This window comes from Microcoleus sp. Pol17C6 (genome assembly GCF_036701145.1).
Classification (GTDB): Bacteria; Cyanobacteriota; Cyanobacteriia; order Cyanobacteriales; family Microcoleaceae; genus Microcoleus.
The window spans coordinates 1-57,671 of the sequence record NZ_JAUBQH010000023.1 but is presented as its reverse complement, the minus strand read 5'-3'; the positions used below and the strand labels follow the sequence as shown (position 1 = coordinate 57,671).

The following is a 57,671-nucleotide window of genomic DNA, read 5'->3' as shown; positions in this document are numbered from 1 at the left end:
GAATATATGAAATAGGAGTTATATCAAATCCGGTGGCATCGGAATTGATATTACCTACAATCAGGAGAGGACGCCGTGCGGTTTCCCTACAATTAATCGGGCGATGGTTATATCTATTATCGAGGAAGATTGATTATGTTGAGGTAGGGAAACGCCAATTCCGTCTCCTCAGTTTCCCTATTGTCGATGGTTATATCCGAGATCGCACTCTGAGGGTAATTTCATTCAACAGTCTCTTTCAATCCCTCGGTGAGATCAACTGCGTATCAGCAACAGACAAGATGCCTGTTCCACAAAGAGTAAACCGGGACTTATTATAGATATCAGAATAACCAGCAATCAAAATAACCAGCGGGCGGCGAATCGTCATGAAAAATTTGAGCTTTGTCTAAAGTAGGTACAGCCTCCGCCAATTCCCTACCTACTTTTACCTCAAGCGCCCTGTCTGTTAATGGAAATGAAAATTGATGGCTATCTTGCAAATATTTTGCCTTAGCAACAATCTCATCTTTATCCAAAATCTGGCTGTTGCTACCAATCAAAATACTATTACTTTCCTGGCAAACACACACGCACACTTGAGAAAACACACTTTGAAAAGTCGTGATTTTTTCGGCATAAAATTGATCTCTTTGCAGCAGATTTGCTACCACAACTCCCTCGCTTGACAAGTGTTTTTTGCAGCTTTGATAAAATTCTTTGGTGGATAGGCGGTGGGGAAAGTAGCCGTTGCCAAAAGCTACGTCGATCATGATGATATCGTACTGAGTATCTGATTTTTGCTGCTCTAAATACTCTCGGCCGTCTTGAATTGTTACAGTTAGCCGATCGTCAAACTGCACTCCAAAGCACTGTGTAGCTGCTTCGATCGCGATCGGATCGACATCCGTACATTCTATAACAGTTTCCGGCAAATAGTGGTGCAAAACTAAGGGAATTCTGCCGCCGCCAAATCCAGCCATATAGATTCTTTGAGGTTGGCTTTGCCACACTAAACCCAACATCATCGCCTGAGTATATTCAGATACTAGATGTAAAGGATTGTTGAAATCGAAAACAGATTGCAGTAAATCTGTTTGCTGATTTACTTTTTCTACTAAAGATAGCTTAATGTGCGATCGCTCTTTTGTTACTGCAACATAGTGAACACCAGACTCTTTGCAAAAAATAACTTTGTCTGGCTGTTGCTGCAGCCAAGCCAGCCGCTGTCCAATAGCGGATAAATTAATAGATTGCCAAGTTTTGTGTTCCTCAATCATCTGATTTTAAATTTTATTTAAATTCGATATTCTCTAAGAATATAGCCTCATCCAGGCGGTTTCTACCAAAATGGCTGAGTCGCCCGGTATCTGCGAAGAAACCGGGTTTCTAGTCAAGGCTGGCGCAAGTCATGTTCTCATTTTCCAGCAGGGCAGGGGAACGAGAAGACCAGAGAAATTAAGCCGATTACAGCCGCTTGTACGCCACCAATTCCAAACCTGAAACCGAAAGTTCCACTTTTTGCCAATCTTGCTTGTCACCTTCCAACTTTTCAAAGGCTGCTGAGGTTAGCAAAATCTCTCCCCGTTCCGCCAAATCCTCTCCCAGCTTGGATGCGAGATTAAATTCCGATCCGTACATATCCTCTCCTTCCAGCATCAAAACATCGCCACAGCCAATACCAATACAGAGGTAAATATCCATCTCCGGCGGGAGTGTCGTGTTGACAGCCGCTGTGTGTTTCAAAGAGTCGCTCGCAGCTTCCACCGCCGATTTTACATCGGGAAAAACTGCAAAAATATTGTCTGCTTCCTCCTTAACTACAGTGCCACCGTATTCGGAAATTATCGGTTTTACAATTCCGTGCATCCGGTGAATCATTGCCAAAAAATGAATAATTCCGTGGCGGACTGTCGTGCGCGAAAATCCCGACATATCCATTACTAAAATTGCGTAATTTTTGCGAAAAGTAGCATTGATTTTTTCATCAATCTCAGCCATTCTTTCGGGATATTCGTTTCTTTCTTGCAGCAGCTTTTCTAAGTTAGCGCGGTTATTTGTTTTCATTTTTGTTTAATTAAATTCCCAATCTCGACACAGTTCTTGAGGGCGGCCAGCAGGATGCACCGCACAATTGATGCCATCCTTACCGTAATAATAATCGCAGACTTTGCAAGGTTTAGTTTGCTCTAATTTTTTCATCAAAATTGCCCGGATTGTCTGGACTCGGTTGCGATACTTGTTTGCATTCGAGTGACTCGGTTCAATTGCCAAAGCTTGCTCGAAAGCGGCTAAGCTGGAATCGTACAATTTAATAATTTGGGCGCTGTATTTTGTCCAAGCATCGGCATGGCTTTGATACAGTTCGACTGTACTTAAGTTGAAAATTCCGTATTCTGTCCAAGCGTCGGCTGAAGCTCGATCGAACTTAATATTGGCATTGAGCAAAACTTTTTTGATCGTTGCCAAAAGTTCCCTCGGCTGCCAAGGTTTGCTAACATAAGCCTCGGCGCGATCGCCCTGGAACCTCGCAAATAAAGCTAACTGCTGTCCCTTGCCTGTTAAAAATACCACAGGTATGTTCCGAGTTTCGGGATTAGCTTTAATTAAACGACAAACCCCGTAGCCGTCTAGACGGGGCATTATAACATCTAATAATACTAAATCAGGGCAATTTTTCTCAATTTTATCCAACGCTTCCACACCGTCAGATGCCTGAATTACATTCAATCCGCTGCATCTCAACTGATGTGAAATGCACTCCCGCTGGCTGCGGGAATCTTCCACCACTAAAACTGTACTCATCACGCCACACCTGGTTTCTGAGGTAAACTTGTTCGCTGCTTCGAGTTGTCCTTGCTGAAATCAGTTTACCCGCCTTGGATGAATTTGTTATCACTGGCAAGCTAAACTTACTCAAATTGCAACAAATCTTAAACTGGGGAGCCAAGGTGATACTTATCAGAAAATGCTGGTTGCTAATACCGGGAAAATTATTCGATATTTAGACCACAAATATTGGGCTTTTAAGCCTTAATAACGGCAAATCGTACTGATATCGGACGAAAACCTTCTTGAATTGCAACAGATAATCGGCTACTGTATACGTTAAAGTTCTTAAACACGACAAATGAATAGATTGCTCCTCACTTTATTGGTAAGTCCAACGCTGTTTGGATCTGTGATGTCTTTGAGCGCGATCGCAAATCCCGCTCAAATTGGCGAAACACCAAGCCAATCGGCTGAGTCGCCCCAATGCGTGCCCTCGCCCCACACTCAGCGTCTGACTTGCGTGCGCCTCCCCGCCAAAGCTGCTGCTAATTCTAAAGTAAGAATCAGTTGGCAGCGCCCTGCTGACGAACAGGTGGCAATGCTGGACTTTTCCGAAGAAGAAAGCGACGCCGCCGTGGCGATGTTTGGCTGCGACTGCCCGACTTGTATCAATTCCCTGCGCCAGTTGCGCGGTGTTCCCCTGTTACCGGTGTAAGGGCGATCGCGCCATAGTGTTCGAGCTAACGTTTGAATTTTGCTCAAATCGCGATCGTTGCGAAATTTGATAATTGCGGGACGATCGCACTTGTCACTTGTCATCTACCATCACCTATTCAGAGCGGCGAGCGAGCTGTTCAGAGCGATCGACCTTTTGATGTCCACAAATTTTAATAATTTCTCACCGATAAAATGTCCTTCGATGTCTTTGGGGCAAAAGGCATAATATCGAATTACATCACAGCTCAACAGTTGTTTTTTTTATATTTCATCAGTCTATAATTTGGCCGTTTGTAATGGCGAAGGTTATTCGCAGCTACACGAACGAGACTGCCAAAAGTTGTAGTTTTGGGTTTGTAACAGTAGATGAATCCAGATCAACGCTGATGTTGCAAATCGATCGCACCCCTCGGCAAAATTAAATGTATAATATTAACGCAGTAAACCGCTACGAGTGAATCATGTCCGCAAACACCGCGCTACCCGCAGCCCTAGCTAAAATCGTTCAGCGCTTTCAGCGACATTCCGATCCAAAACAGCGCTACGAACAACTGCTGTGGTATGCCAAAAGACTCCCAGCATTTCCCGAAAGCGATAAACTGCCGGAAAACAAAGTTTCTGGCTGCGTATCGCAAGTTTATATTACTGCAAATTTGACAGACGGAAAAGTTTTGTATCAAGGCGATTCAGACGCTCAGTTAGTCAAAGGATTAGTTGGCTTGCTGGTGGAAGGTTTGAGCGGATTAACGCCTGCTGAAATTGTGACCATTACCCCAGATTTTATTCAAGACACGGGATTGAATGTGAGTCTGACACCTTCCCGCGCTAACGGATTTTACAACATTTTTCAAATGATGAAAAATAAGGCACTTGCTTGTGAATTGAGCAAGCAAGCCGAAGCAAATTAAAAGAATAAACAGCCATGACTCAAACTACAAATTTAACAAAATCACGTTCGGGCAACTATCCCGCCGCCGTTCAAGAATATCTCTGGAATTGGCAAGAAACGCAAATCAAAGTTATTTACGAAACCCGAGGACAGGGAAATCCTGTATTGCTGCTTCCTGCTTTCAGTACGGTTTCCACGCGAGAAGAAATGCGTCCTTTAGCAGAATTATTAGCTCCTAAATTTCAAGTTGTGAGCTTAGATTGGCCGGGTTTTGGCGCATCGGATCGACCGCGAACTGACTATCAACCGCAATTATACCATCAATTTCTCAAGGATTTTGTTGAGGCAATTTTTAATAGTCCGGTTGCTGTAGTGGCTGCTGGTCACGCTGCGGGTTATGTAATGCAATTAGCGCAATCAAAGCCGAATGTTTGGTCAAAGATTGTGTTAGCTGCGCCGACTTGGCGCGGGCCTTTGCCGACGATGAGCAAACAGCAAAGCGGCTGGCACGGCATCGTGAGAGAATTAGTACGATCGCCTTTACTGGGACAATTCCTCTACAAACTCAACACTGCGCCGTCATTCCTCAGTTTGATGTACCGTCGCCACGTCTATGTCGATGCAGCTAAAGTCACGCCAGATTTCATTCAAAGCAAATGGCAAGTGACGCAAAAACCCGGTGCTCGATACGGTTCCGCTGCCTTTGTGACTGGTGGTTTAGATCCGGCAAAAGTGCGATCGGAATTTACAGATAAATTTCAACAATTAGCAGTGCCGGTGATGGTTGTAATTGCTGAAAATGCGCCGCCAAAATCAAAGGCTGAAATGGAAGCATTAACGGAATTACCCGGTGTTGAGTCGCGAGTTGTTCCTGGTTCTTTGGGTATGCACGAAGAAAATGCAGAAGCTTTAGCAAATGCGCTTCAATCTTTTCTATAAATTATTTAAACCCAATTCTTCAGTCCGCGCAGGCGGACTTTGTTTGTGTAGCCCCGAATTATATTCGGCGGTTAATTGGGCGGTTTACATCATTAGAATAACAGCGGTATTTTGGCTGGTTTTCTCTTCCTTTCCTTTGCCCCTGTATGCTGTGGGAAAGCCGCCGTTTGCTAATTCACAAGAGAGTATTATTGAAAGTGCGATCGACTTTCACATTCATTCTTCTCCTGATGTGATTCCTCGCAGGTTGGATGATTTTGAAGTAGCTAAGTCAGCCGCGCGATCGCACATGAAAGCTGTTGTATTGAAAAATCATTATGCCAGCACAGCAGCGCGGGCAGTTCTGGTTAATAAAATAGTACCAGAAATCAAAGTTTTCGGGGGAGTTGTTCTCAATAAGTCGGTAGGGGGAATTAATCCCGAGGCTGTAGATGCAATGCACCGCATCGGTGGCAAATACGGTAAAATAGTGTGGTTGCCAACGGTTGATGCTGAGCATCACTTGCAGGTTTTTCACAAGCCGGGAATGGGGATTAAAGTTGCGGAAAATGGCAAGGTTTTACCGGAAACAGCAGCGGTGTTGAAGATTGTAGCAAAAGAGAATTTGGTATTGGAAACCGGTCATATTTCCTCAGAAGAAGTGATGGCGGTTGTCAGTGAAGCCAACCTGCTCAACATTAAAAACATCCTGATTACCCACGCCATGGCGGATGTACCCGGTTTATCCCTAGAAAATATGCAAACAGCCGCCGCAGCCGGAGCTTTCTTAGAACTCGCATTTGTGAACGATTTGATGGGAGAAAATGCCGCTGATGACGGACACAAAAACTGGCATCAAGTTTCAATTAAGAAGATGGCAGCAGCGATTAAACTAATCGGAGCGGAGCATTTTGTTATGAGTACAGATTTGGGAAGAAAACCCGATCCTTTACCTGCGGAAGGTTACAAATTATTTGTTAAAAAGTTGAGGGATGAAGGCATTTCTCCGCACGAAATAGATTTAATGATGAAACACAATCCAGCTCGATTGTTAGGCATTTAGAATTGGTAATGGGGTATGGGCAATCGGGGATAGGGAATCGCTAATTGGGAATTCTCTTCCCTCTTTTCTCTTCCTTCTTCCTTCTTCCCTCTTCCCTCTGCCTTATGCCTTATGCCTTCTACCTTCTTCCTGACATCAGTTACATCCGTTACATCCGTTACATAATCCGTTGCCGAACTTCCTTCTTCTATTCTTGATTGCCTTTACCGTTCAAGTATCCGTTATCTGCAATGCGCCAAGCACCCCCAGCATTGCCCGTTAAATCGCTATCTTCCACGGTAGCAATGCCATCTCTGTAAACGGCGATCGCCTCACCTTCATTACCATTAATCCGACACCGGCGCACGAGCAATTTTCCTCCCAATCCGACACCTATTCCCAAACTGCCGTTGTCAAAAATACTGCAATCTTCCACCGTTGCTTTCCCATTATCCGATATAAAAATTCCGTTCCATACCCCATTATGAATTTGACTGCGGCGGAGGATAGAATTTGTATCAGGGCCGCAAATTCCCACCACAGAATAGTCCGCAGAAGTGATATCGCTGTCTTCTATGATTAACTCGCCTTTGCGAATATCTACAGCGTAATATTTCCCAGTTGCCCTCAGCGTTAAACCCCGCACTAAAGCAGTATCAGTTGCCATTTTTATGCAGTTTGAGTTGATACTTTCAACCACAATGCTATCGACCTCTCCGCTGCCGATAATTTCTACCGATTGGTCGAGAATTAAACTTTCACGATAAACGCCTGGATGCACGTCAATGCGCGTGCCGGCTGCTGCATTTTTCAGCGCTTCGCTAATAGTAGTATAATCGCCTTGACCCTGCTGAGAAACAACAAATCCTTGACTCTTCCCAACTTTGGTATCTGAAGTAGATGCTTCAATTTGCTCTGATTCCGAGTCAAAATGCTCAGATTGTCGATCGCCCGCTTCTGAAAGTTGCGATGTTAGCTGCAAGCGTTCTTGATAAACTGTCTCTAGCTGATGTTCTAACTCGGATACTTGAGATAGAAGTTGAGCTTGATTCTGGTTGGCTGTCTCGATTTGACTTTGAGTTTCCGAGAGTTGAGAATAAAGGTGCGATCGTTCTCTGTTAGCAGTTTCTAGCTGAGATGCCAATTCATAGCGACTTTGACGCACACTTTCTAACTGACTTTCTAAGTCGGATACTTGAGATAGAAGTTGAGTTTGATTTTGATTAGCGGTTTCGATTTGACTTTGCAATTGGGAGAGTTGAGAAGTGAGCTGAGATTCCAATTCAGAGCGAGTTTGACGCACACTCTCTAGCTGAGCTTCTAAATCAGATACTTGAGATAGAAGTTGAGCTTGATTCTGATTGGCTGTGTCGATTTGACTTTGGAATTCCGAGATTTGAGAAGTGAGCTGAGATTCCAATTCAGAGCGAGTTTGACGCACTCTCTCTAACTGATGTTCTAAGTCCGATACTTGAGATTGAAGTTGAGTTTGATTCTGATTGGCTGTCTCGGCTTGATTTTGAATTTCCGAGAGTTGAGAATAAAGTTGCGAGCGTTCCGTGTTAGCTGTTTCTAGCTGAACTTCTAATTCAGAGCGAGTTTGACGCAGGCTATTTAGCAGATTTTCTAAGTCCGATACTTGAGATTGAAGTTGAGTTTGATTCTGATTAGCCGTCTCGATTTGACTTTGGAATTCCGAAATTTGAGAAGTGAGCTGAGATTCCAATTCAAAGCCACTTTGACGCACACTTTCTAACTGTTGTTCTAAGTCCGATACTTGAGATTGAAGTTGAGTTTGATTCTGGTTGGCTGTCTCGGTTTGACTTTGGAATTCCGAAATTTGAGAAGTGAGTTGAGATTCCAATTCAGAGCGATGCTGACGCACACTTTCTAACTGGTGTTCTAAGTCCGAAATTTGAGATTGAAGTTGATTTTGATTCTGGTGGGCTGTCTCGGCTTGACTTTGAAGTTCCGAGAGTTGATCATAAAGTTGCGAGCGTTCTGTGTTAGCACTTTCTAGCTGAACTTCTAAGTGAGAGCGAGTTTGACGCACACTATCTAGCTGAGATTCTAAGTCGGATACTTGAGATTGAAGTTGAGTTTCACTCTGGTTGGCTGTCTCGATTTGACTTTGGAATTCCGACAGTTGAGAATAAAGGTGCGAGCGTTCTGTGTTAGCAGTTTCTAATTGAGCTTGCAGTTCTGATAACTGAGACTGGAGTTGCGAGCTATCTCCCTCCTTGCGATGTATCTGAGACTCCAATTCTGACAACTCAGACAGCAGTCTTTCTCGCTCTAAAACCACCATTTCGGATTGAAGTTGTAGTTCATGAACTTGAGAGTTTAACTGCCTTTTATCCAGATTAGCAGCTTCTAACTGTCTTTGCAGTTCTAATACTTCAAATGGAGGTTGCTGTGCTTGTTCGCGAGCAGTTTGCAATTGAGAGTTGAGTATTTCGCGTTCTTGCTCTGCACTCTCCAGTTGAGCTTGTAGCTCTGACAATTCCGAAGTAAATTGCGATCGCTCTGCTTCGACTAATTGCAGTTGAGCTTGCAAACCCGACAGTTGAGACTGAAGTTGCTGCCGCTCTTCAAGGGAGCGATCAAACTTAATTTGAATTTCCGACAATTGGTACTGTACCTGCAATCTGCTTTGGCTAGCCGTTTCCAACTGACTCTCAAATTCCGACAGCAGAGCGTGAAATTGAGAACGTTCTGCATCCACCGTCTCTAACTCTGCTTGCATTTCCAGCAATTGAGCGTTAAGTTGCGATCGCTCCTGCTCCGCAACTTCTAACTGCTCTTTCAGTTCTGCCACTTCTGCTAACTGGGACTCAGCTTGTTGAGCATTTTCTAGCTGAAACTGCAAATCAGCAATCAGAGCATCAATTTGCGATCGATCGCGGGCAATTCCTGCCAAAAAATCTTCCATTTCCGACACTTGATTTTTTAACAATTCTTGCTCGCGAGTCACAGTTCCCAACCGACTTTGCAACTGAGACAATTCAGAATTTAGCTGATTTTCATTCTGCACCTTTTGCCGCAATTCCGAAGTTCTGGCATCCAACTGAGCAGCCAAATTCGATATAGCTTCCTGCGAACCCTGCATCCGCACCAAATTGCGTGAATTTCGCTTATTCAAAATTAGCCAGCAGACTAATGCCCCGCCTCCAAATCCTATTAATAAAAGTAATGCTTCCATTTGTTTTATCTAATTAAAATAAATTGAGTTATTTTGATGCTGACCCAAAAATGGACATCCACAAATCCCTATCTTATATCGTTTCCAGTTCCATCGGAATAATAAAATCGAGCCAAGAGTTAACACTCAACCATTCAGTTTTGCGACTCCGACTCAACAGTCAACAGTCAACAGTCAAGAATCATGAGGAGTGCCACCGGAATTGATATTACTCAAAGCTATCACAACTTGCCAGCCTGTGTTCACTTGGCTAAACAATTTATATTTCTTTACAAATTCCTTTTGTTTACAGGTAAGGTGCGCCCAGCGCACCCTGCAAGTCCAATTAATGAAGCAAATCCACAATATGAGGAATAATTCCGATATGCTGAGTCAACAAATAATCCAACCTATCCGCCAGTAAACTAAAAATTAAATCGTTATAACTCATCCCGTATTCCGCCAAACCTAAAGCTACCAAACTCGTGACATTTTCCCCTGGATGTTTCAGATCCGGTTTGGGATTTGCTTCCAAAACATAAAGCGAGCCATCAGAATCACTTCGGACATCGATCCGCACCAAACTGTTCAAACTAAACTCCCAATAAATTTTTCGAGCTAACTCAATTAACTCTTGTTTTAGTTCAGGTTCGTCACCGCCCATCAACCGTCCTCGGTCGGCCGTAATCGCCTTTTGATCCATAGAAGTAAAGATGCGTTCTTCCGGTTCCAGCACCCGCTCTACAGTCGAAAAAGCAAAGGGTTTGGTATTTTTATAAAATCTGCCTTTAGCATAAGTAACATAGCCGCAGACCGCTACACAAAATTCTCGTCCCGGCAAATACTTTTCAATTAAAGCAGTATTGTGAGTGTCTCGGTGAACTTCCGAAACCGCCTGAGACAAACCCTCAATATTGTCTACAAAATGAACGTGCAGTGAAGCGCGACCGGATACTGGTTTGACAACAAACGGCCCTTGATAGTCACCAAAAGTAATGGCAAAACGCTGATGCAAATTAGGATGCAACATTCCTTGAGAAGGATGCCAAGTCATAAACGGAGCAGTTTTAATTCCGACTGATTGCAGTTCCCGCTTAAAAGCGTGTTTGTTATCTAAAGTTGAACTATTTAAAGGATTGTGACCGACATAAGGCATTCCCAACATTTCCAACAAGGCGGGAGTGTGACAAACAGGATTGTATCCCTGGACTCCGCCAGTATTCAGCCAGACTAAATGAATGTTTTGTTGTTTCAGTTGTTCCGGCAACTTCATGTCGTCAGGTATGACAAAAACTTGCTGAAAGCCAATTTCTGCTAATGCTTTAGCAATCTCGCGGGCGACGACTTCGTAACTCTTCCAACCGCGGGGATTGTGAGTTTTGTAAATCACTGATCCGGGGCGAGCGCAGTCGCCGCCGAACACCACCGCAATCCGCAATTTAGCGAACAGCACCTCCAAATATTGAGGAAGCAAACAAAAGTCATAATGCCAGCTCTTCATGCCCATTGATGTGGGAATCATTTAAGTATTTTTTCCTTTGTATTTCATTTTTTAGCGACCGAACCGCTAGATTTCCCCAAATATATTCCCGCCAAAACCACAGAAAAAGAAAACCAATTAAACAAGCTCAAACTTTCTGAAAACAGCACCCAAGCCATAATAGCCGTAATTACGGGTTCTAGCAGCAGGAAAAAAGCTACAAATTCCGAGGACAAACGACCCAGACTGTGGATAAGCAGTCCCTGACCGAAAGCTTGGCAAATCACCGCCAAAGCAATTACCGTCAGCCATCCCTGCCAAGAATAAGGGAAAACTCGATCGCCCGCAAGCAGAACCAATGGCAAAACCAATATAGTGCCAATAAAACATCGCCATATCAATATATTTGTGGCCGGAAACTTGGTTCGCAAATGTTCTGAAATTAGCAGATTTCCTGCATAAAACATCGCCGATAAAAGAGCAGCAATGTCGCCTGCAAAATTGTCTCTCGCAGCTTGCAAATCATCCATTCCGATCGCAATTGCGCCGGACAAAGCCACCGCCAGTCCCACCAAAAACCTGTTGTCAAAGCGTCGCCCCAACAGCAGCCATCCCCCCAAAGTAGTAAATAAAGGAGTTAAGTTTCGCAGTACAGTAGAATTAGCGACATTAGTCTGACTCAGTGACCAGGCCCAGAAAACCACAGAAGCAGAAGAAACCACCCCTACCGCTGTTAACAGAATCACATCCTGCAGAGTGTAGTTCGATCGCTCTTCAACTTCAGCCCCAGACATTCGGCGACGCGCAACACCCGCACCATTCCATAGTCCAAATACTACAGTTGCTATCCACAAACGGTTAAAAACAGTAGCATTCGGGCTGATTTCCCGTTCGCTCAACCTAATAAAAATCGCCGCCAGCGACACCGCTAGCAGCGCCGCTGACAGCGAAACGATCGCCCAAATTTTGCCTTGACTTTCAGCTAATTCACCGTTTTTTAAACTGTCCGGCTTTCCCAAAACAATAGTTTGGTCTTCACTTGTTAAGGCAGAGTTTAACTCGGTTTTTTCCAAAATATTGTGCTGAAGTTCAATATTTGGCTCTGGCAATTCCAGTTTTTTTGACATTCTTAAGAGTTCCAATGAAGGCAAAAGGCAGTTGTGTAGGGTGCGTGACCAAAGAATATTTTGGTGGCGAAGGGAATAACTCAAAAGTCACGCACTCTACTTACTAGGGCTGCAAAAACTATTTTTTATAGTTAACAGCAGCTTAGGTTGAAGGTTTAACAGAAAGCCTTGTCAAAGCCTCCTTTAGTGCCGGTGGCAATTGCCGGATAATCTTGTTCTTGTCGCGATCGACACCAACCAAAGTTACCTGTGCTGTCACATATAACTCCTGAGTATCAGCCGATCGAATTTCGTAATCCCAAAGCAGCCGCACACCCTCGGTAGCAGCGATCCGCGTTCTGACTGCCACAGATTGACCCATTTGTACAGCCCGGTGGTAGCGCAGCGAAAGTTCCACCACGGGCAATTCCAAACCCTGCGCCACCCAGTCTGCATACTCGATGCCGAGAGAGCGCAAACTTTCCACCCTAGCTTCCTCCATCCAAGTAATATAAGTACCGTGCCAAACCACACCGCTGTAGTCAGTATGGTGAGGATACACTCGCACCAAATATTCAAACCAGCCCTCAGAGTCCATCCCGCGCCGATTTTGAATAGCACCAGCCGGTGCGAGTTCTGGTTGAGTTCGATCGTTCTCTAACACTTTACAAATCGTTCCAAAACGCTACATTTCTACAAATCATAAGACAAACTTCAGGCTTATGCTTGACAGTAAGAAACTAGAGTACCAACGCCCTAGTTTAACGTCGCACAAGAAAACTCAACTGTTTTTACCGCCAAAACCATGATAGAAAAAATTTTAGTAGCCGTAGCCGGTCGCGGCTTGTGCGAAGAGATGTTTAATATGTTGATGGACATCCCTTCCTTGCAACAAACCTCTGTCACCGTCTTGCACGTTGTGCCGCCCCAAGTAACCTCCGATGGCATGGCCGAGAAATTGGAAGAAGGAGGCAAGATTTTAGCACAAGCAGTCCAGTCTTTGAAAATAGATCCCAGCAAAGTCAACCCCCGGCTCAAACAGGGAGACCCGAAAACCACAGTTTGCCAAGTCGCAGAAGAAGAACAATCCGACTTAGTAATTATGGGTTCCCGCGGACTCGGACGGCTGCAATCGATTTTGGAAAACTCAGTCAGCCAGTACGTTTTCCAGCTAACATCTCGACCGATGCTGTTAGTCAAAGACGACATTTACGTCAAAAAAATCAAGCGCGTCATGGTAGCGGTAGACAAATCAGAAGCTGCCAAACAGTCATTGCAGCTTGCGCTATCTTTGGTCAAAGAAGTCAGTGGCGGAGAGATAATTTTAGTACACGTCACCAAAGATTTGACGGGAAAATCCAGCACAGATTTAACAACAAGTGCTGAAAAAGACGCTGTATTGGCCCCAGCAGTAGCACTAACCAAACAAATGGGAGTTAGCTACCGCTGCGTGAGTGCTACAGGCAAGCCAGGGGAAGAAATTTGTCGCATTGCAGACGAGTTGAATGCCGACTTGTTGGTAATCGGTTCCCCGGATCGGCGACCCAACGTTGCCAAAAACTTTGTGGATATCGATCGACTCCTGGGAAATTCGCTATCAGACTACGTGCGAGTTTATGCCAACTGTCCCGTCTTGCTAGCCCGCACAGTAGGCTAGAATCTCATCGTTAAGAGTTAGCAGCTAAAACTCAACAGTTAATAAAAAAAGCGCCTCAGCAAAAAGCTGTTGGCGCTTTTTTTTGCAAGCAGCTTGCGCCTGACAGAAATAGCAGCAGTTGCTAATCTTTTCTACCTTGACGGCTAGCTGTTTGAATGTACAGAATGATTAGAAAAACACTGGGAACCAATACAAACAGAATGGTTGCCACAAACCCTAAATCGTTAACTTCCATGAAGACGCTCGCCTCTATCGGAAAATAGAAAAACACACACAACTAGGATATCACTCAAAGGCAAAAGGCAAACTCGAAGACAGAAGAAGAGCTGACGGACAAGCGTCGAAACCCGCTTTCTGCCTGGATGCCTTCCTGCCCAATCTCTTATTTGTCCTAGAAACCAAGTTTCTTTTCCTAGGCGAGCAAAAGGCGTGATTATACAGTGAAATAGGAAAAAAAACACAATTTTTGCCTTCTGCATTTTTCTTTCCTTCTCCATCTCTAGCCTCTCTAGCCTTCTGCCTTCTGAAACTCACGGTTTAGTCTTCACGCTCACCTGGCCATTGACCATAGCTTGACAAGCCAACCGATAGTTTTCGGGCTTTTTCTTGAGCTTGCGGTTCTCAAAGTCAGTGCGGGGCGACAGATTTTCACTGCCCTCGACAATTTCCACAATGCAGGTGCCGCATTGACCGTAGCCCCCGCAATTCATCATCTTTCCCGAAAATGTGTACAAATCGATGCGGTTCTCTAGAGCTTTGAGCCTCAAATTGGCTCCGTCTGCTGCGATGACTTCCTGATTTTCCTTCACAAACTTGATATTGGCCATTGCCGATTCCTTAACGCAGTTGACATCGAACTCTATTACAAAATATTAACTAATGTGTCCAACGTTTAATACCCGATGTCTAATTGCCTTTGTGATTAAAGGACGCGCGTGCGTAGCTATCCGGTAGGGAATCGCCCCAACCCAATCTCAAGGAGCATCCGAGAGGTTATTAGTCGGAAGATTGCTCACAGCACGCTGGAGAGACGAAAGCCCCAGGTTGTAGGTGACAATTGCCGACAATCGGTTTCTCTCAGCCCTAGTCAAATCAGTTTCCGCCTGAATCACATCCGTCTGAGTACCCACACCAGCTTGAAACCGGAGTCTCGCCAGACGCAGAGCTTCCCTTGACTGCAAAACCCCCGCCTCAGAAGTTTCGATATTCTCAAAACTCGACTCCAAGCCAAAATAAGCTTGTTCTACTTCCCGGCGAACCTGGTTGCGGAGTTGGTCAAATCGACTTTCGGCGATCGTAATATCCGCATCCCGCTGTTTCACCCTGGCGTTTGCCGCGCCCCCATCGAAGATACTCCAAGTCAAACTCGCCCGGATCGAATAACCATCGGCCCAGCCGCGAGAAGTATAGGGATCGGGGTTATCAGGGTCTTGTCCCAGTACGTTGTAACTACCCCCAACACTGAGTTGAGGCAAACGCCCCGCCTGAATCGATCGCCTCTGCTGCTTGCTGATATCCCTCTGCACCAACTGCTGTTCCAACTCGGGGCGATTCTTAAAAGCCTGCACAATACTCTCTTCCAAAGACAGCCTCCAAGAGCCCGCTTGCTCTACCGGATCAGCCGCTGTCAAGTTCGCCGACTGGCTGATATTCAAAATCTCAGCCAGACGCCGCTGGGCAACTCGCTGATCGCGACGAGCAACTGACAGTTGTTGCACTTCGTTAGCCAAATTTGCCTGAGCCTGCAACACAGCAAACCGGGTTCCCACCCCTGCCCGTTCCAAAGCTTCGGCATCCCGCAAACTTTGCTGGGCATTTCTCACCGAAGCTTGGCGGATAGCAACTTGTCCGTCGGAGTTTTGCAAGTTGTAGTAAGCCTCAGCAGTATCGAAGCGGAGTTCCTCGGCTTGGCGTTCCACATCCAGTTCCCGAAGGCGCAACTGTTCCTCTGCCGCGCGGATGTTAGCCCGCCGCCTTCCGAACAAATCGATGTCATAGCTCAACTGCAAAGTGCTGTTGAGACTGTTGCTGCCGAAATTTGTGCCGGCTTGCTCGGCGGGCTGCCCGGTTCGGTTAGCCACAGCGTTGAGGCGGCGCTGCCCAGCCCGGATTCCGAGTTCTCCGCCTGCACTCATAGAGCGGCTGGCGTCCATTTGAAAATTCAGGTCTGGATAAAGAGCAGCTTGCTGTTCGCGCAAAGCTGCTCTGCTTTGTTCCACTTGCTGTCCGGCGATTTGCAAAACTTGGCTGTTGCGGCGGGCGAGGTCGATCGCCTGCTGCAAGGTAATTGACTCAGTTTGCTCGATCCTGACATCCTCCGGGTTTGTTGGAAACAGCAGTGGATTAGGGTTGGGTTCCAGGGAAGCCGGAGGCTTGGTGTCTAGAATGCCCCTCGGAGGCACAGGGGGGAAACTTTCGTTGGGAGTGCCCCGGAGAATAGGTACCGGGGAACTGGGCACAGGAATATTGTTGGGAGGGTTCGGGGAAGGCTGCTGAACCTCTGTCGGTTCCAAACCTCTTAGTGGTGTGGAACCGCCCTGAGACAGAGTTGATGGGGCAGCCGGAGCAGCCTGTTGAGGCTTTGATGCTTGCTCGGGCTGGGTTCGAGTTGATGCGATCTTGACTCCCCCTTGCTGCTGAGACTCGGAGGTTTGAGGATTAAGGGCGATCGACTGTTCGGCCTCTGATGCGGATTCTGCCGCTGTGTTCGAGGTCGATCGAACATTCTGCCCTAATTCGAGCTGATTGCTAAGGGCCACACTGTCCTGAGATTGAGCCGGAGGCTGTGCTGAAGCACTCTGTGCGGCGTTGCCCAAAGTAATTGCAGCGCCCACTCCGACTACGATGATTTGACGAAAAACACGCATAATTTTTTAATTACTCTGCAATCCTAGAGACAATTTTAGAGCAAGATTGAGGTCTCAAGTTTCTAGTCTGTAGCCTGAACTCGACGGTTACAAGTCACAATTACCATACTCATCTTAACTTTTGAATGTTCGATTCAAAATTTAGAATTTAACTTCAGCATTTGCCAGACCGATCGCCGCCGAGATTAGTTCCTCTACTCCGCTCACCGGCAAAATCCGGGTTTTCAGCGAGCTGGCGAGCTGTTCCAGGGTCATGTCGTCTAGAAAACGCGGTTCCCCCTGTTTTAGCATCACCGACGGCAGCAGGATGCCATCTCCCAAGTCTCGCCCCTGCAAAGCTTCGAGTAAATCTTGCCCGGTGAGCAAACCCGTAACAGTGATGGTTTGTCCCCAGTAGTGGCTGCACAGTGCTGCCATGTTGACGGACAAGCCGGGAATTTGGTTTAGTTGTTGTACGATCGGTTCAAAAGCTTTTTCTACAGCATTCCCCACCACCCAAACTAACTTGCGCTCTGGCTCGACTTGCATCGGTTGCAGCTTCTCAAAAGCCGTTTCAAACTGCTGGATAAACTGGCGGATCGAACCGACACCGTTACCGATTTGCGGATAATCTTCGTAATCGGCAGCCGACGGCAAATCTAAACCAGCTATTAAAAACCACTCGTCAGCCAGCCAAATGCACCGCGATTTTGAATTCTGCTTTTTAGCTTTTCCGCTACCTTTTCCTTGACTCAAAATCACTTGAATTTTCTGCACTTGTTCGATTACTTCTCGCGCTTTTTCCGCAGTTACTGCGATTAGTTCATCTTCTGGAGGGCGAAAGCGAGTTAAACCCACCGGCACGACAGCCACCGATGCTACAGCCGGCATATTTCCGGTATGGAATTTTGCCAAATCTAACAAAGTGCGTTCTAAATGTTCGCCATCATTAATACCGGGACAAACAACTACTTGAGCGTGAATTTGCAAGCGGCGTTCTTGAAACCATTTGATTTGTTCGAGAATCTTCCCAGCGCGAAGATTTTTTAACAGCCTAATTCGCACTTCCGGTTCCGTAGCGTGTACGGAAACATAGAGAGGAGAAAGCCGCATTTGTTCGATTCTGTCCCACTCTTTTTGAGTCAAATTTGTGAGAGTCAGATAGCTGCCGTAAAGAAAGCTGAGGCGGTAGTCATCATCTTTGAGATACAAAGTTTCGCGCTTTCCTGGAGGCTGCTGGTCGATAAAGCAAAAAGGGCAGCGGTTGTTGCACTGAATTAGTCCATCAAAAAGAGCAGTTTCAAATTCCACTCCCAAGTCTTCGTCATACTCTTTTTCTATTTCTAATTTGTGAGTTTTGCCTTTGGCATCTAAAACTTCTAGTTCGAGAAATTCATCGGCGCACAGGAATTGATAGTCAATTAAATCGCGGGGTTTTTGACCGTTTACGGCGACGATTGAGTCTCCGGGTTCAAATCCCATTTCAGCGCAGATGCTGTCGGGAATAACTTTGGTGATTAGGGCTGGTTTAATAGATGATTCGCTCATAATTTCGGAATTATTTTTTGGGTTAGATTGAGTTTTTACATAGCTTTTTGAGGCTTTCATGTGTAAATATAACCCTCGTACTATCTTCCATTCACCTGTCTCAATTATACAGGTTTAGTTTAGTTTAAAATGCTGAAGGAGAGTAAGAAGGGGTTTACATACATCAGCGACTTGCGGTCTTCTAGATTAGATCATGTATTGTACAGCATCTGCGACACAATTATAAGTTAGCTTGAAAAAATCAATGATAGAGCTATGAATCATTAAATCGACCTTTACTGTGAGCGGCTCATTCCTGGTTTATCGAGCGAGCCACTGAATGCTATTTCCAATGTGTCTTTCATTATTGCAGCATGAGCTATTTGGCAATTAGCTCAGCGACACCACAAAATATCACTTGGTATTTGGATACTGATTGCTTTAGACACCAGTATTAATATATTAATATCGGAAGTTTCCTGTTTCATACATTTGCAACGCGATGGGCAAATTTACTAGATGTGATTCCTCTTCGCCTCTTTCAGCTTTGTTTTATATGGCTTTACAGTCATCGGGTAGTTAGGATGAATTAAGGATATGCAGGAGTATTACTTGCAGTATTCTTTTTTATTAGCGATTTTAGCAAGCAATTTACAAATCTTCTCAATAGTTCTATTTCGTATGCTCCTGCATTTTTGGTTTTGCTCGGACTAGGACTGTATCACTATCCACAGCAAAAGCGCGTACCATTCATTCTATTAGCAGCAATAGGTTTATTCCTATTAGCCCTTGCATTCCGTACTCTCAATCGGGCAATTTGTCCTTTTTTTTCAACTGGTACTCATTTCCTCTGGCCTCTTTGTAATGATGTTTTGCTCTACCTGTCAGCAAGAAGCCTGCTCTGAAATTGGTCAGAGCGAGTAAAAGATTAAAAATCAAAGTAAGATATAGCGCATACTCACTCTCAGGTTCCCACGATCGCATACCACAAACTCAGCATCAGGCACAAACTCGCTAAATGTTGTGGAATCAAAGATTTAATCGAGCGCTTGGCAATTTTTTGAGTCACAAATATTGTAACTAATAATGATACAATCAAAGTGAAACCTTGCAAGAAACTAATCACCGCTGGATCGCCGATAAAACTCGGTAAATCGTCTCTAATTTGTCCGAAAGTGGCAAAAGCTACGGGAATCACTCGACCGCCTTCCTGCAAACCCAATCGCCAATAGTGAGCCAAACTACCGCCCCAGACTAAGGGCAAATAACCGTAGGCGCTAGAGACAAATGAGAGGGGTTTGTAAGTTGTAAATGGCATGGTTTCTGCTTGTCCCAATCGATAAATTGCCTGCATGATTGCGTAGGCAATTAGGGGAATCATCGGCGGGATAATTAACACTGCGAGCGACAGTCCTAAATGAGGTAAAAATTGCTCTAAATTGATGCCCAGCCCCAACCAGCTATTTATCTCCGGCAAGCGATGCAGATAAATACCGCCTAATAATAGAAATAACAGGGCAACTTCATAACTGTGAGGAACGTGGGTAGTCCATAATTCAATGCCGGGAGGGCGCAGATTTAATTCTACCGATCGATGCGGACAAGCTTTCAAGCAAGTCATACACAACACGCAATCTTTATTATCGGTTAATTGGGCGGGATGGGAATAAATCGGACAGCCATTAGTAGTTAATCCTTCCCCCAAGCCGGGGCCGCCTTTGTAACATTGGTAGGTGCTGCATTCCGCCGCGCAGGTTCCTTGTTGGGCGCGAAGTTCGATAATTGAGAGTTTAGCAAATAATCCATTCATTCCCCCGATCGGGCATAAATAACGACACCAAAATCGCCTCTCGAAGATTAGGGAAAAAATTACCGCCCCGGCGGTGATGAGCAACAACAAACAACTGGATAAATAGGCGGTATTTTCTAAATTCCACAACTCTTCCCACAGAAATATCAGAGTAAATAGTCCAAATAGAAGCCAGCCACCCCATTTCTCGGCTTGTTGGCGCGGCCATTTATTGAGAGTTCGAGGGAAAATTTTCAGGGATAGTTTTTGGACGATTTCCCCATAAATCATAAAAGGGCAAAAAGCACACCACAATCGTCCGATGATGGGAAATAATAATAAAATTAACGGCCACCACCACGCCCAAAAGATATTTAGGGCAAAATTATGTTGTCGATCTTGGGGAGCAACAAACAGGATAATTACCACCAATGCAAACACCCAGGTGGTAAACCAATAATTCACGCGATCTGGATACCAATCGCTCCGTAAAAATTGCCGAAATTTTGGATAAATATTTAATAAATTCAGCCGAAACTTTTGTTTCTTCGCTGCCTGGGCCCAAAACACTTCTTCCGTTAATACCTGACTCCCCTGTGCTTGAACTAAGGCGCGATCGACCATTCCCTGCAATTCCTGCAAATTCCCTGGAAAATCGTAGGCTTGTAAGCGGCGAATTGCTTCCGGTGTAACTTGGGGCTTGACTAATTTCTTTTTGCGACCAATGATATTGAGATAATAGTTAACCTGTGCTTCTAAATCTGTTTTTCGCACCCGCAAGGATGGGACTTTAATCTTATGTTGAGTCAGCTTATCTAGCTTGGGCTGCACAATTTCTGAGATTAAAATTATCCGGGCATTACTAGAACGCGGTGGTGGTGGTATTTGTCCTTCCTTGACAACTAGCCTGTAGGTTCCATCGGTTAATAATTGCTGAATTTGGGGGCATAATTGAGCGGGTAATTCTTGCACGTCATTTAAAATTAACGTCCCTTCCCCCAACCATTCCAACAGCCCCGGTTTGCCGCCCAACCGCCCGAATAATTCCGCTCCATTAGCCTGAAGTAAAGCACTTTTAATTTGAATAATTGGCTCGTTGCGGCGATGGGAACCGAAATGAATTAAAGCAGCTAAATTATCCTTTTCTAAACCAGGTTCGCCAGAGATTAATACCGATCGGCTGTCACTCGATGCCGTGCGAATTTGTTGGCGCAATTTCACTGCATAACGACTATTGCCAATGACTCCCCGTCTCGCCCTAGGTACTAGATAGCTGCGGAGGGCATTTTGACGCTCTCGTTCGTAGGCAATTTCTGCTTCTAGCTGCTCTAATTTCGCCGCCAAACGTTGAGCGTAGGCTTCGGCGATCCGTGGATATCTTTCTAGCAAAGCACGCCAGCGATCGGCACTAATTACCCAAAATTGACATTCTGTCCGAGTTATAATTCGGCTATCTGCAGGTTGCGATCGCTGGAGGGCAGATAAATTGACGATCGCCCCCGGCAACAAACTACTCGCCCACATTAATCCCGGTTGTTTGCTGCGGTAGCGATCGGCTTGTCCCCGTTCTAAAATATAGAGATTAGTGACAGGCGTATCTTCAATTACCACTCGAAATCCGGCGGGAAAAGTTGCCATTTCCATTTCACCCGCGATCGCCTGTAAAATCTCGCGGGATAATATGCCTAATTCGGTACTCTCTTCGAGCCAGTTAACTAATGTTTCGGTAGACATCGCTTAGCGTCGGCGAAAGCCGAATCGTGATAGTTGGTGTAGCATATAACAGATTCCAAGTTTATGAAGCACACCCCAGAAACCCGGTTTCTCTGTACCAATAGCTGAAAACTGCTATATATTATAGTGCCAGAACTCCTCATCATAATTCCAAGTTAACCTCAGCCATTGTTGAGTTCCATCAACGAGAGTTTTTCGTTTGAGTAAAGCCACTTTTCAAAATTCACTTTACAGCGTCCCCACTCCTTGTCTGTCATTGCAAACCAATCAGTATCCCTATTTCTGCCACGCACAATCATATGTTGTCGGAAACGCCCTTCATAGAGAAATCCCATTCTGGCGGCTGTAGTTCGGCTAGCATGATTAAGTGCATCGCATTTCCACTCAACTCTACGGTATGAATGGCCGTCAAAAAGATGCTGAAGTAATAAAAACTGTGACTCTGTATTAACTTTACTTTTATGTACAGCAGGGCTAAACCACACATGACCGATTTCTGCTCGACTGTGATTGGGAACGATCGCTAGTAATGCGACAATCCCCACTTGAGTATTACTGGAGTTTTCAAAGACTGTCCAAGTCAAAGGATCGGACTTACCAATCATTTCTGTTTCCATCCAGTATTGCATGGCAGAGGGACTTTCAAACGGACCATAGAACAGATAGTTCCACACCGCTTGCTTTTCAGGAGTGCCATGCGAGATCGAATAGAGTTCACCTACATCTCTTGTTGGAACGAGGGGCTTCAGCGTGACAAATTGACCCTTGAGTTGGATATATTCTGGTGGTTGCCAATTCTGTTGCTGCATAATTTTTTATCGTCGATCTACAGCATTTCTTAGCAAGAATTTACTGCTCGATTATAGATTACAATGAAACTGTATAACGACCAAGGTTAGTAGCGGCAGATAACCTTTGCATGACTTCCACAAGCAGGATTAACTTTCAAATTGCCAGTTGACAGGTTGCCACTCAAATCCACCTCGATCGCGCGATCGCAAATGTCCGATACCCGGATACAGAAAATGATAGGCCAACATTAACGTGCGATCGCCTGCAATTTTTTCCTGTACAGCTTGGCGGGTAGTTGCAGCCATCTCTCGATCGGCATCACAACTTAGCTTCCAGTGTGGGTTCCATAAATTAATCCTATTAATTTGAACCGTAACTGAGTCATTAAGTTGATTATATCAGTTCACCATCTTTAATCTTGGTCTTATTTTCAAGAGACTCAAAAAATTGCGAAATCTCTTCAGTATATCTGATGTGAGCAACACTTTTGCTACTTCGCGCCCGATCGATATATTGGCGATATCCTTGGAGTTAAATATTTGTGAGACAACCAAAGCACGCGGTAACCGATCATCGAACCCTTGAATATTGGACTATTTTCTGGCCAGCCTTCGGGCGGATTAAAGTAAGCCGAGATCATTCGTTTAGTCACCCACCAGAAATGCACGTATAGCGGTAGATCGACATAAACCAGAGTATCCGCCTCATCAAGTCGCAGCCAGACGGTTTCCATGCAACCAAACCCGTCAATAATCCATCTGTCAGTCTGCCAAATTTCCTGATGGGCGCGCTTCTAGTGTTCCTGTGACACCTCAACGCCGCCCGATCGATATTTAATCTTGTCCAAGACGTAAAGCGGCAACCCAGTGATGTCGGATAATCTCTTGCTGAGAGTTGATTTACCGCCTCCAGGGTTGCCAAATACTGCTACTTTTTTCACAGCCACTCTCCTTTTAGCGTTACCGAAATTAATAGGATACAAGCCCCATCCTTAAGCTTGACGGCTTTTCTATACTACAATAATTACGTAAAGTTTTTCCACGTCAATGATACTTTTAGAGTTTAAGGCTAAGGCAAAAACAACTCAATACGCTGCTGCAGACGAAGCGATTAAAACCGCTCAGTTTGTCCGCAACAAATGTGTCCGTTTTTGGATGGGCAACCGAGGTGTGGAACAAAAAGATATGTATCGTCACAATACAGCGTTGAGAGCTGAATATCCCTTTGTCAAAGCCTTAAACTCTCATGCTTGTCAAGTTGCAGCTCTTACGGCATATATAGGGCAAAAAAGTGTGAGTAAGGTGCGAGGGCGAGCGATTGCTTTCTTACCCATTACCGGACATAACTCACCGCCCTTGAGAAGGGCTATAATTAGGTTCAAGTCAGTCCTATTTTATATATTTCGCACTGCCCCACCTGCGAGCGCCGTTAAAATGGCTACGCCAAAAGCTAGCCGATACAATACAAATATCCACGTCTTTTGAGTTTGCAGGAACTTCATTAGCCAGGCGATCGACAAATAAGAAAACACAAATGCCGAAATCGTTCCCACTATCAAAGCTGCAACTCCAGCATCGCCGATTCCTTGTGCCAAATCACCCTTTAATTCCACTAATCCAGCCAGAGTAATCGCGGGAATTCCCAATAAAAAAGAAAACCGCGCGGCGGCAGGTCTTTCCAATCCCATGAACAATCCTGCTGTTAGAGTGGAACCCGATCGCGAACACCCCGGAATCAATGCGATTGCTTGAGCTAATCCCATCAAAATACCGTCTTGAACAGTTAACTTTTCAAAAGTGCGATTGCGCTTGCCAATTTTTTCTGCTGTTGCTAAAAGTAGCGACATGACTATCGAAGCAATGGCGATGCTGGCCAAACTCCTGAGCGGCGACTTGTTAAAACCTGGAACCAATGCCTTGATTAGCAGCCCAAAAAAGGCTAGAGGTATTGTTCCCAAAACAAATCCCAGCGCCAGTTGAAACTCTTGCGATTTGTAGTCGCGCCGCACCACAGCATCTACAGCACCCAAAGTTATAGTTGTCAAGTCTTTCCAGAAATACCAAAGCACTGCGACAATACTGCCCAACTGAATTACAGCAGTATAAGCAACCCCCGGATCGCCCCATCCCAGGGCGATCGGCACTACCTTCAAATGAGCGCTGCTGCTGATGGGCAAAAACTCTGTTAATCCTTGTATAATTCCTAAAACAATCGCCTGCACCAGATTGATGTTAGCAGGCCCGGAAACCTCAGCAGCGGGCGTTTGGGCGAGGAGTGCGTCAAGCAAAGCTATCATTAGTTGTGAATTCCCAGTTGTCAGTTTCTAGTAATCAGTTTAATTTAAGATCATGCAGCCTTCTGGGAAGCTAGAAGCCCACCCCACCACAAATAAATTTTATTGTGGCGCGGACTGGAACTGTCCGCCCCTGAAAAGTCGATGATCGCAAATAGTGATCTTCGGCCTGTAGAATCGCCTTGTCGATCGCAAGTATCAGCAATTTATGATCATCGAGCCGAAACTACTTTAACCTACTCAACAACATTTGCCTACATTTTGCTGATAGACTTAGGAAAGTTTTTGCATCTGATTTCGCTTTCGTTACAGCAACTGCCCACAACCTATGATATTTCCTGAAAACAAAAATTCAATTGTTACTGCTGCTTCTGGCATCCGCTGGCTGAGGCGAATCTTGTCAGCCAGTCTTGTAACAGTAGCGATCACACTTAGCTTCATACTGCTAAGCGGCACGGCGCCAGCTTTAGCAACTCTTACCGACGATCGCTTTGACGGTACAATCTTTGCCCTCTACGCCGGCAACGGTTCCCTAGTTCCTCCTAAAGTCAAGATAGCAGATTCTTTCAAACGCCATAAACCCGTACTGTTAGTTTTTTACACTGATGACAGCAGCGACTCCAAGCAATACGCGATCGTCGTCTCTCAACTCCAGGAATTTTACGGCCGCGAAGCCGATTTTATGCCCATAACAATTGACTCCTTGCCTCCGCAACCGTCACCAGAAATCACCGAACCGAGCCATTATTACGAAGGTTTCGTACCTCAAACTGTCATCCTAGACCAATCGGGGAAAGTAGTTTTTAATGAGAAAGGACAAATACCATTTGAACAGGTAGATGATGCTTTTCGGAAAGTATTTGACTTGCTGCCCAGAGAAAAATCTATCCCGCTCAAACGCCGTGTCGTGAACGAACTCAATATCGAATTGTCGAAGTAATAGGTAATGGTAATTGCTGGTCGCTATAGCAATTTTCAAGGATTCCTTAACGAGAGTTTTGTTGTTTTATATTGGGTAAGGTACGCAATGCGCGCCCTACATTTAGGGTGATACAGTCAACAGTCAACAGTCAATCATCATTGTGCCTCAGTAATTATTTACAAACACCATCTCGGGTATCAGGGCAAAATGGACGTGAACTATTTAAACTTTAAACAATGAGTAGAACCTTAATTCCTGTGATTCTGGCCGGTGGTAAAGGCGAACGTTTTTGGCCGCTGAGCCGCAAGCAGCGGCCCAAGCAGTTTTTGAGTCTCGACGGTAGCGGCAAGAGTTTGCTGCAGGCTACTGCGGAAAGACTTTTGGAATTAGGTAACGGTTGGGAGGATTTGTGGGTGGTAACGTCGGAAATGTTGGCGGCGGGGGTTCGCGAACAGTTGCCACTGTTACCACCGGAGAATTTGCTGGCGGAACCGGAGGGCCGCGATACTGCGCCAGCGGTGGCCTGGACTGCTATAGAAACTGCGAAGCGTTACGGTGAGGATGCGGTTGTTGGTTTTTTCCCGGCGGATCACTGGATTGGGGAACCACAGGAGTTTATCAAGACTTTGGAGGCGGCTGCAGAGTTGGCGAAAAATCAGGATGCGATCGCCACTTTGGGAGTCAAGCCGAGTTATGCTTCGACTGGTTACGGCTACATCGAACAAGGCGAGGAAATTGGCAGTTTTGGGGGTTTTCCGGCTTATCGGGTGGCCAGGTTTACGGAAAAGCCCGATCGCACCACTGCTGAAGAATTTGTTGCCAGCGGCAAGTTTAGTTGGAACGGGGGCATTTTTGTATTTCGAGCCGGAACAGTCTTGACAGAATTGCGAAATCATGTACCGGAAATGATGGCTGCTTTGGAAGCAAAAGGCGCACAGGCTTACTCGGAATTAGCCAAAATAAGCATCGATTACGCACTGATGGAAAAGACGCAAAAAGCCTGTGTTCTGCCCGTAGGGTTTAGCTGGGATGATTTGGGTGATTGGAATGCGATCGGTCGTTTGCTGCAAGGAGACAAACCGAATGTCGAGTTAGCAAAACACGTCGGGATTGACACCAAAGGCGGCATTTTCTATGCAGCGGATGAAAACGAGGTGATTGTCACCATTGGTTTAGAGGATGTGGTAGTTGTCAGAGATGGCAACGTAACTTTGATAGTGAAAAAGGACCGGACGCAGGAGATTAAACAGGTGATTAAAGTGTTGGGAGAAGATGAGAAATTGAAAGATTTGTTGTGATGTAAGTACGGCACAGATTGGGCAGGCGAATCCACAAAGAATTAATCAGCATTGAGCCCGACTTTCGTTTTTTAATCTGTGTCGTACTTTACTCTTCTAGTTTTGTTGTTCGCACTTCCACTGAAGCCATTTTTGTAGCAGAGTCATAATTAAAGCATCTGCTTCGTATAGTGACATAGGTTCTTTTGGTGGAGCGTGCTTATCGACACCATGCCGTGCATCATCACCAATTGCGCTTTGACTATTAGCAGTATGCGTGAATTGGCTAATCTTATCTTTAGTTATCCACTGTTCAATCTTTTTTTTACCAGCATCTTTCTTTATTGACAATTTCATAAACTTTGTAAAGATTAATCCAGTTATGTTCAAAGTCCGTAATTTGTCTGAAAACATTTTTAACTATCTCGTCTTCTTCTGCCAGCTTCCTCCAGGATTCAAACTCTAAATTACGGATTATATCTTGACCGCTTTCTAGTTGGATAGAAAAAGAACTTGAATCCACGCTAATTGTGGCTGAAAGCGCAACCCACCTCTGACGCTTACCTTCTTCGTCAACTTCCCAGATGATATGAGGCTTAAGACGTGGAAAATCTGTAAAATGAATCATTGCAACAGCACTTATAACTTGAAGAAGTTTAGTAGCTTCAAAAAGTACATCAGACGGCTTTGTTAGTGATTCCCAGCGCGAAGAAGTTAGGTAATATTCACCATTCTCTGCCATTAAGCTCAACTCATCTGATGAACGCAGCAAGTTCGACAAATTGTCAAAATCCGACTTTTTAACATCTAGTAAAACTAGCCATTTCATTGAAAAAACCTCCTAATCGTAATCTTTAAGGAAATACAACTGGCTTTTTTGCGATCTAAAAAGGAGAGACAATCGCCAATGGTGGCATTGCCTCTCCTCCATTCTGTCTGGGACTTTATTTTTTCCCAAGTCCCCAACAATTAACCGTTCCTCAAGAAGGATTAATCAATCAGTTCCGGCGTAGGAACTTGTGCATTAATCTGAGCCTGAGAAAACGAGGGCAGGGCCCAAGTTGTCTCACCCGCTTTAAAAACTTTAGCAGGGGCAACATTCAATTCAATACCACCCGTTGCTGCACTCGTTGTAGCAATTAGCTGCGTACCATCTACAACCTTAATAGCAACCGGTTCAGCCAAAGAAAGTGGCTGAGTCGCCGGGCCTAAAGTAGCTTGAGCCCCTGCTGGCAAGTAAATACCATCGCAATCCCAATCATCATCTGTAATCTCACCCGCTGCCAGGAAATAAAGTTGCGTCGGCGATTTTTTCGGCTTATTCGCATAAACTGCCAGCGTTTGCCCGGTTTGATTGCGGCACTGAGCCCGCTTTTTAGCAGTTTCAATCACGTACTTCTGCATTTGCAATTCGGACAACCGCTGTTGGTACTGTTCAGGCGTATAACCCGCAGTCGAAGGATCGCTCTGGGCTGACAAAAGTTGATTCAATTCCTGTGTCACTTCCGCATAGTCAGCCCCCTTTGTGAAATCTTTGCCTGCCCAAGAAGGCTGAGCTACAGCTAAGTTTACGAAAAGCACTAAAGCCACCAGAATTAGTTTTAAAAACTTGCTCATTTTTGTTGTCCTTTGTGTAAGAAATCAGAGTTTGTTCTTAGAAAACCCCTCCACTTTGCTGAAGTTATAAATTATTTTTCAACTTCAGCAAAGTGGCGGAAACTTGAACTCTAGCTTGCCTAAAATTTTTCGACTTTAGGTGCAGTCTCTAACGATTGATAACTGTCTTTAAGCAATATCAGCAGCCACAAACAACTGATAGCTACAGTAACTACCATTAAACCGCGATTCTCTAGAGTATGGCTATCGAGCAGGATCAGCGTACCCAGACCCATTAAAACGAAGGGAACAAGGGAATTACCGTAGCGGACAAGTAGGGTCGCGATCGCGCTCATGCGAGTTAGTTGATAGGCCACATAACACCAGACACCCACTAGCAAGAAAAAGACGCTCAGAATCACTAGCAGGCTATCCCAAGTGCAGTTGGCAAACAACGGGACATAAATCCCCACATTATCACCTCCATTAGCAAATGTCACCGCAGCTACGCTATAAGTTTGTGGCGATAAAAGACTAGCAAAGATAGTGGATTGAGGCGAATCTGTAGCAGTATTTTCATCATCAGCCTCTGTATCTCGATTTAGCAGGCGGCTGACTCCAATGGCAATTGGTACTAACCCCAACATCCCCACCCAAGGGCGCGGCACCATCATACAGCCAAAGAAGCTAGGAAGACTAAGCAGCACCAGTGCTGCGAACCCAAGATATTGTCCTGTAACAATGTGTTGCCGTCTAAAAACAGCATTGACTTGGGAGAAAAACAGCAGCAAGATGACAATATCATCTAAATTTGTGGCTGCGAAAGCTGTAAGACCTGTGGAAATAGCGGTAATGAATGGGTTCATATCTAACTGCCTAGATTGTGATGTAAATATGCCTGGAATAGGGCAGGAGATTAATTGATTTATAGGTTTTTTTTAGGTTAAAACTGTTACTTAACAGATTGGCGAGACTGACGCTCTCATTCACTGGTTAGTAACGTCGCTTGTCACAGCTTGAAATAGCTTAACGCGGATACCGAATGTGTAGAGGGCTTTTGAGTTGGAAGTGAAATTGGCATAACTTCTGCATATTTTGATGAGTAAAAGTTCGATTTAAATACTTGGGGAAGCAGTATGGGAACCTCAGCCTTCTGCTTCTGATAGGAAGCAGAGGGTTTAGCTGCTTCATTACCTTCGGTAATTGCCTTAACGGGAGCTGGCATCACCATCTCTTTGATGGGACTGACAGATTCCTGTTGCTGATTGAGCTTTTCCATTAAGTCAGGAATGTCGTGGCTTAATCGATCGAGCTTTTCGTGCAGCAGTACCACATCGTGAGCGGCTTTGAGATTAACTTGATGATTGTAGAGATTTTGTTCGCGTTCGGCATCCGACTGGCGGTTTTGACTCATTAACACAATCGGTGCAGTGTAAGCAGAGGCAAAGGAGAATACTAAGTTGAGCAGGATGAAGGGCTGCTGATCCCAGTGAGGAATGCCCGGTGTCAGGTTCGCGCCCACCCACCCGGCGAGGATTACTGTCTGTCCAATCAAAAAGGGCCACGAACCCACTTTCGCTGCTAGGGTATCTGCTAACTGCTGTCCGCGAGTCAAGGCTTTTTCCTCTGGTTTTTGAGGCGTAAGCTGTAAAGGTCTTTGATGGCTGGCGGTTTTCCTTTTTGCGTTAACGCTGTTGGATAGAGTGGATTTCATGGCAAACCTCACGGGTGAATGTCTAGTTGAAGCTGACTGGTTAATGTTCGCTGGCGTTTTTCTTTGATGCCTTTACTTTAGTCAAGCTCCACTCATAAGAGCAAATGTTCTTTTTTATCAAATCAATCACTTCAATTTATAGACTGGTTGGGAAATAGTAAAGCCAAAGTCAAGACGGGTATTGTATCCAGAGGCGGCAAAGCTAGAAGTTTAGAACCAATCCCAGCAGATGACCATGATACTCAGTGGCAGACAGTTCTCGTTTGCCTTACTCGATCAACTCGGCTGCAAATATGACGTGGAAGAAACTCAAACTAATTGTACATTTGCTAGAAACGACCTATGAAAAGGGGATTAAGGCTCCATCTCAGGAACTAGAACAGTACCTCCGGTTCTGGCATCGCTCCGAAATCCTGTCTAAATGGGATATCACAATTGTTCCCACTTGATTGGGCTTTTATTTAATCGCCAGTCGCTTTCTGGTAAAAATACTTTAGGCTGTTTCTCAATCAACTTATTCCACTCTGCGGAATCGACATGGGGCAACATCTTTTCAATATATTTTACAAGTAGGGGATGCAAAATATTTTTTACCTTCTATAGACAATCCTGGGCCATTCAATTTATTCTAACTATAAGTAGCAAATGATTTTAGCTACCTAAGCTCACACAAAGAAGAAAGATATTCATCGGCCACCTGTATCTGATTATCAAATGCTGTAAGAGTGTAATCTTTGTAAATCTCTCTGAGCATTGTTGAATCCCGAAACAGCCTGGATTGCAAATGCTCTGCGGTTATCATAATTTTTCATTGTAAAGGCATTGTGTGCTGATTGGAGAGCGGCACGGAAATCAGCATAAAAAATCACGTCTATTTTATGCTCAATTCGCTTTAAACGTTGTTCAATTTCTTCTAACCGCTGTAGTACGACACTAAATCCTATACATGAGACAGCTAAAGTGAGGATACTCGCAACCGAACCACACTGAGATACTAGGGTTAATACTTGAGAAAGATTAGGGTTTACTTCACGCCACATAGCAACTATTTCAGGCGGCTGCTTCTGTGCATCCCGAATCACACTGCCAACTCGTACATATTTCCCACTTTCTAAACCTTGATTAATCCAGTCAGGAATTGTAAATATTCCATCAACTGCACTCATGTTTTTGACCAGTTTCTAAATCTGAATATTTACTTTACATATATAATTATTTTTTTGCATCAATAAATTTAATTATAAAAATATTATGTCTGCTTTAAATGTATATTACGATGAGGAGTAATGCCAAAGCCAAAAACCGATCGCCCCCACACCCCAAAATTCGTGAAGCGAAGCTATCCCGTAGGGAATCGCACCCTTTCGCCCAAGTTATTCCCCAAGACACTGGTCAGCCCGGTCAACAGCGCTATCCTAGTAGTTATATAGCCCTTAAACCCGATCGACCCGGAGGCCCCTTGTTTAGCCTAGTTCAAAACACTTCTCGCAAAGGAGAAATTCTAGAGGTCGTCTTCCGCAACGGTTGGGACTACATGAAAAGCCTCCTAACCGGCCGCAAAACCGACGCACCCAGTCTCCCAACTCCAGCAGTTCTCCGCAACATCCTCGTCGAATTAGGCCCAGTATTTGTCAAATTGGGACAATTGCTGAGCACCCGTCCCGACCTTTTACCGGCCAGCTACATCGAAATCCTCTCCACGCTACAAGCGGAAGTACCGCCCGTACCGTGGTCACAAGTAGAAGCAATCGTCCGCCAGGAACTCACACAATCTCTCGAAAATACCTTCGCCAAATTTAACACCGAAGCCGTCGCCGCAGGTTCGATCGCCCAAACCCACAAAGCTACTTTAAAAGACGGCCGCGAAGTCGCCCTCAAAGTTCAGCGTCCCGGTATTGAGATTGTCATCGAACAAGACATCGCCGTACTCCGAGGTTTGGCAGAACTTGTCATGCTCACAGACTTCGGTCAACAATACGATATTGTCGCCTTAGCAGAAGAATTTGCGATCGCCCTGCGTGCAGAACTAGACTTCATTCAAGAAGCCAGCTACACAGACGAACTGCGCCGCAATTTATCTAAAAGTAAATGGTTTGACCCCACACAAGTTGTCCTACCAGAAATTAACTGGGAGTTAACTACAAAAAAACTCTTAGTAATGGAGTGGCTGAACGGAGTCCCGATTTTGTTAGGCGATTTGCAAGGAATTCGCCACCAAGGAGATATAAATGCCGAACGCGAAGAAATTACAACGCTGCTTTGCCGCGTTTTCTTCCAGCAGTTGTACATCGACGGATTCTTTCACGCCGACCCGCATCCCGGCAATTTATTTTATCTCAAAGATGGCCGGATAGCCCTGCTAGACTGCGGCATGGTCGGCAGATTAGACCCGCGCACTCAGCAGAATTTGACCGAAATGTTGCTGGCAATTGTCGATTTAGATGCTCAGCGCTGTGCTCAATTAACTTTGGAAATGGCAGAATTTGCTCAGCCGAAAAGTTTAGCAAATCTCGAAAACGATTTGGCTCGAATGCTACGCAAGTATTACAATGTGAGCTTGTCGCAAATGAACTTGTCGGAAATTTTTTATGAGGTGCTGGAAATCACCCGCAAAAATAAAATTCGACTGCCCAGCAATCTCGGTTTGTATGCAAAAACTCTAGCTAATTTGGAAGGACTGGCGCGCTCTTTTAATCCCCGATTTAATATTGTAGAGCAGGTCAAACCGCTGATGACCGATATGTTTCGGCGTCAGTTATTAGGAGACGATCCGATCCAAGCTCTGCTGAGAACTGCCCTGGATCTCAAAAGCTTATCTTTGCAATCTCCGCGACAGGTGGAAGTGCTTTTAGACCGAGTTACTTCGGAAACTTTGAAGTGGAACTTGACCCTAAAAGAACTCGACCCGCTGCGTCGCACTCTGGGGGATTCTGCGAACCGACTTTCTTTTAGTATTGTCGTGGGTTCGCTGATTGTAGGGGCAGCAATTATTTCTTCTAACGCACAAACTCCTCAGCTATCTTTTCTGAGCACTGGTTTGTTTGGGGCGGCGAGTTTTTTGGGCTTGTGGTTAGTTATTAGCATTATGCGATCCGGCCGTTTGCGGAGTTAATTGTCAAGGAGAAATGGGGAAAATCATGAGATATATAGCCTTTCTCAATTTGCGTGAGGTACACAGGCGACCAATTCCCGATCGGATTGCCATTCGCAGAGATATCTTGAAATTATCGGCGTTAATCTGTGTTTATCTGCCTTAATCTGCGGTTTTCCTATCTACCGCACTGTTGCCAAGAAAGGCTATAGCATCCTCAACTGTTAAGCAACATCTCTGACTTAAGATAGGCGATCGCCCGCAGCAGCTAAGTCTAAGCTAGAAATTGTTCCATCAACCTAATTGAGGAAAAAAAAATGAGCAGCGGTCACGCCAGCCATAAAGGCTCTTCCACAAAACCCAATACCAACACTAACGGTCAAATTACATCCCCTGAAGACCAACCCGCTGATCCGCTAAATCAAGAAACATCCGGTTATCCGTTCCATAACGAAGCAATGGAAAATCCTGTTGCCACCGCGCGGCCCGGCGAAGAGGCTGAGTCTGCCGAAGAACAGCAATAGTTATATCGATTAAATTGTCATCGATATGCTATCTGCGACGTGGTTGATTAGAGGTTTGATAAAAATTAGGTTTGTACTAATTACATCTTGCACTTCCATAGTCCGCCAGGGGTTTCAATCTCTGCCGGACTCTTTAGGCAGGTTCAATAGTACGTAAAAACTTCAAAACTAAAAACTCAAGTCCTTACGAAAAACCTATTTAACATAAAATTAAAGTTAGGGATTATTGCTAAATGAGCGGGATTAACCAAGTAGTGGAACAGGAAAAATTGCCGGAATTGGGATTAGTCTGCATTACAACATCCGATGCAGTGCGCTTTCGCACTGTCACCCGGAAGCGACTTTTACAGCTTTCGGAAACTGAACAAGAAACAGTATTGCGCGAGTTGTATGCAGACAACTTAAAGCGGCTTGACAAAGCGATCGACTTCTGTTTTGCTAATCAGATTAAGCTCTACCGGATGACTTCTGCACTGTTCCCTTTTGCAGATACAGATTTGGGGGAAGCAGTGCTACACTCTATGAATGAGGAATTGCGGATTACGGGCGATCGCGCCATTTCCCTCAACATCCGTTTGGTACTCCACCCCGATCAATTTGTCGTGCTCAGTTCCGACAAGCCTGATGTCGTTGCAAACAGCATTAAAATTCTCGCCACTCATGCTTTAATTTTAGATATGTTGGGACAGCCCCGATCGCCCCAGGCACTGATGAACATTCACGGCGGCAAGAGCGATCGCACTTCGCAACTCAAGTCAGTCATCCGCGATTTACCCGAATCAATTCGATCGCGCTTAACCTTTGAAAACGACGAATACGCTTACAGTTCCTCGGAAATTTTAGAAGTTTGTCTCGATACCGGCGTACCAATGGTTTTTGACGCCCACCACCACGTCATTCACGAACATTTAGAAAGTTATGACGACCCCAGCGTTGCCGAAATGCTCGCAGCAGCCCGCACAACTTGGTCTGTTCCTGAATGGCAATTAGTACACATATCGAATGGAAAAGAGTTTTTTACCGATCCGCGCCACAGTGATTTAATTACAGAAATGCCTAATTGCTATTATCAGGCTCCTTGGATTGAAGTAGAAGCTAAATTTAAAGAATTAGCTATTGAAAAGTTGCGCGCCGAATGGTTGTCTGCGAATGTTCCACAATTGAGCAATGTGTCGTAGGGGCGGGTTTTACAAACCATCTTTGCCTAACACGAATAATCTCGAAAACCCGCCCCGCCCAACGGTAAATCGCAATATACCTTTTTGTTAAAACTATAAATTATGTGTGGACGATACACTTTAACTACTTCAGGTCAAATCATCGCCGAGTTCTTCAAACTGTCGGAAGTTCCCGACATCAAACCGCGATACAATATCGCCCCAACTCAATCAGTTGCCACAGTAACAGTTGAAAAAGAAAAAATGCAGCGACAGTTTCAATTTATGCGCTGGGGTTTGATTCCAAGTTGGGCAAAAGACATGAAAATGGGCAGCAAGATGATCAATGCGCGATCGGAAACAGTAGCCGAAAAACCTGCTTTTCGCAGCGCTATCAAGCACAGGCGATGTTTGATAGTCGCTGACGGCTTCTACGAATGGCAACAGCAGGGAAAGAACAAACAGCCTTACTATTTTCAAAAGGCAGACGGCGAACCTTTTGCGTTTGCCGGTTTGTGGGAAAATTGGGAATCTCCAGAAAAAGAAAACATTGTATCTTGCAGTATAATTACTACCGAGGCTAACGAAACAGTGCAGCCGATGCACGATCGGATGCCGGTGATTCTCCCCGACAGCGATTGGGAACAGTGGCTAAATCCTGCTGTTAAAAATGCTCAGGAAGTTTTGCCCTTGTTAAAGCCCTATGCTTCCGAAGCTATGAAAGCAAAGGCGGTAAGTGCGATCGTCAACAGCCCCACTAGAGACACTCCCGAATGTATTAGCGATCGGCAATAAATTATTGGATCGGAGAAAACCGAGATAGTTTGAGTTATGATCTAAAATGATGTTTGAGTTGTAGCTTTGGTTTTATAAGAATCAGTTTAACTCAGTTGTTATTTGCTCAAACATTTTTTTAATCTTAACATCAGTTAGAAGACCAAAAATATGATCGGATACGTTACACTCGGTACCAACGATATTGAAACGGCAGCAAAGTTTTATGATGCTTTGCTTGCTGAAATTGGCGCTCGACGATTCATGGAATTCGACGGATTTATCGCATGGAGCGTTTCTCCAGAGCAACCAGCACTTGCTATTACAAAACCCTTTGATGGTAACAGAGCAACTGTTGGGAATGGAGTAATGATAGCTCTTCAAGTTGACAGTCCCGAAAAAGTTAACTTAGTTTATAACAAAGCGATCGAACTTGGGGCTAAGGATGAAGGAGCGGCGGGGCCAAGAGGCGTGTTGCCGGGGTTTTATGCGGGATATTTTCGCGATCTTGATGGGAATAAGCTGAACGTGTTTTGTATGACTGAGCCAAACACTTAAGATTTTTATTTTTCGTGAGGCTCTCAGAAAAAAAGCTCTTTCCGATAATTAGCTATTAGTTATCAATCCATAAATAAGAGTTGATAACTAATAACTAATAACTAATGACTAAATTAACTGTCGTACATCCGCGCTTCAGCCGCCTCGGGATTTTCCTCGCAATACTGGTCAAAAGCCGTTTTCTCAAGCTTCATCGATCGCTGGTGAGAAGCCTCAGCCTGCATTTCCTCTACAATATCCCACGCTACCGCGCACTCTCTAGAAGTAGCGCCTTTCTCGGCACAGATAGTTCTGGCATCCGCGATCGCCTGTTCGATTTCTTCGTCAAATAAAATACTCTTCGGCTTCTCGACAAAATCGCTTTTTGTCAATATATCCGTGACCGAAATAATGCCCACTAGCTCGTCCTTAATCACCGGCGCCCGGCGGATGCGGGTATTCGCGAACAACCTAGCCACGTATTCCACGCCCAAGTCTGGATTCACCGTAATGCACGGTTTGGTCATAATCTCGAAGACGCGGACTTTTTTGGGGTCTACTCCGTAGGCTGCTACTTTATAGACAATATCCGTTTCCGTGACAATGCCGTATGCGTCTTGTTCGTGGCGACGTTCGACAATTAAAGCGCGCAAACACAAATCGTTCATCATCGCCACCGCTTCAGCTACCGTTGCTGAACCGCGAATGGTAACAACTTCTGTTGTCATAATATCTTGGGCTTTCATCATCATTTTTTATTGTTTCCCGCTGATAAAGTCTACTGCGTCCCGATTTGGGGCTGTCCATTTGATTTGTGATCATCATTAGGACTTACCCTCCGAAACCCGGTTTCTACCAAAAGATTGGGTTTAGTAACGATAAATCCGGTCTAGCCACCAGGTTTCTGAGAAATCGTGCGATCGCAAACTAATCATAAAACCTTTAACGGCACTCGGGATGACAAGTTGCCTGAAACAGCCCCTCGCTTCCCCGGAACCTCTGGACTCCGCGATTTAGCGCTCAGACGGGGCTAGCGTGCGATCCTCCAAGCAAGAGTCAAGTATTGGGGGGATCAGATCTTTGAGCTTGTTGGGATCAGATTTTCCAGCCCCAGTCTCAAAGAAGCAAAAGTTAACACAAACTAAGCAACTGCTTGCGCTCGCACAGATCCCCGCCTCTGATAAACTTGATGGCTGGGAGTGCAAAAGAGCACAAGGCACGCATCAGCAGTTGGGAGGATCTAGTTCGTGGACAATGTAATCGGTTTAGAGATTATCGAAGTAGTTGAGCAGGCAGCCATCGCCTCCGCTCGCTTGATGGGCAAAGGCGAGAAAGATGAAGCCGACAGAGTGGCTGTAGAAGCCATGCGGGAGCGCATGAACAAAATTCATATGCGCGGCCGCATCGTGATCGGCGAAGGCGAACGCGATGACGCACCAATGCTTTACATCGGTGAACAAGTAGGTATTTGTACCCGCGAAGATGCCAAAGATGTCTGCAACATAGATGAATTGATCGAAATTGACATCGCTGTTGACCCCTGCGAAGGTACTAACCTGGTCGCTTACGGTCAAAACGGTTCGATGGCAGTTTTGGCAATCTCTGAAAAAGGTGGTTTGTTTGCGGCACCGGATTTCTACATGAACAAATTGGCTGCTCCTGCGGCTGCTAAGAATCATGTAGATATTCGCAAAACGCCGACTCAAAACCTCAAAATTATCTCTGATTGTCTCGGCCGCAGTATTGAAGATTTGGTGGTGGTGGTCATGGATCGCCCCCGACACAAAGATTTAATTAATGAAATTCGGCAAGCGGGTGCAAGAGTTCGGTTGATCAGCGACGGCGACGTTTCGGCAGCGATTTCTTGCGCGTTTTCTGGTTCCAACATCCACGCACTTATGGGTATTGGCGCTGCACCCGAAGGTGTGATTTCCGCAGCAGCAATGCGCTGCTTGGGCGGTCACTTCCAAGGACAGTTAATTTACGATCCGGCTGTTGTAAAAACTGGTTTGATCGGTGAAAGCAAAGAGAGCAATATCGCTCGACTTAAAGACATGGGCATCACAGACCCAGACAAGATTTACAATGCTGAAGAGTTGGCATCTGGAGAAACAGTTCTGTTTGCAGCTTGCGGGATTACTCCCGGAACGCTGATGGATGGAGTTCGCTTCTTTGGCGGTGGCGCTCGCACTGAAAGTTTGGTAATTTCTTCTCAGTCGAAAACTGCTCGGTTTGTGGATACAATCCATATGTTTGACCAGCCGAAATCTTTGCAATTGAATTAGTGATTAGTTAGTGGTTAACAGTTAAATGTTAACAATTAACAGTTAACGGTTAACAGTCACCGATGATTAGCAATTAGCGATAAACTAAGAACTAATAACAGGTGACTGTTAACAACTAAGAAAGAAATAGTGACAAATCACAGATATGAATATTGCAGTCGTAGGTCTCAGCCACAAAACAGCGCCGGTAGAAGTTCGCGAAAAACTAAGCATTCCAGAACACAAAGTTGAAGCGGCGATCGCCCAATTGCGCGGCTACCCGCACATTCAAGAGGTTGCCATCCTCAGCACTTGCAACCGCTTAGAGATTTATATTGTTACCAGCGAGTCGGAACCGGGTGTGCGAGAGGTTATTCAGTTCCTTTCGGAATGCAGTAAAGTTCCTTTGCCGTCTTTGCGCCCTCACCTGTTTATTTTGCTGCACGAAGATGCGGTGATGCACTTGATGCGAGTGGCTTCTGGTCTCGACAGTTTGGTGCTCGGAGAAGGACAAATTTTGGCTCAGGTAAAACAAACTCACAAACTCGCCCAGCAGTACAAAGGTGTAGGCAGAATTTTAGAGCGCTTGTTCAAGCAAGCTCTCACAGCAGGGAAGCGAGTTCGCACGGAAACTAGCATCGGTACCGGTGCAGTTTCGATTAGTTCGGCGGCGGCAGAATTGGCTCAAATGAAGGGTCAGCATTTAGCAAGCAGCAAAATTGCAATTATCGGTGCTGGCAAAATGTCGCGGCTTTTGGTGCAGCATTTGCTCTCAAAAGGAGCTAGCCATATTTCGATCGTTAACCGCTCTGTGCGGGGCGCCCTGGAGTTAGCCGGTCAGTTTAAAGATGCTGAATTGCACCTGTATCAACTCTCGGAAATGATGCAGATAATTGCCAATTCTGACTTGGTTTTTACCAGTACGGCAGCTACCGAGCCACTGTTAAATAAAGCTAAATTGGAATCGGTTTTAGACCCGAATCGCTCTTTGATGTTGGTGGATATTTCTGTGCCACGCAACATTGACTCAGATGCGAATGAACTCGCTAATGTGCGATCGTTTAATGTGGACGACTTGAAAGCAGTGGTAGCTCAAAATCACGAAAGCCGCCGCAAAATGGCAATGGAAGCTCAGGGCTTGCTGGAACAGGAAGTAGAGGCTTTCGATCTCTGGTGGCGCAGTCTGGAAACAGTTCCTACTATTAGCTGTTTGCGGGATAAAATAGAATTGATTCGGGAACAAGAGTTAGAGAAAGCTTTATCGCGTCTGGGTTCGGAATTTTCGGAGAAACATCAAGACGTGATTGAATCTTTAACAAGGGGGATTGTGAATAAGATTTTGCACGATCCGATGGTACAGTTGCGCGCTCAGCAGGATATAGAGGCGCGGCGGCAAGCGATGCAAACTTTGCAAACACTGTTTAATTTGGATGTGGATGTCAATCAGCAGTACAGCTAGCTGGAGTTTAGTCGATTCAATTTTCGATTCACATTCGGTTAATTGCACGTTATATGTGTAGGGACTTACGCATTTGTCCGTTGCTATCAGCTTAGCACTCAACTATCAGTCAGACATGGTTTCAAGCGCTGGCTCAAAGCTCAAGTCCTATTGCATAGGATTGAAGAAGTGATTAGTTAATTACTCTTCATTCCGAGGACTCGATCTATTAGCCTTGGACTTACGTCTAAGAGTGAGGTTTTGGGTTAAGTTGACAGATATGGGCAATGCAGTGTCCCTACTTCTAGCTGATTGTTATGACTTTAAGAAGGCGAATTTATCCATTAATTTTATCGATTGTAGGGTTGTGGCTGGTTTTGGAGTTTGCCTCCCGCATTGCGGCAGAAATTCTCTGGTTTCAGGAAGTTGGATATCTTCAGGTTTTTCTATTAAAGCTGAAAACTCAAGGGTTGCTGGGGACGATCGCAATTGCTGTTTCTTCTGTCTTTTTGCTCGGAAATTTGGCTTTAGCCCGCCGCCTGCAACATCCCGCAGAGGAAATGAAACCGCCGATTGCGGGGGCGCTATTCGCTTCACTCAGGGCTAACAAAACTGGGAAGAATTACGAATTACCTGGTGCTAAATCCCAAATTACCTTTTCCTGGCTGCTGTTGACGGTATTCGGATTGAGTTCGATCGCAACTTTGACAGTAATTCACTGCGGGCTGTTAGCTGCAAACAGCCTCACCTATTTCGGTCTAGCTAGCAATTTGCCTGCACCGCCCGTGCAGTTGGGAATTGAGTCAATCCAGCAAATAGCGGTGCACCTATTTTCTCACTGGTGGCAGTTGGGCTTGCTGCTGGGAGCAATGTTAGCTGTGGCAATTAAGCCTGATTTTTTGCTGCGGGCGATCGCCCTTTTTCTCAGTTTGGCGATCGGGCTAATTGCCACCAGTCGCTGGACAAATGTTTTGCAATATTTTCACCCTACTAATTTTAACACAACCGACCCTCTTTTCCATCAAAATATTAGCTTTTATGTATTTATTTTGCCAATCTTAGAACTGCTAGACTTGTGGCTGACAGTTGTATTTTTGTACAGTTTAGTATCTTGTGCTTTAACATACTTGCTGTCGGGAAATAGCCTGAGTCAAGGGAGATTTTTGGGGTTTTCTCGATCGCAGCACCGGCACTTGTACGGGTTGGGTGCAGCTTTAATGCTAGCCGTTGCATTCCGCTACTGGCTGGGGCGCTACGCCTTGCTGTATGCGCGGGGAGACGTTACTTACGGGGCGAATTATGCTGACGTGACGGTGCGACTGCCCTGCTATGGATTTTTGAGTATTTTGGCGGGGGCGATCGCACTTTTGATGCTGTGCCAGGTTTACTCATTCAAAATAAAAAATGAACTCATAAAAAAGATTATTTTAGCGTGGCTAACTTTAAGTTTTTTGGGAACTTGGCTGCTGCCAACACTTGTGCAGCAACTCCTAGTTAAACCTAACGAATTAGCACGAGAAAAGCCATACATTAAGCGCAGTATTGCCTTTACTCAAGAAGCCTTTGACCTCAACAATATAGAAATAAAAACTTTCGATCCCGCCGGAAAACTTAGTTATGCCGACTTAGAAAAAAATAAACTTACTATTAGCAACATCCGGCTGTGGGACAAGCTGCCGCTGCTGCAAACCAACCGACAGTTACAGCAAATCAGACCCTATTATACATTTCCTGATGCCGATATCGAGCGCTACACAATCAAAAATGAAAAAGCCAAAAAGGGAGATTCTGAAAGCCAACAAGTGTTTCTGGCAGCGCGGGAATTAGATTATACAGCAGTTGCCCCCGAAGCTCAAACTTGGGTGAACAAGCACCTGGTTTACACTCACGGTTACGGCTTTACTCTTTCTCCGGTAAATACAGTCGGTGTCGGCGGTTTACCTGATTATTTTGTCAAAGATATTGGAGTTGCAGCCCAGACAGGAGAGACTGCTTTGGGAGTAACTAGCGATCGAATTCGGGCCAGTATTCCGATCGGCTATCCGCGAATTTACTACGGCGAAATAACCGATACAGACGCGATGGCGCCCACAAAAGTCGAAGAATTCGACTATCCCAGCGGCGAAGACAATGTTTACAATACTTATAGGGGTAGGGGCGGAATTGCGATCGGTTCTAGGTGGCGGCGCTTGGTGTTTGCTAATTATCTCAAAAATTGGCAAATGGCGCTGACGCGCAATTTTACGCCAGAAACTAAATTGCTGTACCGCCGAAATATCAACAAAAGAGTCCGGGCGATCGCTCCTTTTTTGCGCTACGATTCCGATCCGTATTTAGTAGTAGCAAACGCCAATCTTAGCAATGATGATATAGAAAAAGAAAAAGATGAAAATGGCAAAAAGATTAAACCTTCACCCTCGGCTACTGAGAAATCTCCCAACTATCTTTACTGGATTATCGATGCCTATACAGCGAGCGATCGCTATCCGTATTCTGACCCGGGAAATCATGAGTTTAACTACATTCGCAACTCCGTTAAAGTAGTGATTGATGCCTACAACGGGTCTGTTGACTTCTACGTTGCCTATCCCTCCGATCCGATTATTAACAGTTGGATTTCTATCTTTCCTGGACTCTTCAAACCCCTTGACAGAATGCCTCCGGCTCTCCGCAAACATATCAGATATCCAGTAGATTTGTTGAGCCTTCAATCCGAACGTTTGCTAACTTATCATATGGATGACCCGCAAGTGTTTTACAATCGGGAGGATTTGTGGCGAGTTCCCAATGAAATTTATGGCAGCGAACAGCAGCCCGTAGCACCGTATTATTTGATTACGAAACTGCCAACGGAAGCAGCAGAAGAATTTATTTTGCTGCTGCCATTTACACCAGTAAGTCGCAACAATTTAATTGCTTGGATTGCAGGACGCTCGGATGGTGGGGATTACGGAAAATTGCTGCTGTATCTGTTCCCCAAACAGCGATTAGTTTACGGCCCGGAACAAATAGAAGCTTTAATTAACCAAGATCCAGTGATTTCCGAACAAATATCTCTCTGGAATCGCCAGGGTTCCAAAGCACTTCAAGGAAACTTATTAGTAATTCCCATTGAACAATCTTTACTTTATGTGGAACCTCTTTACTTAGAAGCAGAACGCAATAGTTTGCCAACTTTAGTCCGAGTTATTGCTGCCTACGAAAACCGCATCGTCATGGCAGAAAATCTTGACTTGGCACTCAAGGCACTTTTTCAGCAACAATCTACCAATAAACCCGCAATTGTGCGACCTCTAGAAGGAACTGAACCAGCTTTAAAGAGTGAATGAGATAAATTCCGGTTACACTCCTCATGATTGTTGACGGTTGACGGTTGACAGTGAACAGTCAACTCGATTTTATTATTTCTATGCAACCCGAAACAATATAAATTACTGCGATTTATGTGCGCTAGCAGCCTTGATATCCTGCCACCAAACATTGACATAGGGCCACATCAATCTCTCGTCTTCTTCAGAATCTAGTTTCACAGTCACCTCATAACGGTCAATATGCGTGAGTTCGCCTGTTTGGCCATTCAAATACAATTGTTTGGGATTGTCAGTGATAATTTCTACTCTTTGATTCAACAGCGGCAGCATCTGGAAAGAAGAACCCTGAAACGGATTTTTGCCTTTGATCAAATAGCCGCCCATCAAAGAGAAGTACATTGAAGCTAGGAAAAATACTGTACATAAACCCACAATTACCAGCGTTTTTTGTTGTGAAAAACTGGTATAAACGCTCGTATATCCTACGATAATAGTTCCAAAAAACAACAAATTTGGCACGTACAGCCCATCTTCCAGAAACACGCTACCAAAAAACATCAGGGCTACCTGAAAACCAAATAATGCAGCCACCCAACTCCACCCAGTTAGCAACGATGCAGATAGTAGCCAATTCATTGCTAGAGTAAGGGCGATCGCCATTGCTATTGCCCCAAGTGGTGCTGCATAATCGTACTGTCTGAAGGGAAGAAGAACAAAAAATACTAAAGCATACGCAAAACCCGCAAAAGCTAGTGCTAATCCACTAATTATTTCGTTCCCGTTCCGCATGGCGATGGATTTTTAGAGCACTAAAGTGAAGTGTTCATCTTCTATTGTGATAGTAGCAATTGAAAATTCCCAGCGGACTAAGGCCAGAAATTCTAAACGCCAGAAATTCTAAACGTAGGGTGCGCCACAAGAACCTTACCGCTATATTTAGGGGAGGGAACTAATTTGTGAACCAAGCGTGCTATTCCAGTTTCCCCAGGTGCAAGATTAACGAGGACAGAAATCACAAGTCAGCCGTATCTGAAGGTGAAAGTTTCAGAAAACCAGATTATTTAGGGTCGATCGACTTAACAAATTGTTGCACAGGCTGTGGTAGAGCCGGCACAAAAGTCTTTCTAAAACCCCTAACATCGAACACTCGCCACAAAATACCTACCGCTACCGTCAAGAAAAATAACGCTCCCAAAAAATTGAACACAGTAGACAGAAAACCGCTGTTCCTTTTTTTCGGAGGTGTAATATGTTTAATGCGATATACAGCCGGCTCGTAATCTCTCGACTCCTCGCGACTGCGCCGCGGCGTTTTGGGGCGCGAACTCGCACTGCGCTTCTCTGTCAAACCCGTTTTATTAGTTTTAGTAAAACTGCTGGGCGATTTTAGCTCAGAAGCGCCACGGGTTCCCGTTAACTTGCTAGCAGAAGCCCCCGTTTGGCCAACAGCAGCATCCTGAATTCTGCTGTTAGGGCGCTGAGTCGATTTGCGTTCGGCGAGGGTACGCATCAAACTTTGCAATTGCTGAGTCGCCGCCGGCGGGCGTTCTCCTTTCCTCGCCCAATTTAACAGCATCGCCCCGGTAATCCCGCAGAGATTCGTAGCGCCTACAGAAGCCAGCCGCTTCAGCAGAGGCTGGCTGTTGGACACAAAAATCACCAATGCGTCCGGGTGTTCCTGAGCCAAACCGTAAACGCACTGAGCCGTAGCCACCACGAGCATTGCTGGCTTGCTTTGATTTTTAATCGAAGGTTCGAGAGCTCGGTGTGTTTCCTGAGCGTCAGTTGCAATCCAGCCGCTGTCGGCAAAAAATCGCATAAACTCTCTAGCTACTTGCTCTTGAGCTTTTTCCACCGCTTGCCCTGTCAGACGATCTATTTCGTCGTACACTACTTCCGGGATATAGCAAGTTCCCACTTTGGAATATTCTTGCCACACTTGGGTTCTGCCAGTCATTAAAACATCTGCATCAAAAGTTACCAATACAGGAGGAAGTTGATTAGCCATGACTTTATCCTATAGGCTCAGATAAGTTATTTAAACTTAATCGATCAAGTTTAAACAAATTTTGGGATATAAAAAAATCAACTTTTGGTAGTAGATAAATTGCCCTGAGCGCGGGTCTTAATTGGAAATTAGTAATTAGGAACCCGATCGCCCTTCATTTCCCAGTTTGATCGCTCAATTCCTCTATTCCACTAATTTACCGCAACCCAAGAGCCTATTACCAAAGATGCCCGACTACTGCTAGTTCCCGATTCCCAGACGGCCAGCCAAAGCCGGAGTCAAAGGCAACAGGGCAGCAATCATCAAGAACAAAGCTAGCAAACCCAAAGCCGCGCGAGCGTCGTCAGGCTCAGTCAGCTCGTTGAGGCTCGGCCGCTCCAAATTCCGCTGTAAAATCAGAATCACGATCGCCCAATACAGAGCCAAAGGGTTAACTAAAGAAACGATGGCCAGCACCACAAAAGTCGCTAAAGTAGTGCGACTGGCTATTTTCCGACCGTAGATGGCTTGCACGATTCTACCCCCGTCCAACTGTCCCGCCGGCATCAAATTAATCGCCGTTATTACCAAGCCCAACCAACCGATAACTACCAGCGGGTGAACGTCAACAATCTGCTGCTGCAACGCCGAACCCAAAACCACTTTTGCCAAAGTTCCCACCAAAACCGAGCCCTTGAAAAATTCTGCGGGAATTTGAAAAAAACTGCCGGGGTGAGACAGCAGCAAACCCGTTACCAGCATTAGCAGAGAAACTATTCCCCCGGCCGCTGACCCGGCAAAAGCGATGTCAAACAAAACTTTACGGTTGGGCAGCAGCGACTCAAAACGGTCGAGCGCTCCAAAACAACCTATCTGCAAAGTTGGTATAAAAAACGGCCAACTCAAGCCAACCTTGTACCGATTTGCCAGCACTCGGCGAGCAATTTCCCCAGAGCCTAAAACCGTCCAAATTCCCGCTGCAATTGGCAAAACTTCTAGATATCTAGCCGGCGAGTTAAAGAAATCGAAACCGAGCAGCAAACCGCCTGTTTCCAAGCTGGTAGCAATTGTTGCCAACAGCAGCACGACTGCTAGGATTTTTTGATATACGGTAGTGGGCTGCGGGTCGTTGGTGCTGGGCAAGATAATAACTACGGGCTTGTCGTCCTGATTTTCTACTAAAAATAGACGGTAGCGATCGTTTAATCTTTCTTCCAAACTTGCCGTCAAACGTGAGTGTACTTGTTCTGGGTCTCCCCGGAGATTGCCTTTCAAGATTACCCCATCTTGATAGGGAATCGTTTCTGTGGCAAAGAAAGTATCAATTCCAAAGATGCCTTTAATTGCCTTGAGGTCTTCCACTGGAACGGGAATTATTTCTGATTCATTATTCGCAGGCGAGGCAGTGACGATTTTAATGGTTTCTGGGCCTGGTGGTCGCTGCGACTCAGGGGCAGAGAAAGCATCGCTTTGGGACTTTACCTCAGCAGCATCCGGCCGCGGCAGCACTGCATCGGATGCAGCCTTACGCAATTGCCGGCCCAGATAAATGTACAATCCCGTGGATGCCACGAGCAGCAACAATACCGCCACTAGATTGAGGTAAATTCCGGCGGCGAACAAACCAAAGAACAGCAGCCAGGGACTCATCAGCGCAACAGACTGCAACCAAGCCAAAATTCCCAGTTTGCCAAAAGGTCTGGCGCGATAAAATCCCCAACCCAGAATTCCCACAGCAACCAATACGAGCGCAATTGTTGCCGTATTTTCCGATGCAACTATAGGCATTCCGGTTGCTTGCGCCAATAGGGGCTGTAATCGGTCGATCGCGCTGCGGTCGAGTAATAGCATTAAATTTTGGGGAATATGAAATAGAGTTGCTGGGAACATATCCAAACCTGTCGGAAACTAGCCTGATTATTAAGGATAACCCCTGAGTGCTACTCGGCCCACAACCTGCTGCTGGTGCTGTTTGAACATCACAGGATCTGGGCTATTGACACAATAGACTTTTTATGATACCACATCCGCTGTGGCAAGCATATACTCAGAAGGGTAGCAGTGTCGATCGCCCGGAAGCGGCAAGATTGGCCGCGGTTTGGCAGGGGGCGCTTTTTCACGGATTTGTTTCGGATTCGGGCAGGGGAAACAAATCCGAAGCAAATAAGATCTCAGCCGCTGTTTCCTTGGTGGTAGAAAAGTGCTGAAACCCTTGATGTCATTAAATTTGTGTAACGGGTACGGCAGGACTTGAACCTGCGACTCGCTGCTTAGAAGGCAGCTACTCTATCCAACTGAGTTACGCACCCAACTCAAAAATCGCTAACAAGATTATTGTATCGGTGCAGTGTGCGATCGAGCAAGTAAATTATGTGATGACTTACCCAGAAAGCGCTTTGATGTACAAAAATAGGGCGTGCAGCGCGATGGTTCGGGAAAAAAACCAAGGTTATGAGAGTGTCTGTGCTTCCAAGACTTTATCTGACAAAAGCTGGAGGGAGTCACCTGCAAAGAGCACAATTGTAAATTTACAATCAAAACTAGGTAGGACCTGAACTCGGGTAAAGTATTTAGAGGTCGAGGTGAAACCCAACTATTTGGTCGATCGGCTCTCTCTCCCAATTAAGACGGAACTCAGACAGCACAAGAGTCACAGGTGCTTTTTCCCAGATTTCTATTGGTTATGTTAACATCCCCTAGTGGCAAAGCCTAAAACGCTGACCGCATTACCTAAAAACCAGAGCTCGTTCCATGATTTTAGGTATGAGTTGAGACAGAATGACTAATTGGCTGATGTTTAGTTATGTTTGCTAACATTCTGCTCGACTTGATATTTGATAAAAATGTGGTAGAACTAGGATTGAAAGACTCAGGTGAAAATCCCTGATGCTAAGGAGCCTCTATATAAGCTTCCTCTACGGCATCAAAGCAAAACAGTCAATCGCCCGCTCGGCACGAGCGCGAAAATCAAGCGTTGCCAGTACAGCAGTCGTAAATTGTGCGCGGGGGATTTTCCTTCGTGCATTGATTTATACGCCCAGGCTGAGAGACTATCTCAGCTCAGATATTTGTTAGCATTTGTTAGCAAAAAAGTATCGGAACGCTTGAGGAGAGAACCATCTCTAGGTGATCGGGAGCAATCCTGCTAATTTAAGTGGACTCGCTGAATCAAGAATCCCTTTGCCTTTAGGCATGGGGAGTGTCAAAAGCACAGCACCTCGGCCATGACAGGAGTCAAATCGCAGTGTCATGTTTATTCTGAAACGGCAGGATGTTGAAATAACAAATTTTCAACACCCAAAACGGGATCAACAAATTCCCATTCTCAATTATCAGGGGCAGACTTTTCGCCTGATCAGCGCCTTCAACGGCAAGCAAGCAGAAGACGCCAGAGCCTTGTGGCGGGACTTAACCGACAACCGAGGCAAAGCCTGTGTTCTGCTAGAAGAGCCGGATAGATATAGCGTCTGGGGAAAAGTCCGTTTAGATCAGCTTGCCGGTGAAGAACCGGCAGGGAATGAAGCAGCCAAAGCACCACTGTTCGCGCAGGGTTGTCTGCTGCTCCTCCAAGCTGTTTACTTCGATGTAGAAGACCTCTTAGGCGCAAGGCAAGCCACATCGTTTCAGAAAGATATCGCCAAGGTATTTCAGCAGGGAAACTTCCCCCAGGCAGACTCCCCTGATGCGATCAAAAACTGGCTAACCGTTAGTCCCTTGCAAACTCACAAGGTGCCTCCTTGGCAAGAGCAGCATCTCAAAACCTTATTGCAAGAACTCCACCGTTTGGGGAAATCGTATTTTGGCAATACGGACTTTGCTGAGGGAGTCAGCGATGTGCTGCAAGATATGCCCGGTCCGGATCGGACTCAGTTTCTAGATTGGCTGAAACAATCCGCCCTCAACAAATTGTGGATCGCAGGATAGAAAATCTTTGACAATTGCTCAGACAATTGGACTGAGATAATTTAGCTTAGATAATTGCACTGTAGGGGGTACGCGATATACAGGTTGGATTGCCAACTTGTATTGACCAACCAAATTGTTGATTCGATTTGGATGCCACCTATGGTCTGGCAATTTAACTAAGTTTCGATCGCAGTCCCCACCCACAATCATTGATATAAGTGGGGAAGTGTGAAAGCAAAAAAAACAGATACCTCAACATTTGAGGGTAGAATTTCCGAGATAGATTGGGTACTGTAAAAGCCTTAAGGGTGGAGACATATACCGTATTTCTATCATTATATTTCCGGGTACAAGATCGACTAACGACTGATTCCTTGAATTAGTAAATAGATATTATTCTTACTTAGTCTTTCTAGAGTGTACGAGGGCAAAAGTCCCCACGACACACTGAGGACGCCAGTTATTCCGGAAGCGTCAGAGCAAGGTTTTTTTAAGGTTTTTTGGCGAAAGCATCCTCATCTAGAATCAAAGATTGAGATGGGGTGCGTTCAACCGCTAGTTAGGTCTCGTGGAATCCCTATGAGTAGCACTTCAGAAAAGTCATCTACATCTTCATCTTTACTGTCAGCTCAGACCCTAGTGATTGCGGGCATTGTCTGGGCTGTCATGGCGCTGCTGTTCTTTTTGCTGTTCAGCGTCCCCCTCTCAGCAGAAGAAGGTTTACCTCTTTGGTACTCGATCGGCACTTATATTTTTGAATGCGGAGCATACTTGGGAGCGGCTTTAGTCTGTTTTAGAAACTGGCAAAGCCCGCACATGGTCAGCGGGCGCAACGTCTGGCTGGGCATAGGTCTGGGGATGCTGTTCTATTTCATAGCAGGCGTGCTTTTCGGGATTTGGGAACTGTATTTCGAGTTAGACCCGGACGTGTCTCCTGCGGATGCGTTTTATCTGGGCAGCTATGTGGTCCTGATCGGGGGCATGGTTGTAGCTGTGACTTCCAAGCGACTGAATCTAGAAATTTGGCAGTGGGGTTTGTTAGCGGGAATTGCAGCCTTCGGCATTGCTGTAGCTATTTGGGTGGCTGCACCTGACTCTTGGAGGGCCCAGCTAGGAATGGCTCCGGCAGCCACTCAAGAAGTAGTGACAGAATCTGAACCAGCAACCACTGCAACAGGAAGAGCGCCTGCTTTGGAAAATTCGTCTAAGTTGCAGGCAAAAGGAGCAACAGCGACTGATCCTGCATCAGCACCCGAAGAAGAAGAAGCAGAAATCAAAGCTCCCGCATGGGTGATGGCACTAGACAAGCAACTGGCGCCTCACAAAAATGCAATCAATTTGTTTTACATCGTCGGGGACGTTTTTCTGCTGATTATTGCTACTGCATTGCTGCTGGCGTTTTGGGGAGGACGTTTTTCCCAATCTTGGAGAATGATTGCGGCTGCAACTTTTTCGCTTTACATCGCAGATATGTACTTTAAATGGCGCGATACTCAGGCTGAGGGTAGTTATCAAAGCGGCAGTTTGCTGGAAGTCTTTTTTGTTTTCAGCGCCATCCTGTTCGGAATAGGAGCTATCTTGGAACATGACATCTCAACCCGTTCTCGCCAGAGCAGGCGCAGTCGTCGCGCAGCGTAGCGATTTGAGATTGGGGTTGCTTCGGCAAGCGATAGGGAAGCGAAAGCTTTTTTGCCCTTGTCTGCATCTGTGAGCTTGAAATCGAAAATCAAAAATCACAGTTCGCTGACTGCTAGCCTGCGTCTTTTCACGTCTTTTTGCTGGAAAACTTGGCATGACGCCTACAAAACTCTCCGATTCAGACAAACGCGAACTCATCAGGCTGTACCGACAGTCCAACGAGAATACTATCACTCTGGCAAAGCGCTACGGAGTGAGCAGTTCGACTGTAAGGCGCATCCTTCAGGGTGCTTTGTCGGAGCCGGAATACGAATTTCTAGTCCAGCAAAAACAAAAGCGTTTGTCCGATCGCACAAGTGTTTCTGAACCGACAGAGGCTACTACTGAGTCGTCGCCAGATGGCGAAATCGATCCTGTAGCTGTCCCCCTGTCGGAGTCAGTCCCTGTCCTGCCGTCAGCCTCAAATTCGAGACCGACGATCCGAAAGCGTTCTGAATCAGTCCCTGAACCAGTTGCAGAATTGGATGTTTCTGATGTGCCAGATGCCCCAGCAGCCAATCTTGCCGATCGAAGCCACCGCGCTGTTGTGACTGGTGAACTAAAGGCAATGCTGCCAGCAGAAGGGCTGCTGGCAGGTGAAGACTTTAGAGATTTTGAGGACGACGATGAGGATGACGATGAGGATGATGAAGACGATTTAGATGACGACTTCGACGAAGATGTAGAGGATGAAGACTCTCTGTCTGAAGGTAGTCTCCTCGGTTCACTATCGTCGAGCGACTTGATCGAGCTTCGGGGTACAGGACTAATTGAAGTTTTGCCTTTAAGCGAAGCATCTCTGCCCAAAATTTGTTATTTGGTGGTTGATCGGGCAGCGGAGTTAATCACCAGACCTCTAAAAGCTTTTGGCGAACTGGGTCAAATTCCGGCGGCGGAAATTCGCGAGAAAACCCTGGCAGTGTTTGACAATCACCGAGTGGCCCGCCGATTTGCTACTCGCAATCAAAGGGTTTTCAAGATTCCTGACAGCAGTATGCTGCAAAAAGCAGCGCCTTATTTGCGAGCTAAGGGAATTACTCGCCTGCTGATTGACGGTCAGGTATATTCCCTGTAAGGAATTAAATCTATTTAATATTGTACGGTGTCGGATTCTTCTGGATTTGCCTGAAATTTAGGACGCGAGTTTTGGGAATCTGAAAGGTTCCACAGCGGTTGCAGTAGCGCACCTCCTATCAGTCCTGCACTCAGGCTCATTGCCAATACTACTCCTACGGGCAGTTGTATCGATTGAAAAAAGATAAAGTTTAAGGATACTGGGGCGGCGTTTTGCACTGAGATAATGCCGATCGCGCTTACTAAAATTGCTACTAAAAAACTAATGGCGAGCAGAGGAATTGTTTTCATAAACGGGTTGACAGGCTAATATTTTAACTTGTATACTTGTTTAATAATTGAAATATGTGTAAAGTTTTTATTTTTGCAAACACCTCATTATATAATACTCTACAATAAAATTAGGGGAAAAGTCAAGTAGATGCAGAAAAAATTGAGTTTTTTTATTAATAAAAATTAAAACAAACATCAATAAATTTACACATTCCAAACTTAAACAAATCCAAGTGTATTGCAAATATATAACTGGGTCAGCAGTATCAATGATTAATGTTCAGAGGCTTTACAAGAGCTATCAAAAATAGGTAAGGTGCGCTTCGGCGCACCTCACAATCCCAAGCGCTAGGGGAAAAACCCCCATTGGAATAGGTAGAAATTTAAACAGGTTCTAACTGGGAAATTACCTTTTCCATGTGTTGGGCAACTTGGCTTTCTTTTTCCACAGAATTGGTTTCCATGTAAACGCGCATCAAGGGTTCGGTTCCCGAAGGCCGCAGCAGTACCCAGCCACCGTCTTCAAGATAAAGTTTAATCCCGTCTTTGCGGCCGATTTCCTTAACGCCGATACCTGCTATTTCTGTGGGGGGATTCTTGGTAAAAGATTCCAAAACGGCTGCTTTGTGGGCTTCTTCTAGGTGCAAGTCCAAACGTTTGTTGTACAGGGGGCCGTCGGCTTCTTTAATGGCTTCTTCGACTAACTGAGAAAGCGGTTTGCCTTCATAGGCGATCGCCTCAGCAACTAGCATATCAGCCAAAATCCCGTCTTTTTCGGGAATGTGACCCAAAACGCTCAAACCGCCAGATTCTTCGCCACCGATGAGCACCGCAGTTTCCCGCATTTTTTCGCCGATGTATTTAAAACCGACTGCGGTTTCGTAGATTGTTAAACCGTACTTGGCGGCCAAATTGTCCAGCAAGTGGGTAGTTGCGACTGTACGGACGATCGCCCCAGTCAATCCTTTATTTTTAACCAAGTGACGCGCCAGCAGCAACAGTACAGTATTTGGAGTCAAGACATTTCCCAACTCGTCAACAATACCAAAGCGATCGCTGTCGCCATCGGTAGCTAAACCCAAATCCGCCGAATCCTTCTTAACAGCTTCCACCAACTCAACTAACTGTTCGCCCTTGGGTTCCGGCATTCCGCCACCAAACAGCACGTCGCGGTAGGTATGAAAACTTTCGACATCGCAGCCGCAGTGTTCCAAAACGCCGTCGAGATAGCCCCGAGAAGTCGAGTAGAGAGCGTCGTACTTCACCTTCAACTTAGCAGAGCGAATCCGCTCCACATCGATCAAAGTATAAAGAAACTTCAGATATTCGGGTTTCGGGTCAAAAGTCGAGATTTTATCGTTGTGGCTGCCTTTGGCTGGGGCATCAGAAGCACCAGCAATATTTGCCACAATTGTATCGGTAATTTCCGGGGTTGCCGGGCCCGCGTAGTCGGGGATGTATTTGATGCCGCAGTAAGGTGCGGGATTGTGCGAAGCCGTGAACATCAGGGCTCCTGCAGAGTTGAGATGCTTGGCGCTGTAAGCGATGACTGGTGTGGGGCAATCTCGATCGACCACTTTCACAGTCCATCCCAAATCTGCCAATACTTCCGCCGAGGTGCGGGCGAACTCGTCTGCCAGAAAGCGGGTATCGTAGGAGACTAGAACTGGGCGGTCTTTGGTGTAAGCGGTTTCTAGGTAACTGGCGATCGCCCGGGTGACTTTTCGCACGTTGGCAAAAGTAAAGTCATGGGCAATCAATCCCCGCCACCCATCGGTTCCGAACTTAATTTCTGTTGAATTGCTGCTAGCGCTCATTTTATCCACTTCCTCTCGTCCTACTAATCCTACCCGAAGCCATAGCCTTAAAGACGTACTGGCCGTGCTGTTTGTGAGGATCGATCGCCCGTGGTGTCCAATCAACCTAATCCTATCGTTCTAGGGACAGGCTTGGGCCTCCGGCAGGACTCGAACCCGCCGGATTTGGCAAAATGTGCGGCCTACCGGGCGAGTCACTCGCTCATTCCGGTTTTGAAGGGTAGTTTGTCGATCGAATGGACGACGATCAATTGGGGGTGATTCCTTACGGGATAGCTTCGCTTCACGGGGAAGCTAAAAAACCGATCGCAAAAAAACGGCCCTGGCAATGCTATTAACTAAATGCACATAAATCTGATTCTCATCTCAAATTTAATTTTTTATTTAGAAAAGCCGATAGTTAAATTTGTTATGGTTTCCTAACAATCCCCAGACTAAAAATACATTTCTAATTCAGCTATAGAAATAAATTAACCAAAGTCACCCCTAGATCGTGCTGTAGCCTAGCTTCTTAAAGAGATTAGGGCGCTCACCCAAAGCCCTCCAAAACAAAGATAAGGTATTTCAAGCAGCAGTTTTTTTTAAGCAGACTTAACTTTAATTCTCAGCTTTTAAGACAATTTAAATTTATTTCCAGCCTTCTTTATACGTCAAAAAAATCGATTAGGGTCGCGATCACAGGGTGATGGTGATCGATCGCACAATAAATAACGTTATTAACGTGCAACTTATAAAAGATGCAGGCAGTCGAGCCAAATGGCTTATAGCTTTAAGCGTAATGGCTGATGACTGTCAGCGTACAAATGCAGAAAATTGTAGTTAACAACGTTAAAAAATAGGGGAATATATCGGGTGCGACTTAATAAAAAAACGAGGTTTATCATGACGGGTATTTCACAAATATCTTCAAAATCTTTACCAGCACCAGACCAACTTCAACAGGGCGTAAGTCAGGCGTCCCAAGGTATTACCGGACCGGACACTGACAAACTCTCAAAAGCTAGAGGTGTCAGCGTTTCTTCCTTCGCAGTTAGCTGGGCAAAAAAATATTACAGTACAGTGGCGGCACGAGAGAAGCAAGCGCCACGCCAAATTCTCCCAAGCCTCGATTTAATTAATTTTGAGGCAAATAGAGCCCCAATAGTTGACAAATTGACAGATACCCTGAAATTAGCCAGCGAGATAGCTTGGAGTAGAGTAGAAGCTCTTTTAGGAAAACAAATAGAGCGGCACGCGATCGATAAGAGCTTAATTAATCCTTTAGAAATTTCCGCCGACACTCGCACCTTATATCAGAAAGCAATAGACGCTTATGCGGATAGAGAACCTGTTTTCCGGTTGTCCGTGCTGGTGGGAAAAGATATTATCAAAGTGAGGCGAAAATACTCAGAGACAGACCCGTTAGTGCTGGGATTTGTGACAATGGAGTTTCAATACACTAGCAAAATCTTGTTAGGATGTCTTTCGGACTCAGAGCGAGCGGAATTTGCGCCCTACTTAAAAGTTGTAGACGACTACCTGCACATTCCCTACGGAGAGATTAACGAGGCGGCGGCGAATCAGCCCCCGAATTCAAGAGCTCTATTAGCCGTTCAGCATTTGTTGCAGCACACGACTCAGATTGCTAGTGCAGTGTACGATCGAGCTAGTGCCCAGCATCAAGGATACCGCAGCAGCAGCGGGTATTTGAGCGATCGCGAGATAAAAATTTCTGGTATCCGGGATGTCGAGATTTTTCAAAGCTATTTGTGCTGGTGCGTTTTGGAAGGTAGCATTCACCCGGTACAGCAAGAATTGTTTCCAATTTGCGTGATGTTGTACCCGAAACTTCATGTAAGTTGGGAGTTAGTGCAGGATATGCTGCTAATTTTATTTTGGGAAATATGCGAGCGGCTTCCTGCTGAAGATTTAACGGTATTTGTACCTTACTTGCGTACTCTGACTGAGATGTTTTCCAGCGATGTTTTTGAAAATTAGATAATTGGGAATTGGGAATTGGGAATTGGGAATTGGGAATTGCCTCAAATTTTCCAATTGCCTATTTAAAACTAAAAGCTGCGACTGCCAAACATCCCCAACCAACAATCAAAGCAACTCCCCCCAGTGGCGTAATTGCACCCAACCATTTGATGTCGCTCAAACTCAGGGCGTACAAACTGCCTGAAAAGATGATTGTACCCGCAATAAAAGCCCATCCAGCCACTGCAAAAAAGGTTTGAGACTCTGGGGTGCGGCTCAAGAGTAAAGCGACGAGTAATAAAGCCAGGGCATGGTACATTTGATATCGGGCGCCAGTCTCAAAAATGGTTAAAGCTCGATCGCTCAATTGATTTTTCAAAGCGTGGGAGGCGAAGGCACCGCCTGCCACGGATAAACCTCCGAATACGGCTGCCGCTGCTATAAAAATGCGAATTAAAATTAGCGTTGACATAATATTTATTGAATAGGGAAGAGGGAAGAAGGAGGAGGGAAAAACATCTAATTGTTGATATCAAATGTGCGCGGTGCGTGCCTTACTTGTCATTGCGAGGCTCCACGAAGCAATCGCATAGTAGAGATGTTCACTGGCCTCACTCTGGGAATGGAAGGTGCGCGGGGCGCACCCTAGGCTGATGATAAATTAGCTTTTTTGCAGATATTTTTAACCTATTTCCGCACAGCTTCCAGCAAGCGAGAATAGTAAAAGCTAGTGCTAGTCATCGCTGTTCTGTTAATAACAAAACCATTGCTTTCTAAGATTTTGATAATATCAGCTTCGCGGTGCTGGTAAGCCCGAGTAGTTTTGCTCGGACCGGGGAAAAGTTCACCAATTTTTTTGAGGGCGGTAAGTGCTAAAGTTTTGGGTGCAAAACTAAGAATTAGTCGCGATTCGGCGATCGAACTCAGGTGAGCGATCATTTCTGCCGCCTTATTTTGAGGATAGTGGATGAGCACATCCAAACAAATCACTGTGTGGAATTTGCCGGTTAAAGCTTCTAAATCTTGGGCGGCGAAGGAGATGTTGTAGACCTTGCCGGGAACTGCTGTCGATCGATCGTAAGCTTCTGCTACCATCTTTTCAGAGATATCGCTAGCGCAAACAATTGCCCCAGCGTCAGCCAGAGGAATGCTCAGAGAGCCTACACCGCAACCGGCATCGCAGACACAAAGCCCGGGCAAATTGCCGTCAGCTTGCAGCCATTCGATGACTGTATCTACCGTTTTCTGATGCCCGGTGCGGATGTCTAGCTGAACTTTATTGACTTTGCCCTCACCGTAAATTCGCTGCCAGCGATCGAATCCCGTCGAGTTAAAATACTGTCTAACAATAGTCTTGTCGTCTACCAAATTCATCGATCTGCCTGCTGCTGAGTTATTGCCAACGGTTAGATATTATATAGCAATCCGGTTCGGAAAATGTGCAACTTGCCACAACAGATTTTAGATTGGCGATTTTAGATTTTCGATGAAAACGGCACATCTAAAATCTAAAATCTATCGGGTAATACCAGTTCGCCGCTTCCCACTTTTTCAATTCTTTAATCTAAAATGGTATAAGAGACCTCCACAAAAAAAATGATCCAACAGCTATGTGGGTTTAGCGAAAATTTCCACGAACCATTTTTGAAGA

The 57,671-nt window shown here is 45.4% G+C and carries 52 protein-coding genes and 1 tRNA gene (1 of these 53 running past the window's edge); 21 read left to right on the top strand and 32 right to left on the bottom strand.

The window, feature by feature from the left end; translation table 11 throughout:
- On the top strand, positions 1-15 hold the 3' end of the coding sequence (gene ccmS / locus QUA25_RS13630; protein WP_333038598.1) for a beta-carboxysome assembly chaperone CcmS. The gene continues 417 nt to the left of window position 1, outside the view; 15 of the gene's 432 nt are visible here — the last part of the coding sequence; the start codon falls outside the window, past its left edge; its stop codon occupies positions 13-15.
- A gap of 308 nt (positions 16-323) precedes the next feature.
- On the opposite strand, the gene QUA25_RS13625 is transcribed toward ccmS, so the two are convergent.
- The 3 genes from QUA25_RS13625 to QUA25_RS13615 all read right to left on the bottom strand — a co-directional run bounded on the left by QUA25_RS13625 (position 324) and on the right by QUA25_RS13615 (position 2,784).
- Positions 324-1,259, bottom strand: coding sequence for a fused MFS/spermidine synthase (locus tag QUA25_RS13625; protein WP_333038595.1), 936 nt, complete (start codon positions 1,257-1,259; stop codon positions 324-326).
- Between the two features lie 187 nt (positions 1,260-1,446).
- Positions 1,447-2,046, bottom strand: coding sequence for an adenylate/guanylate cyclase domain-containing protein (locus QUA25_RS13620; protein WP_333038592.1), 600 nt, complete (start codon positions 2,044-2,046; stop codon positions 1,447-1,449).
- A 6-nt stretch (positions 2,047-2,052) separates the two neighbouring features.
- A complete protein-coding gene (locus QUA25_RS13615) occupies positions 2,053-2,784 on the bottom strand; it encodes a response regulator (protein WP_333038590.1) in 732 nt (243 codons plus the stop codon).
- A gap of 325 nt (positions 2,785-3,109) precedes the next feature.
- On the opposite strand from QUA25_RS13615, the gene QUA25_RS13610 reads away from it, so the two are divergent.
- The 4 genes from QUA25_RS13610 (at position 3,110) to QUA25_RS13595 (ending at position 6,338) form a co-directional block, all read left to right on the top strand.
- Positions 3,110-3,466 carry a hypothetical protein gene (locus QUA25_RS13610; protein ID WP_333038588.1) on the top strand — a complete coding sequence of 119 codons (357 nt, stop codon included), beginning with the start codon at positions 3,110-3,112 and terminating at the stop codon, positions 3,464-3,466.
- 463 nt (positions 3,467-3,929) lie between these two features.
- The gene (locus QUA25_RS13605; protein ID WP_333038585.1) at positions 3,930-4,376 is read left to right on the top strand and encodes a SufE family protein; all 447 of its coding nucleotides are present in this window, start codon (positions 3,930-3,932) and stop codon (positions 4,374-4,376) included.
- A gap of 14 nt (positions 4,377-4,390) precedes the next feature.
- Positions 4,391-5,296 (top strand): alpha/beta hydrolase, encoded by a 906-nt coding sequence (locus tag QUA25_RS13600; protein ID WP_333038583.1) that lies wholly within the window; start codon positions 4,391-4,393, stop codon positions 5,294-5,296.
- Positions 5,274-6,338 (top strand): DUF6282 family protein, encoded by a 1,065-nt coding sequence (locus QUA25_RS13595; RefSeq protein ID WP_333038581.1) that lies wholly within the window; start codon positions 5,274-5,276, stop codon positions 6,336-6,338. Before QUA25_RS13600 ends, QUA25_RS13595 begins: the two co-directional genes overlap by 23 nt.
- A gap of 187 nt (positions 6,339-6,525) precedes the next feature.
- Here QUA25_RS13595 and QUA25_RS13590 read toward each other — a convergent pair whose 3' ends face one another.
- From QUA25_RS13590 to QUA25_RS13575, 4 genes are all read right to left on the bottom strand, one after another.
- Entirely contained in the window at positions 6,526-9,519 is a 2,994-nt protein-coding gene (locus QUA25_RS13590; protein ID WP_333038578.1) for a right-handed parallel beta-helix repeat-containing protein, read from the bottom strand.
- A 325-nt stretch (positions 9,520-9,844) separates the two neighbouring features.
- Positions 9,845-11,020 (bottom strand): ATP-grasp domain-containing protein, encoded by a 1,176-nt coding sequence (locus QUA25_RS13585; RefSeq protein ID WP_333038576.1) that lies wholly within the window; start codon positions 11,018-11,020, stop codon positions 9,845-9,847.
- A gap of 23 nt (positions 11,021-11,043) precedes the next feature.
- Positions 11,044-12,105 (bottom strand): DMT family transporter, encoded by a 1,062-nt coding sequence (locus QUA25_RS13580; protein ID WP_333038575.1) that lies wholly within the window; start codon positions 12,103-12,105, stop codon positions 11,044-11,046.
- A gap of 142 nt (positions 12,106-12,247) precedes the next feature.
- The gene (locus tag QUA25_RS13575; protein ID WP_333038573.1) at positions 12,248-12,748 is read right to left on the bottom strand and encodes a thioesterase family protein; all 501 of its coding nucleotides are present in this window, start codon (positions 12,746-12,748) and stop codon (positions 12,248-12,250) included.
- A 141-nt stretch (positions 12,749-12,889) separates the two neighbouring features.
- On the opposite strand from QUA25_RS13575, the gene QUA25_RS13570 reads away from it, so the two are divergent.
- On the top strand, positions 12,890-13,741 hold the full coding sequence (locus tag QUA25_RS13570; protein ID WP_333038571.1) for a universal stress protein: 852 nt from the start codon (positions 12,890-12,892) through the stop codon (positions 13,739-13,741).
- Between the two features lie 121 nt (positions 13,742-13,862).
- On the opposite strand, the gene psbM is transcribed toward QUA25_RS13570, so the two are convergent.
- The 10 genes from psbM to QUA25_RS13520 all read right to left on the bottom strand — a co-directional run bounded on the left by psbM (position 13,863) and on the right by QUA25_RS13520 (position 24,725).
- Positions 13,863-13,976, bottom strand: a complete 114-nt coding sequence (gene psbM / locus QUA25_RS13565; protein ID WP_015177760.1) for a photosystem II reaction center protein PsbM — start codon at positions 13,974-13,976, stop codon at positions 13,863-13,865.
- Between the two features lie 295 nt (positions 13,977-14,271).
- Positions 14,272-14,568 (bottom strand): 2Fe-2S iron-sulfur cluster-binding protein, encoded by a 297-nt coding sequence (locus QUA25_RS13560; RefSeq protein ID WP_333038569.1) that lies wholly within the window; start codon positions 14,566-14,568, stop codon positions 14,272-14,274.
- 147 nt (positions 14,569-14,715) lie between these two features.
- Positions 14,716-16,608 carry a TolC family protein gene (locus QUA25_RS13555; RefSeq protein WP_333038567.1) on the bottom strand — a complete coding sequence of 631 codons (1,893 nt, stop codon included), beginning with the start codon at positions 16,606-16,608 and terminating at the stop codon, positions 14,716-14,718.
- Positions 16,609-16,749: 141 nt separating this feature from the next.
- Positions 16,750-18,135 (bottom strand): TIGR03279 family radical SAM protein, encoded by a 1,386-nt coding sequence (locus QUA25_RS13550; protein WP_333038565.1) that lies wholly within the window; start codon positions 18,133-18,135, stop codon positions 16,750-16,752.
- A 943-nt stretch (positions 18,136-19,078) separates the two neighbouring features.
- On the bottom strand, positions 19,079-21,637 hold the full coding sequence (locus QUA25_RS13545) for a sigma 54-interacting transcriptional regulator (protein ID WP_333038562.1): 2,559 nt from the start codon (positions 21,635-21,637) through the stop codon (positions 19,079-19,081).
- A gap of 161 nt (positions 21,638-21,798) precedes the next feature.
- Positions 21,799-22,446 carry a GNAT family protein gene (locus QUA25_RS13540; RefSeq protein ID WP_333038559.1) on the bottom strand — a complete coding sequence of 216 codons (648 nt, stop codon included), beginning with the start codon at positions 22,444-22,446 and terminating at the stop codon, positions 21,799-21,801.
- Positions 22,447-22,575: 129 nt separating this feature from the next.
- The gene (locus tag QUA25_RS13535) at positions 22,576-22,734 is read right to left on the bottom strand and encodes a hypothetical protein (protein WP_333038557.1); all 159 of its coding nucleotides are present in this window, start codon (positions 22,732-22,734) and stop codon (positions 22,576-22,578) included.
- 185 nt (positions 22,735-22,919) lie between these two features.
- Positions 22,920-23,162, bottom strand: a complete 243-nt coding sequence (locus tag QUA25_RS13530; protein WP_333038554.1) for a hypothetical protein — start codon at positions 23,160-23,162, stop codon at positions 22,920-22,922.
- 60 nt (positions 23,163-23,222) lie between these two features.
- The gene (locus tag QUA25_RS13525) at positions 23,223-23,369 is read right to left on the bottom strand and encodes a hypothetical protein (RefSeq protein WP_333038552.1); all 147 of its coding nucleotides are present in this window, start codon (positions 23,367-23,369) and stop codon (positions 23,223-23,225) included.
- 453 nt (positions 23,370-23,822) lie between these two features.
- Entirely contained in the window at positions 23,823-24,725 is a 903-nt protein-coding gene (locus QUA25_RS13520) for an undecaprenyl-diphosphate phosphatase (protein WP_333038548.1), read from the bottom strand.
- Between the two features lie 325 nt (positions 24,726-25,050).
- Between QUA25_RS13520 and QUA25_RS13515 the strand changes: the two genes are divergently transcribed.
- Both QUA25_RS13515 and QUA25_RS13510 read left to right on the top strand, forming a co-directional pair.
- Positions 25,051-25,662 (top strand): thylakoid membrane photosystem I accumulation factor, encoded by a 612-nt coding sequence (locus QUA25_RS13515; RefSeq protein ID WP_333038545.1) that lies wholly within the window; start codon positions 25,051-25,053, stop codon positions 25,660-25,662.
- 218 nt (positions 25,663-25,880) lie between these two features.
- Positions 25,881-26,942, top strand: a complete 1,062-nt coding sequence (locus QUA25_RS13510) for a mannose-1-phosphate guanylyltransferase (protein ID WP_333038542.1) — start codon at positions 25,881-25,883, stop codon at positions 26,940-26,942.
- A gap of 96 nt (positions 26,943-27,038) precedes the next feature.
- Here the strand turns inward: QUA25_RS13510 and QUA25_RS13505 are convergent, their stop codons facing one another.
- From QUA25_RS13505 to QUA25_RS13480, 6 genes are all read right to left on the bottom strand, one after another.
- Entirely contained in the window at positions 27,039-27,278 is a 240-nt protein-coding gene (locus QUA25_RS13505) for a hypothetical protein (protein ID WP_333038540.1), read from the bottom strand.
- Positions 27,247-27,750, bottom strand: a complete 504-nt coding sequence (locus tag QUA25_RS13500) for a hypothetical protein (protein WP_333038539.1) — start codon at positions 27,748-27,750, stop codon at positions 27,247-27,249. Before QUA25_RS13500 ends, QUA25_RS13505 begins: the two co-directional genes overlap by 32 nt.
- Before the next feature lie 161 nt (positions 27,751-27,911).
- Positions 27,912-28,538 carry a hypothetical protein gene (locus tag QUA25_RS13495; RefSeq protein WP_333038538.1) on the bottom strand — a complete coding sequence of 209 codons (627 nt, stop codon included), beginning with the start codon at positions 28,536-28,538 and terminating at the stop codon, positions 27,912-27,914.
- Between the two features lie 119 nt (positions 28,539-28,657).
- Entirely contained in the window at positions 28,658-29,383 is a 726-nt protein-coding gene (locus QUA25_RS13490; protein WP_333038536.1) for a cadmium resistance transporter, read from the bottom strand.
- Positions 29,384-29,526: 143 nt separating this feature from the next.
- Positions 29,527-30,231 carry a DUF1003 domain-containing protein gene (locus QUA25_RS13485; protein ID WP_333038534.1) on the bottom strand — a complete coding sequence of 235 codons (705 nt, stop codon included), beginning with the start codon at positions 30,229-30,231 and terminating at the stop codon, positions 29,527-29,529.
- Between the two features lie 710 nt (positions 30,232-30,941).
- On the bottom strand, positions 30,942-31,397 hold the full coding sequence (locus QUA25_RS13480) for a hypothetical protein (RefSeq protein ID WP_333038533.1): 456 nt from the start codon (positions 31,395-31,397) through the stop codon (positions 30,942-30,944).
- A gap of 293 nt (positions 31,398-31,690) precedes the next feature.
- Between QUA25_RS13480 and QUA25_RS13475 the strand changes: the two genes are divergently transcribed.
- From QUA25_RS13475 to QUA25_RS13455, 5 genes are all read left to right on the top strand, one after another.
- On the top strand, positions 31,691-33,343 hold the full coding sequence (locus tag QUA25_RS13475) for an AarF/ABC1/UbiB kinase family protein (RefSeq protein WP_333038641.1): 1,653 nt from the start codon (positions 31,691-31,693) through the stop codon (positions 33,341-33,343).
- A gap of 296 nt (positions 33,344-33,639) precedes the next feature.
- The gene (locus QUA25_RS13470; protein ID WP_333038531.1) at positions 33,640-33,846 is read left to right on the top strand and encodes a hypothetical protein; all 207 of its coding nucleotides are present in this window, start codon (positions 33,640-33,642) and stop codon (positions 33,844-33,846) included.
- Between the two features lie 233 nt (positions 33,847-34,079).
- A complete protein-coding gene (uvsE, locus tag QUA25_RS13465; RefSeq protein ID WP_333038528.1) occupies positions 34,080-35,024 on the top strand; it encodes a UV DNA damage repair endonuclease UvsE in 945 nt (314 codons plus the stop codon).
- A 102-nt stretch (positions 35,025-35,126) separates the two neighbouring features.
- Complete coding sequence (locus QUA25_RS13460) at positions 35,127-35,798, top strand: SOS response-associated peptidase (RefSeq protein WP_333038527.1); 672 nt, start codon at positions 35,127-35,129, stop codon at positions 35,796-35,798.
- Positions 35,799-35,948: 150 nt separating this feature from the next.
- Positions 35,949-36,335, top strand: a complete 387-nt coding sequence (locus QUA25_RS13455; protein ID WP_333038523.1) for a VOC family protein — start codon at positions 35,949-35,951, stop codon at positions 36,333-36,335.
- Positions 36,336-36,448: 113 nt separating this feature from the next.
- On the opposite strand, the gene QUA25_RS13450 is transcribed toward QUA25_RS13455, so the two are convergent.
- Positions 36,449-37,066, bottom strand: coding sequence for a CP12 domain-containing protein (locus tag QUA25_RS13450; RefSeq protein ID WP_333038521.1), 618 nt, complete (start codon positions 37,064-37,066; stop codon positions 36,449-36,451).
- A 495-nt stretch (positions 37,067-37,561) separates the two neighbouring features.
- Between QUA25_RS13450 and glpX the strand changes: the two genes are divergently transcribed.
- The 3 genes from glpX to QUA25_RS13435 all read left to right on the top strand — a co-directional run bounded on the left by glpX (position 37,562) and on the right by QUA25_RS13435 (position 43,345).
- A complete protein-coding gene (glpX, locus tag QUA25_RS13445; RefSeq protein ID WP_333038520.1) occupies positions 37,562-38,599 on the top strand; it encodes a class II fructose-bisphosphatase in 1,038 nt (345 codons plus the stop codon).
- 145 nt (positions 38,600-38,744) lie between these two features.
- The gene (locus QUA25_RS13440) at positions 38,745-40,037 is read left to right on the top strand and encodes a glutamyl-tRNA reductase (RefSeq protein WP_333038519.1); all 1,293 of its coding nucleotides are present in this window, start codon (positions 38,745-38,747) and stop codon (positions 40,035-40,037) included.
- A 296-nt stretch (positions 40,038-40,333) separates the two neighbouring features.
- A complete protein-coding gene (locus tag QUA25_RS13435; RefSeq protein WP_333038517.1) occupies positions 40,334-43,345 on the top strand; it encodes a UPF0182 family protein in 3,012 nt (1,003 codons plus the stop codon).
- A gap of 102 nt (positions 43,346-43,447) precedes the next feature.
- Here the strand turns inward: QUA25_RS13435 and QUA25_RS13430 are convergent, their stop codons facing one another.
- The 3 genes from QUA25_RS13430 to QUA25_RS13420 all read right to left on the bottom strand — a co-directional run bounded on the left by QUA25_RS13430 (position 43,448) and on the right by QUA25_RS13420 (position 47,204).
- Positions 43,448-44,116, bottom strand: a complete 669-nt coding sequence (locus QUA25_RS13430; RefSeq protein WP_333038515.1) for a hypothetical protein — start codon at positions 44,114-44,116, stop codon at positions 43,448-43,450.
- Between the two features lie 268 nt (positions 44,117-44,384).
- Positions 44,385-45,335 (bottom strand): hypothetical protein, encoded by a 951-nt coding sequence (locus QUA25_RS13425; RefSeq protein WP_333038513.1) that lies wholly within the window; start codon positions 45,333-45,335, stop codon positions 44,385-44,387.
- 240 nt (positions 45,336-45,575) lie between these two features.
- Complete coding sequence (locus tag QUA25_RS13420; RefSeq protein ID WP_333038510.1) at positions 45,576-47,204, bottom strand: site-2 protease family protein; 1,629 nt, start codon at positions 47,202-47,204, stop codon at positions 45,576-45,578.
- A 125-nt stretch (positions 47,205-47,329) separates the two neighbouring features.
- Between QUA25_RS13420 and QUA25_RS13415 the strand changes: the two genes are divergently transcribed.
- Complete coding sequence (locus tag QUA25_RS13415; protein WP_333038508.1) at positions 47,330-47,521, top strand: hypothetical protein; 192 nt, start codon at positions 47,330-47,332, stop codon at positions 47,519-47,521.
- A gap of 28 nt (positions 47,522-47,549) precedes the next feature.
- Here the strand turns inward: QUA25_RS13415 and QUA25_RS13410 are convergent.
- Positions 47,550-47,623, bottom strand: a tRNA-Arg gene (locus tag QUA25_RS13410).
- Positions 47,624-48,563: 940 nt separating this feature from the next.
- Between QUA25_RS13410 and QUA25_RS13405 the strand changes: the two genes are divergently transcribed.
- The 3 genes from QUA25_RS13405 (at position 48,564) to QUA25_RS13395 (ending at position 51,972) form a co-directional block, all read left to right on the top strand.
- The gene (locus tag QUA25_RS13405; protein ID WP_333038506.1) at positions 48,564-49,238 is read left to right on the top strand and encodes an Npun_F0813 family protein; all 675 of its coding nucleotides are present in this window, start codon (positions 48,564-48,566) and stop codon (positions 49,236-49,238) included.
- A 561-nt stretch (positions 49,239-49,799) separates the two neighbouring features.
- The gene (locus tag QUA25_RS13400) at positions 49,800-50,858 is read left to right on the top strand and encodes a hypothetical protein (protein WP_333038504.1); all 1,059 of its coding nucleotides are present in this window, start codon (positions 49,800-49,802) and stop codon (positions 50,856-50,858) included.
- A 154-nt stretch (positions 50,859-51,012) separates the two neighbouring features.
- On the top strand, positions 51,013-51,972 hold the full coding sequence (locus tag QUA25_RS13395; protein ID WP_333038502.1) for a hypothetical protein: 960 nt from the start codon (positions 51,013-51,015) through the stop codon (positions 51,970-51,972).
- Positions 51,973-51,986: 14 nt separating this feature from the next.
- Here the strand turns inward: QUA25_RS13395 and QUA25_RS13390 are convergent, their stop codons facing one another.
- On the bottom strand, positions 51,987-52,262 hold the full coding sequence (locus QUA25_RS13390; protein ID WP_333038499.1) for a LapA family protein: 276 nt from the start codon (positions 52,260-52,262) through the stop codon (positions 51,987-51,989).
- Between the two features lie 365 nt (positions 52,263-52,627).
- Positions 52,628-54,061 carry a phosphoglucomutase/phosphomannomutase family protein gene (locus QUA25_RS13385; protein WP_333038497.1) on the bottom strand — a complete coding sequence of 478 codons (1,434 nt, stop codon included), beginning with the start codon at positions 54,059-54,061 and terminating at the stop codon, positions 52,628-52,630.
- 882 nt (positions 54,062-54,943) lie between these two features.
- Between QUA25_RS13385 and QUA25_RS13380 the strand changes: the two genes are divergently transcribed.
- Positions 54,944-56,038, top strand: a complete 1,095-nt coding sequence (locus QUA25_RS13380) for a hypothetical protein (RefSeq protein WP_333038494.1) — start codon at positions 54,944-54,946, stop codon at positions 56,036-56,038.
- Positions 56,039-56,099: 61 nt separating this feature from the next.
- Here QUA25_RS13380 and QUA25_RS13375 read toward each other — a convergent pair whose 3' ends face one another.
- Both QUA25_RS13375 and bchM read right to left on the bottom strand, forming a co-directional pair.
- Positions 56,100-56,492: a DUF423 domain-containing protein gene (locus tag QUA25_RS13375; RefSeq protein ID WP_333038493.1), complete on the bottom strand. Its 393-nt coding sequence runs from the start codon at positions 56,490-56,492 to the stop codon at positions 56,100-56,102.
- Positions 56,493-56,707: 215 nt separating this feature from the next.
- Complete coding sequence (gene bchM, locus QUA25_RS13370) at positions 56,708-57,394, bottom strand: magnesium protoporphyrin IX methyltransferase (protein ID WP_333038491.1); 687 nt, start codon at positions 57,392-57,394, stop codon at positions 56,708-56,710.
- Positions 57,395-57,671: the final 277 nt, after the last annotated feature.

Excerpts from the sequence above, each read along its gene's own strand:
- QUA25_RS13615 (WP_333038590.1), bottom strand. The coding sequence starts at position 2,784 with ATGAGTACAGTTTTAGTGGTGGAAGATTCCCGCAGCCAGCGGGAGTGC.
- QUA25_RS13585 (WP_333038576.1), bottom strand. The coding sequence starts at position 11,020 with ATGATTCCCACATCAATGGGCATGAAGAGCTGGCATTATGACTTTTGT.
- QUA25_RS13405 (WP_333038506.1), top strand. The coding sequence starts at position 48,564 with ATGTTTATTCTGAAACGGCAGGATGTTGAAATAACAAATTTTCAACAC.
- QUA25_RS13425 (WP_333038513.1), bottom strand. The coding sequence starts at position 45,335 with ATGGCTAATCAACTTCCTCCTGTATTGGTAACTTTTGATGCAGATGTT.
- QUA25_RS13400 (WP_333038504.1), top strand. The coding sequence starts at position 49,800 with ATGAGTAGCACTTCAGAAAAGTCATCTACATCTTCATCTTTACTGTCA.
- QUA25_RS13570 (WP_333038571.1), top strand. The coding sequence starts at position 12,890 with ATGATAGAAAAAATTTTAGTAGCCGTAGCCGGTCGCGGCTTGTGCGAA.
- QUA25_RS13430 (WP_333038515.1), bottom strand. The coding sequence starts at position 44,116 with ATGCGGAACGGGAACGAAATAATTAGTGGATTAGCACTAGCTTTTGCG.
- QUA25_RS13455 (WP_333038523.1), top strand. The coding sequence starts at position 35,949 with ATGATCGGATACGTTACACTCGGTACCAACGATATTGAAACGGCAGCA.
- QUA25_RS13490 (WP_333038536.1), bottom strand. The coding sequence starts at position 29,383 with ATGAACCCATTCATTACCGCTATTTCCACAGGTCTTACAGCTTTCGCA.
- QUA25_RS13375 (WP_333038493.1), bottom strand. The coding sequence starts at position 56,492 with ATGTCAACGCTAATTTTAATTCGCATTTTTATAGCAGCGGCAGCCGTA.
- QUA25_RS13460 (WP_333038527.1), top strand. The coding sequence starts at position 35,127 with ATGTGTGGACGATACACTTTAACTACTTCAGGTCAAATCATCGCCGAG.
- QUA25_RS13555 (WP_333038567.1), bottom strand. The coding sequence starts at position 16,608 with ATGCGTGTTTTTCGTCAAATCATCGTAGTCGGAGTGGGCGCTGCAATT.
- QUA25_RS13540 (WP_333038559.1), bottom strand. The coding sequence starts at position 22,446 with ATGCAGCAACAGAATTGGCAACCACCAGAATATATCCAACTCAAGGGT.
- QUA25_RS13440 (WP_333038519.1), top strand. The coding sequence starts at position 38,745 with ATGAATATTGCAGTCGTAGGTCTCAGCCACAAAACAGCGCCGGTAGAA.
- QUA25_RS13415 (WP_333038508.1), top strand. The coding sequence starts at position 47,330 with ATGATACCACATCCGCTGTGGCAAGCATATACTCAGAAGGGTAGCAGT.
- QUA25_RS13395 (WP_333038502.1), top strand. The coding sequence starts at position 51,013 with ATGACGCCTACAAAACTCTCCGATTCAGACAAACGCGAACTCATCAGG.
- QUA25_RS13560 (WP_333038569.1), bottom strand. The coding sequence starts at position 14,568 with ATGGCCAATATCAAGTTTGTGAAGGAAAATCAGGAAGTCATCGCAGCA.
- psbM (WP_015177760.1), bottom strand. The coding sequence starts at position 13,976 with ATGGAAGTTAACGATTTAGGGTTTGTGGCAACCATTCTGTTTGTATTG.
- QUA25_RS13625 (WP_333038595.1), bottom strand. The coding sequence starts at position 1,259 with ATGATTGAGGAACACAAAACTTGGCAATCTATTAATTTATCCGCTATT.
- QUA25_RS13530 (WP_333038554.1), bottom strand. The coding sequence starts at position 23,162 with ATGGAAACCGTCTGGCTGCGACTTGATGAGGCGGATACTCTGGTTTAT.
- QUA25_RS13520 (WP_333038548.1), bottom strand. The coding sequence starts at position 24,725 with ATGATAGCTTTGCTTGACGCACTCCTCGCCCAAACGCCCGCTGCTGAG.
- QUA25_RS13545 (WP_333038562.1), bottom strand. The coding sequence starts at position 21,637 with ATGTCTACCGAAACATTAGTTAACTGGCTCGAAGAGAGTACCGAATTA.
- QUA25_RS13550 (WP_333038565.1), bottom strand. The coding sequence starts at position 18,135 with ATGAGCGAATCATCTATTAAACCAGCCCTAATCACCAAAGTTATTCCC.
- QUA25_RS13535 (WP_333038557.1), bottom strand. The coding sequence starts at position 22,734 with ATGGCTGCAACTACCCGCCAAGCTGTACAGGAAAAAATTGCAGGCGAT.
- QUA25_RS13500 (WP_333038539.1), bottom strand. The coding sequence starts at position 27,750 with ATGAAATGGCTAGTTTTACTAGATGTTAAAAAGTCGGATTTTGACAAT.
- QUA25_RS13620 (WP_333038592.1), bottom strand. The coding sequence starts at position 2,046 with ATGAAAACAAATAACCGCGCTAACTTAGAAAAGCTGCTGCAAGAAAGA.
- QUA25_RS13510 (WP_333038542.1), top strand. The coding sequence starts at position 25,881 with ATGAGTAGAACCTTAATTCCTGTGATTCTGGCCGGTGGTAAAGGCGAA.
- bchM (WP_333038491.1), bottom strand. The coding sequence starts at position 57,394 with ATGAATTTGGTAGACGACAAGACTATTGTTAGACAGTATTTTAACTCG.
- QUA25_RS13595 (WP_333038581.1), top strand. The coding sequence starts at position 5,274 with ATGCGCTTCAATCTTTTCTATAAATTATTTAAACCCAATTCTTCAGTC.
- QUA25_RS13505 (WP_333038540.1), bottom strand. The coding sequence starts at position 27,278 with ATGAAATTGTCAATAAAGAAAGATGCTGGTAAAAAAAAGATTGAACAG.
- QUA25_RS13605 (WP_333038585.1), top strand. The coding sequence starts at position 3,930 with ATGTCCGCAAACACCGCGCTACCCGCAGCCCTAGCTAAAATCGTTCAG.
- uvsE (WP_333038528.1), top strand. The coding sequence starts at position 34,080 with ATGAGCGGGATTAACCAAGTAGTGGAACAGGAAAAATTGCCGGAATTG.
- QUA25_RS13435 (WP_333038517.1), top strand. The coding sequence starts at position 40,334 with ATGACTTTAAGAAGGCGAATTTATCCATTAATTTTATCGATTGTAGGG.
- QUA25_RS13470 (WP_333038531.1), top strand. The coding sequence starts at position 33,640 with ATGAGCAGCGGTCACGCCAGCCATAAAGGCTCTTCCACAAAACCCAAT.
- QUA25_RS13390 (WP_333038499.1), bottom strand. The coding sequence starts at position 52,262 with ATGAAAACAATTCCTCTGCTCGCCATTAGTTTTTTAGTAGCAATTTTA.
- QUA25_RS13485 (WP_333038534.1), bottom strand. The coding sequence starts at position 30,231 with ATGAAATCCACTCTATCCAACAGCGTTAACGCAAAAAGGAAAACCGCC.
- QUA25_RS13385 (WP_333038497.1), bottom strand. The coding sequence starts at position 54,061 with ATGAGCGCTAGCAGCAATTCAACAGAAATTAAGTTCGGAACCGATGGG.
- QUA25_RS13480 (WP_333038533.1), bottom strand. The coding sequence starts at position 31,397 with ATGAGTGCAGTTGATGGAATATTTACAATTCCTGACTGGATTAATCAA.
- QUA25_RS13495 (WP_333038538.1), bottom strand. The coding sequence starts at position 28,538 with ATGAGCAAGTTTTTAAAACTAATTCTGGTGGCTTTAGTGCTTTTCGTA.
- QUA25_RS13590 (WP_333038578.1), bottom strand. The coding sequence starts at position 9,519 with ATGGAAGCATTACTTTTATTAATAGGATTTGGAGGCGGGGCATTAGTC.
- QUA25_RS13600 (WP_333038583.1), top strand. The coding sequence starts at position 4,391 with ATGACTCAAACTACAAATTTAACAAAATCACGTTCGGGCAACTATCCC.
- QUA25_RS13515 (WP_333038545.1), top strand. The coding sequence starts at position 25,051 with ATGATATTTCCTGAAAACAAAAATTCAATTGTTACTGCTGCTTCTGGC.
- QUA25_RS13580 (WP_333038575.1), bottom strand. The coding sequence starts at position 12,105 with ATGTCAAAAAAACTGGAATTGCCAGAGCCAAATATTGAACTTCAGCAC.
- QUA25_RS13610 (WP_333038588.1), top strand. The coding sequence starts at position 3,110 with ATGAATAGATTGCTCCTCACTTTATTGGTAAGTCCAACGCTGTTTGGA.
- QUA25_RS13420 (WP_333038510.1), bottom strand. The coding sequence starts at position 47,204 with ATGTTCCCAGCAACTCTATTTCATATTCCCCAAAATTTAATGCTATTA.
- QUA25_RS13380 (WP_333038494.1), top strand. The coding sequence starts at position 54,944 with ATGACGGGTATTTCACAAATATCTTCAAAATCTTTACCAGCACCAGAC.
- QUA25_RS13450 (WP_333038521.1), bottom strand. The coding sequence starts at position 37,066 with ATGATGATGAAAGCCCAAGATATTATGACAACAGAAGTTGTTACCATT.